This is a genomic window from Kribbella sp. NPDC051620, assembly GCF_044453825.1.
Classification (GTDB): domain Bacteria; phylum Actinomycetota; class Actinomycetes; order Propionibacteriales; family Kribbellaceae; genus Kribbella.
On the sequence record NZ_JBITDB010000004.1, the window covers coordinates 899478 to 956567 of the forward strand.

The 57090-nt window shown below is 68.1% G+C and carries 52 protein-coding genes and 1 pseudogene (1 of these 53 cut by a window edge); 21 read left to right on the plus strand and 32 right to left on the minus strand.

The genetic code is table 11. From position 1 onward, the window contains the following. Positions 1-84: 84 nt before the first annotated feature. A pseudogene (locus tag ACIA12_RS23365) lies at positions 85-171 on the plus strand (hypothetical protein); the annotation flags it as partial. A gap of 36 nt (positions 172-207) precedes the next feature. Here ACIA12_RS23365 and ACIA12_RS23370 read toward each other — a convergent pair. Beyond that, on the minus strand, positions 208-429 hold the full coding sequence (locus tag ACIA12_RS23370) for a hypothetical protein (protein ID WP_396369397.1): 222 nt from the start codon (positions 427-429) through the stop codon (positions 208-210). 30 nt (positions 430-459) lie between these two features. Here ACIA12_RS23370 and ACIA12_RS23375 point away from each other — a divergent pair, with 30 nt between their 5' ends. Beyond that, on the plus strand, positions 460-1050 hold the full coding sequence (locus ACIA12_RS23375; protein WP_396369399.1) for a hypothetical protein: 591 nt from the start codon (positions 460-462) through the stop codon (positions 1048-1050). Positions 1051-1133: 83 nt separating this feature from the next. Here the strand turns inward: ACIA12_RS23375 and ACIA12_RS23380 are convergent, their stop codons facing one another. After that, the gene (locus tag ACIA12_RS23380; protein ID WP_328332586.1) at positions 1134-1811 is read right to left on the minus strand and encodes a Crp/Fnr family transcriptional regulator; all 678 of its coding nucleotides are present in this window, start codon (positions 1809-1811) and stop codon (positions 1134-1136) included. Positions 1812-2032: 221 nt separating this feature from the next. Here ACIA12_RS23380 and nth point away from each other — a divergent pair, with 221 nt between their 5' ends. From nth to ACIA12_RS23410, 6 genes are read left to right on the plus strand one after another with little or no spacing between them, the layout of a single operon-like run. Then, on the plus strand, positions 2033-2800 hold the full coding sequence (gene nth / locus ACIA12_RS23385; protein WP_396369144.1) for an endonuclease III: 768 nt from the start codon (positions 2033-2035) through the stop codon (positions 2798-2800). Beyond that, a complete protein-coding gene (locus ACIA12_RS23390; RefSeq protein ID WP_396369145.1) occupies positions 2797-3417 on the plus strand; it encodes a TlpA family protein disulfide reductase in 621 nt (206 codons plus the stop codon). Before nth ends, ACIA12_RS23390 begins: the two co-directional genes overlap by 4 nt. Beyond that, positions 3414-4187, plus strand: a complete 774-nt coding sequence (locus tag ACIA12_RS23395) for an NUDIX hydrolase (protein WP_396369146.1) — start codon at positions 3414-3416, stop codon at positions 4185-4187. Before ACIA12_RS23390 ends, ACIA12_RS23395 begins: the two co-directional genes overlap by 4 nt. Continuing rightward, positions 4184-5356 carry a MarP family serine protease gene (locus tag ACIA12_RS23400; protein ID WP_396369147.1) on the plus strand — a complete coding sequence of 391 codons (1173 nt, stop codon included), beginning with the start codon at positions 4184-4186 and terminating at the stop codon, positions 5354-5356. Before ACIA12_RS23395 ends, ACIA12_RS23400 begins: the two co-directional genes overlap by 4 nt. 47 nt (positions 5357-5403) lie before the next feature. Next, positions 5404-5919: a SigE family RNA polymerase sigma factor gene (locus ACIA12_RS23405; RefSeq protein ID WP_396369148.1), complete on the plus strand. Its 516-nt coding sequence runs from the start codon at positions 5404-5406 to the stop codon at positions 5917-5919. A 1-nt stretch (position 5920) separates the two neighbouring features. After that, a complete protein-coding gene (locus tag ACIA12_RS23410) occupies positions 5921-6682 on the plus strand; it encodes a hypothetical protein (protein WP_396369149.1) in 762 nt (253 codons plus the stop codon). Here the strand turns inward: ACIA12_RS23410 and ACIA12_RS23415 are convergent. From ACIA12_RS23415 to nhaA, 3 genes are all read right to left on the minus strand, one after another. Beyond that, positions 6677-7498, minus strand: coding sequence for an alpha/beta fold hydrolase (locus ACIA12_RS23415; protein WP_396369151.1), 822 nt, complete (start codon positions 7496-7498; stop codon positions 6677-6679). The two genes, ACIA12_RS23410 and ACIA12_RS23415, sit on opposite strands and share 6 nt — an antisense overlap. Positions 7499-7622: 124 nt before the next feature. Then, entirely contained in the window at positions 7623-8021 is a 399-nt protein-coding gene (locus tag ACIA12_RS23420; RefSeq protein ID WP_396369152.1) for a phage holin family protein, read from the minus strand. Between the two features lie 72 nt (positions 8022-8093). Beyond that, on the minus strand, positions 8094-9299 hold the full coding sequence (nhaA, locus tag ACIA12_RS23425) for a Na+/H+ antiporter NhaA (protein WP_396369153.1): 1206 nt from the start codon (positions 9297-9299) through the stop codon (positions 8094-8096). Positions 9300-9584: 285 nt separating this feature from the next. On the opposite strand from nhaA, the gene ACIA12_RS23430 reads away from it, so the two are divergent. Further along, on the plus strand, positions 9585-10343 hold the full coding sequence (locus ACIA12_RS23430) for a GntR family transcriptional regulator (RefSeq protein ID WP_396369154.1): 759 nt from the start codon (positions 9585-9587) through the stop codon (positions 10341-10343). 25 nt (positions 10344-10368) lie between these two features. Here ACIA12_RS23430 and ACIA12_RS23435 read toward each other — a convergent pair whose 3' ends face one another. The 4 genes from ACIA12_RS23435 to acs all read right to left on the minus strand — a co-directional run bounded on the left by ACIA12_RS23435 (position 10369) and on the right by acs (position 15559). Next, positions 10369-12780 (minus strand): hypothetical protein, encoded by a 2412-nt coding sequence (locus ACIA12_RS23435; RefSeq protein WP_396369155.1) that lies wholly within the window; start codon positions 12778-12780, stop codon positions 10369-10371. 67 nt (positions 12781-12847) lie between these two features. Beyond that, on the minus strand, positions 12848-13288 hold the full coding sequence (locus tag ACIA12_RS23440; protein WP_396369156.1) for a hypothetical protein: 441 nt from the start codon (positions 13286-13288) through the stop codon (positions 12848-12850). 19 nt (positions 13289-13307) lie between these two features. Then, entirely contained in the window at positions 13308-13526 is a 219-nt protein-coding gene (locus ACIA12_RS23445) for a hypothetical protein (protein ID WP_396369157.1), read from the minus strand. A 98-nt stretch (positions 13527-13624) separates the two neighbouring features. Beyond that, on the minus strand, positions 13625-15559 hold the full coding sequence (acs, locus tag ACIA12_RS23450; protein ID WP_396369390.1) for an acetate--CoA ligase: 1935 nt from the start codon (positions 15557-15559) through the stop codon (positions 13625-13627). A 255-nt stretch (positions 15560-15814) separates the two neighbouring features. Here acs and ACIA12_RS23455 point away from each other — a divergent pair, with 255 nt between their 5' ends. Next, positions 15815-15952, plus strand: a complete 138-nt coding sequence (locus ACIA12_RS23455; protein WP_396369158.1) for a hypothetical protein — start codon at positions 15815-15817, stop codon at positions 15950-15952. Here the strand turns inward: ACIA12_RS23455 and ACIA12_RS23460 are convergent. Next, a complete protein-coding gene (locus ACIA12_RS23460; protein WP_396369159.1) occupies positions 15938-16399 on the minus strand; it encodes a MarR family winged helix-turn-helix transcriptional regulator in 462 nt (153 codons plus the stop codon). The genes ACIA12_RS23455 and ACIA12_RS23460 overlap by 15 nt on opposite strands. Before the next feature lie 103 nt (positions 16400-16502). Here ACIA12_RS23460 and ACIA12_RS23465 point away from each other — a divergent pair, with 103 nt between their 5' ends. Next, on the plus strand, positions 16503-16952 hold the full coding sequence (locus tag ACIA12_RS23465) for a MarR family winged helix-turn-helix transcriptional regulator (RefSeq protein WP_396369160.1): 450 nt from the start codon (positions 16503-16505) through the stop codon (positions 16950-16952). 3 nt (positions 16953-16955) lie between these two features. Here ACIA12_RS23465 and ACIA12_RS23470 read toward each other — a convergent pair whose 3' ends face one another. Next, positions 16956-17897 (minus strand): superoxide dismutase, encoded by a 942-nt coding sequence (locus ACIA12_RS23470; RefSeq protein ID WP_396369161.1) that lies wholly within the window; start codon positions 17895-17897, stop codon positions 16956-16958. A gap of 167 nt (positions 17898-18064) precedes the next feature. Here ACIA12_RS23470 and ACIA12_RS23475 point away from each other — a divergent pair, with 167 nt between their 5' ends. Continuing rightward, positions 18065-19063 (plus strand): winged helix-turn-helix domain-containing protein, encoded by a 999-nt coding sequence (locus tag ACIA12_RS23475; RefSeq protein WP_396369162.1) that lies wholly within the window; start codon positions 18065-18067, stop codon positions 19061-19063. A 103-nt stretch (positions 19064-19166) separates the two neighbouring features. On the opposite strand, the gene ACIA12_RS23480 is transcribed toward ACIA12_RS23475, so the two are convergent. From ACIA12_RS23480 to ACIA12_RS23495, 4 genes are all read right to left on the minus strand, one after another. Beyond that, positions 19167-19676 (minus strand): hypothetical protein, encoded by a 510-nt coding sequence (locus tag ACIA12_RS23480; protein WP_396369163.1) that lies wholly within the window; start codon positions 19674-19676, stop codon positions 19167-19169. Between the two features lie 270 nt (positions 19677-19946). After that, complete coding sequence (locus tag ACIA12_RS23485; protein WP_396369164.1) at positions 19947-23555, minus strand: discoidin domain-containing protein; 3609 nt, start codon at positions 23553-23555, stop codon at positions 19947-19949. 192 nt (positions 23556-23747) lie between these two features. Then, positions 23748-25070 carry a hypothetical protein gene (locus tag ACIA12_RS23490; RefSeq protein ID WP_396369165.1) on the minus strand — a complete coding sequence of 441 codons (1323 nt, stop codon included), beginning with the start codon at positions 25068-25070 and terminating at the stop codon, positions 23748-23750. 28 nt (positions 25071-25098) lie between these two features. Further along, positions 25099-25527 carry a pyridoxamine 5'-phosphate oxidase gene (locus ACIA12_RS23495; RefSeq protein ID WP_396369166.1) on the minus strand — a complete coding sequence of 143 codons (429 nt, stop codon included), beginning with the start codon at positions 25525-25527 and terminating at the stop codon, positions 25099-25101. A 64-nt stretch (positions 25528-25591) separates the two neighbouring features. On the opposite strand from ACIA12_RS23495, the gene ACIA12_RS23500 reads away from it, so the two are divergent. Beyond that, a complete protein-coding gene (locus tag ACIA12_RS23500) occupies positions 25592-26233 on the plus strand; it encodes a winged helix-turn-helix transcriptional regulator (protein WP_396369167.1) in 642 nt (213 codons plus the stop codon). A gap of 533 nt (positions 26234-26766) precedes the next feature. Here the strand turns inward: ACIA12_RS23500 and ACIA12_RS23505 are convergent. The 10 genes from ACIA12_RS23505 to ACIA12_RS23550 all read right to left on the minus strand — a co-directional run bounded on the left by ACIA12_RS23505 (position 26767) and on the right by ACIA12_RS23550 (position 35438). Further along, positions 26767-28407 carry a cation acetate symporter gene (locus ACIA12_RS23505; RefSeq protein ID WP_396369168.1) on the minus strand — a complete coding sequence of 547 codons (1641 nt, stop codon included), beginning with the start codon at positions 28405-28407 and terminating at the stop codon, positions 26767-26769. Then, positions 28404-28748 (minus strand): DUF485 domain-containing protein, encoded by a 345-nt coding sequence (locus ACIA12_RS23510; protein ID WP_396369169.1) that lies wholly within the window; start codon positions 28746-28748, stop codon positions 28404-28406. Before ACIA12_RS23510 ends, ACIA12_RS23505 begins: the two co-directional genes overlap by 4 nt. Before the next feature lie 107 nt (positions 28749-28855). After that, positions 28856-29629 carry a class I SAM-dependent methyltransferase gene (locus tag ACIA12_RS23515; protein ID WP_396369170.1) on the minus strand — a complete coding sequence of 258 codons (774 nt, stop codon included), beginning with the start codon at positions 29627-29629 and terminating at the stop codon, positions 28856-28858. Positions 29630-29667: 38 nt separating this feature from the next. Next, entirely contained in the window at positions 29668-30396 is a 729-nt protein-coding gene (locus ACIA12_RS23520) for a cytidylyltransferase domain-containing protein (RefSeq protein ID WP_396369171.1), read from the minus strand. Next, the gene (locus ACIA12_RS23525; RefSeq protein WP_396369173.1) at positions 30393-31223 is read right to left on the minus strand and encodes a hypothetical protein; all 831 of its coding nucleotides are present in this window, start codon (positions 31221-31223) and stop codon (positions 30393-30395) included. Before ACIA12_RS23525 ends, ACIA12_RS23520 begins: the two co-directional genes overlap by 4 nt. Continuing rightward, positions 31223-32575: a hypothetical protein gene (locus ACIA12_RS23530; protein WP_396369174.1), complete on the minus strand. Its 1353-nt coding sequence runs from the start codon at positions 32573-32575 to the stop codon at positions 31223-31225. Before ACIA12_RS23530 ends, ACIA12_RS23525 begins: the two co-directional genes overlap by 1 nt. A gap of 22 nt (positions 32576-32597) precedes the next feature. Further along, positions 32598-33722, minus strand: coding sequence for a DegT/DnrJ/EryC1/StrS family aminotransferase (locus ACIA12_RS23535; protein ID WP_396369175.1), 1125 nt, complete (start codon positions 33720-33722; stop codon positions 32598-32600). A gap of 5 nt (positions 33723-33727) precedes the next feature. Further along, positions 33728-34708 carry a UDP-N-acetylglucosamine 4,6-dehydratase (inverting) gene (pseB, locus tag ACIA12_RS23540; protein WP_396369176.1) on the minus strand — a complete coding sequence of 327 codons (981 nt, stop codon included), beginning with the start codon at positions 34706-34708 and terminating at the stop codon, positions 33728-33730. Between the two features lie 72 nt (positions 34709-34780). After that, positions 34781-35221, minus strand: a complete 441-nt coding sequence (locus ACIA12_RS23545; protein WP_396369177.1) for a type II toxin-antitoxin system VapC family toxin — start codon at positions 35219-35221, stop codon at positions 34781-34783. Continuing rightward, the gene (locus tag ACIA12_RS23550; RefSeq protein ID WP_396369178.1) at positions 35211-35438 is read right to left on the minus strand and encodes an AbrB/MazE/SpoVT family DNA-binding domain-containing protein; all 228 of its coding nucleotides are present in this window, start codon (positions 35436-35438) and stop codon (positions 35211-35213) included. The genes ACIA12_RS23545 and ACIA12_RS23550 overlap by 11 nt, the downstream gene beginning before the upstream one ends. Positions 35439-35653: 215 nt before the next feature. Here ACIA12_RS23550 and ACIA12_RS23555 point away from each other — a divergent pair, with 215 nt between their 5' ends. Then, complete coding sequence (locus ACIA12_RS23555; RefSeq protein ID WP_396369179.1) at positions 35654-36544, plus strand: spore coat protein; 891 nt, start codon at positions 35654-35656, stop codon at positions 36542-36544. A 13-nt stretch (positions 36545-36557) separates the two neighbouring features. Here ACIA12_RS23555 and ACIA12_RS23560 read toward each other — a convergent pair whose 3' ends face one another. Together ACIA12_RS23560 and ACIA12_RS23565 are read right to left on the minus strand one after the other, a co-directional pair. Beyond that, positions 36558-38771, minus strand: a complete 2214-nt coding sequence (locus ACIA12_RS23560) for a hypothetical protein (RefSeq protein WP_396369180.1) — start codon at positions 38769-38771, stop codon at positions 36558-36560. Between the two features lie 49 nt (positions 38772-38820). Continuing rightward, a complete protein-coding gene (locus ACIA12_RS23565; RefSeq protein ID WP_396369181.1) occupies positions 38821-41301 on the minus strand; it encodes a hypothetical protein in 2481 nt (826 codons plus the stop codon). A 36-nt stretch (positions 41302-41337) separates the two neighbouring features. Between ACIA12_RS23565 and ACIA12_RS23570 the strand changes: the two genes are divergently transcribed. Genes ACIA12_RS23570 through ACIA12_RS23595 form a run of 6 tightly spaced genes read left to right on the plus strand, consistent with a single transcriptional unit; the run spans position 41338 to position 49098 of the window. Continuing rightward, positions 41338-42327: a glycosyltransferase family 2 protein gene (locus tag ACIA12_RS23570; RefSeq protein ID WP_396369182.1), complete on the plus strand. Its 990-nt coding sequence runs from the start codon at positions 41338-41340 to the stop codon at positions 42325-42327. 11 nt (positions 42328-42338) lie between these two features. Then, complete coding sequence (rffA, locus tag ACIA12_RS23575) at positions 42339-43493, plus strand: dTDP-4-amino-4,6-dideoxygalactose transaminase (protein WP_396369183.1); 1155 nt, start codon at positions 42339-42341, stop codon at positions 43491-43493. Next, entirely contained in the window at positions 43490-44254 is a 765-nt protein-coding gene (locus tag ACIA12_RS23580; protein WP_396369184.1) for an N-acetyltransferase, read from the plus strand. The genes rffA and ACIA12_RS23580 overlap by 4 nt, the downstream gene beginning before the upstream one ends. Before the next feature lie 38 nt (positions 44255-44292). Beyond that, positions 44293-46617 carry a glycosyltransferase gene (locus ACIA12_RS23585; protein WP_396369185.1) on the plus strand — a complete coding sequence of 775 codons (2325 nt, stop codon included), beginning with the start codon at positions 44293-44295 and terminating at the stop codon, positions 46615-46617. Beyond that, positions 46617-47447 carry a hypothetical protein gene (locus ACIA12_RS23590; protein ID WP_396369186.1) on the plus strand — a complete coding sequence of 277 codons (831 nt, stop codon included), beginning with the start codon at positions 46617-46619 and terminating at the stop codon, positions 47445-47447. Before ACIA12_RS23585 ends, ACIA12_RS23590 begins: the two co-directional genes overlap by 1 nt. Next, entirely contained in the window at positions 47440-49098 is a 1659-nt protein-coding gene (locus ACIA12_RS23595; RefSeq protein WP_396369187.1) for a hypothetical protein, read from the plus strand. The genes ACIA12_RS23590 and ACIA12_RS23595 overlap by 8 nt, the downstream gene beginning before the upstream one ends. On the opposite strand, the gene ACIA12_RS23600 is transcribed toward ACIA12_RS23595, so the two are convergent. Genes ACIA12_RS23600 through ACIA12_RS23615 form a run of 4 tightly spaced genes read right to left on the minus strand, consistent with a single transcriptional unit; the run spans position 49095 to position 53123 of the window. Further along, positions 49095-50579 carry a class I SAM-dependent methyltransferase gene (locus ACIA12_RS23600; protein WP_396369188.1) on the minus strand — a complete coding sequence of 495 codons (1485 nt, stop codon included), beginning with the start codon at positions 50577-50579 and terminating at the stop codon, positions 49095-49097. The two genes, ACIA12_RS23595 and ACIA12_RS23600, sit on opposite strands and share 4 nt — an antisense overlap. A gap of 2 nt (positions 50580-50581) precedes the next feature. Beyond that, complete coding sequence (locus ACIA12_RS23605) at positions 50582-51535, minus strand: glycosyltransferase family 2 protein (protein WP_396369189.1); 954 nt, start codon at positions 51533-51535, stop codon at positions 50582-50584. Positions 51536-51555: 20 nt separating this feature from the next. Then, positions 51556-52614 carry a pseudaminic acid synthase gene (pseI, locus tag ACIA12_RS23610; RefSeq protein ID WP_396369190.1) on the minus strand — a complete coding sequence of 353 codons (1059 nt, stop codon included), beginning with the start codon at positions 52612-52614 and terminating at the stop codon, positions 51556-51558. After that, the gene (locus ACIA12_RS23615; RefSeq protein ID WP_396369191.1) at positions 52611-53123 is read right to left on the minus strand and encodes a GNAT family N-acetyltransferase; all 513 of its coding nucleotides are present in this window, start codon (positions 53121-53123) and stop codon (positions 52611-52613) included. Before ACIA12_RS23615 ends, pseI begins: the two co-directional genes overlap by 4 nt. A gap of 86 nt (positions 53124-53209) precedes the next feature. On the opposite strand from ACIA12_RS23615, the gene ACIA12_RS23620 reads away from it, so the two are divergent. Beyond that, positions 53210-54766, plus strand: coding sequence for a glycoside hydrolase family 10 protein (locus ACIA12_RS23620; RefSeq protein ID WP_396369192.1), 1557 nt, complete (start codon positions 53210-53212; stop codon positions 54764-54766). Here ACIA12_RS23620 and ACIA12_RS23625 read toward each other — a convergent pair. Beyond that, positions 54763-57090 carry the 3' portion of a hypothetical protein gene (locus ACIA12_RS23625; RefSeq protein ID WP_396369193.1) on the minus strand. 354 nt of this gene lie beyond the right edge of the window, so only the last 2328 of its 2682 coding nucleotides appear in the window; the start codon falls outside the window, past its right edge; the stop codon is at positions 54763-54765. The two genes, ACIA12_RS23620 and ACIA12_RS23625, sit on opposite strands and share 4 nt — an antisense overlap.

Genomic DNA, 57090 nt, shown 5'->3' on the forward strand with positions numbered 1-57090 from the left:
GGCGAATCCCGCGGACGGGGCTGCTTGTCCACAGTTGGGAAGTCGGGGTGGGGTGGCGCCCTGGATCGCGGCAGGTTGTGCAGTATGAACCCCAAACTTCGGCGCCGTGCCGCGGAGTACGGCGGCACCTTCTCTCGTCAGGATGCAGTGGAGTGCGGCTACACGCCGAGTCAGATTCGGGAGCGGCTTCGGACCGGGCAATGGATCTCACTCAGAAGAGGTCTGTACGCCGAATTGGTACACCCGGTCGACAGCCCGCCCTGGGAGCGCGAGGCGGCTGAGCATCGACTCGCGGTGCACGCCGCCGCGCGTGCTCTTGCCGGGAGTGCCGTAGTTGTCAGTCACCAATCCGCCGTGGTTCTGCATGGGCTGCCGGCGTGGGGACTCGATCTCGACCTCGTTCACGTGACTCGCAGAGACCGTGGTCACGGCCGGATCCTCGCAAGAACGAGCCATCACGTGGGTGAGTTGCCGGCCGGTGTCGTGACGACGACCGAAGGCCTGCCGACCACCACGGTCGCGCGGTCGGTCGTCGAGGCGGCCTGCTCGGCTGGATACGAAGCGGCAGTTGCGCTCTGTGACAGCGCTTTGCACAGTGGGCGGGTCACGAAGGCTGACCTCCGGGCGATCTTGGACCAGATGAAGGCCTGGCCCAGAACCGGTACCGCGCTGGCGGCGGTCGCGTTCGCCGACGGTCTGTCGGAGTCGGTCGGCGAATCGCGGCTCAGGGTGCTGATGGAGACCCACGGCCTACCCGAACCCGAGTTGCAAGTCCAGTTCGGTGCAGCCGATCTCGTAGCCCGGGTCGACTTCTATTTCCGGCGGTACGGAGTGGTCGTCGAGTTCGACGGAATGATCAAGTATCGAGCTGAGGGTCTCGACGCCGTCGTACGGGAGAAATACCGGGAGGACCGACTGCGCTCAGCCGGCCTCCTGGTTGTCCGCGTCACTTGGGACGATCTCAGCCGTCCGAATCGCCTCGTCGACCGCATCCGCCAGGCCTTCGCCTGGTCCGAAACCGCGGACGAGCGGAGGGTTAGCCCCCGGTGACGGGGTTAACCCATTGCCCTAACGATGGGCGAACCCTCCAAGCAGGAGTTCACCCCTTGGAGGGTTCGGTTGGCGCGGCGGGGTCAGCGGGCTCGGCGTTGGAGGCGTTCTATGTCTAGGAGGACTACTGAGCGGGGTTCCAGGCGGACCCAGCCTCGGGAGGCGAAGTCGGCTAGGGCCTTGTTGACGGTTTCGCGGGAGGCGCCGACTAGTTGGGCCAGCTCCTCCTGGGTGAGGTCGTGGTGGACGTGGACGCCGTCGTCCGCGGTACGGCCGAAGCGGCTGGCCAGGTCGAGCAGGGCCTTGGCCACCCGGCCGGGGACGTCGGAGAACACCAGGTCTGCCACGACGTCGGACACCTTGCGGAGGCGGGAGGCCAGCTGGAGCAGCAGGCCGCGGGCCACCTCGGGGCGGCCGGCCAGCCAGCGGAGCAGCTCGTCGTGGGTCAGCGCCATCAGCGACGCGTCGGTGACCGCGGTGACGGTCGACTGGCGCGGTCCGGGGTCGAACAGGGACAGCTCGCCGAACATCTGACCCGGGCCGAGCACGGCCAGCAGGTTCTCCCGGCCGTCGGCGGAGGTACGGCCGAGCTTGACCTTGCCCTCGACGACGACGAACAGCCGGTCGCCGGAGTCGCCTTCGTGGAACAGCACCTGGCCACGGCGCAGCCGGCTCTCGGTCATCGACGCGGTGAGCGCGTCGGCTGCCTCGTCGTCCAGCTGGCTGAACAGCGGTGCCTGTCGGAGCACTGCGGCGTCCACGAATGGGCCTCCTCGGACCTGAACTGCGACTTACGAGCAGGCCTGGAGCCCGCTCGGCGCCGGGCGGATCGCACCCGGTCGCCCCAAAACCGTAGCTCCTACTGTCCACCCACCGCCACGTAGGCCCGCCAGGACTCGCCGGAGTGCCCTCCGGCGGGGTGCGCTCAGGTCCGGAGCACGGGAGGGAAATCCTGTAGGTGGGCGGACGTAGGCTGGCCTGCATGCCGATCCAGCGTGCCGAGGCCCTGGCCTCCGTGGAACCCCCGATCAAGCTTCCGCGGAAGGCGCCCGTTTTCACCGGTGAGACCTCCACTCAGCTGGTCCGGCGGGCACGCAAGATGCACAAGGTGCTGACCGAGACCTATCCGGACGCGCACTGCGAACTCGACTTCAGCACTCCGCTTGAGTTGCTGGTCGCCACCATCCTGTCGGCCCAGACCACCGACGTCACCGTCAACAAGGTGACCCCGACGCTGTTCGCGAAGTACCCGGACGCGATCGCGTACGCCGAGGCCGACCGGGAGGAGATGGAGGCCATCCTCAAGCCGACCGGCTTCTTCCGGGCCAAGACGAACAGCCTGCTCAAGCTCGGCCAGGCCCTGGTCGACGACTACGACGGCGTCGTGCCGAACAAGCTGGAGGAGCTGGTCAAGCTCCCTGGTACCGGCCGCAAGACGGCGAACGTCGTGCTCGGCAACGCCTTCGGCATCCCCGGCATCACCGTCGACACGCACTTCGGCCGGCTGGTCCGCCGGTTCGGCTGGACCACCGAGGAGGATCCGGTCAAGGTCGAGCACATCATCGGCGATCTGTTCCCGAAGAAGGACTGGACGATGCTGTCGCACCGGCTGATCTTCCACGGCCGCCGCCGCTGCCACGCCAAGAAGCCGGCCTGCGGCGCCTGCCCGATCGCGCAGTGGTGCCCCTCCTACGGCACCGGCCCGACCGACCCCGACCTGGCCGCGAAGCTGGTGAAGATCCCAGCGTGAGCAAGCTGTCCAGCCCCCGTACTACGCTCCGCCACGCCGCCCTGATCGGCGTCCTGGCGGCGGCCGGGTTGCTGTTGGCTGGGTGCGGCGATCAAAAGGCGGACGGCCAACCACAGACCGGCCCAACCAGCGCAACCGTCGCCGGAGCCGATCAGCTGACCCCCTGCCCGACCGTCGAATCGCGACCACCGGTGGCCAACGCGCTGCCGGACGTCAGCCTGCCCTGCCTCGGTGACGGCCCCGACATCCGTCTGTCCGATCTACGCGGCCCGCTGCTGGTCAACGTGTGGGCGCAGTGGTGCGGACCGTGCCGCCACGAAGCGCCGTACCTGGCCGCGCTGCATGCCAAAGCGGGGGACAAGGTCAAGCTGATCGGCATCGACTACATCGACACCCGCCCGGACCTGGCGGTGAAGTTCGCGGTCGAGCAAAAGTGGGACTACCCGCACGTCGCCGACCGCGACAAGCAGATCCAGCAAGGACTCAAGATCGGCGGACCGCCGTTGACCGCCTTCGTCGACGCGAAGGGCGCGGTCGTCTATGTGCACCGCGCGCCGTTCACGTCCCAGCAGGAGCTGGATCAGCTGGTACGCGAGAAGCTGGGAGTGACCTGGTGAGGACCAGTACGACGTACGACGTGGAGCTGCCCGAGTTCCTGCAGCCGTTGCGGTCAGCTTCCAAAGCGGTCGACCCCAAGGAGCTGTCCCGCTTCCTGCCGCCCGAGGACGACCCGGGCGTGCGCGGTTCGGCGGTACTGATTCTGCTTGCCGACGGCAACGATGCCGACGGCCCCGATGTCCTGCTGACCGAGCGTGCCTGGACGTTGCGCAGTCACGCCGGCCAGATGTCCTTCCCGGGCGGCCGGGTCGACCCCGAGGACGGCGCCGGCGTCGAAGGGCTGATCCGTACCGCGCTCCGCGAAGCAGAGGAGGAGACCGGCCTGGACCCGGCCGGTGTCGAGGTGTTCGCCGTCTGGCCGTCGCTCTGGGTGCCGGTGAGCAACTTCGCCGTCTCGCCCGTGCTCGGCTGGTGGCGTGAGCCCTCGCCGGTGGCAGTGGTCGATCCGGCCGAGGTCGCCTCGGTGCACCGGGTGGCGCTCGGGGCGCTGGCCGACCCCGCCAACCGGATCAGCTGCCTGCATCCGTCCGGTTTCACCGGCCCGGCCTTCACGGTGGGTGACCTCTTCATCTGGGGTTTCACGGCCGGTCTGCTCGACAAGTTGCTCAAGCTCGGCGGCTGGGCGCGCGACTGGGACCCCGGCAACGTCGTACCGTTGCCCGACCGACTGGTCGAGGCGGCCTGGCGGAGTGAGGGCCGGCGGCCGGAGGACGTTCGACGGCTGACCGCCATCGAGCACGACCTGGGGCGTCCGGAGGGTGTGGAGTGAGCGGTCTCGATATCGCGCTGCTGGTGGTGACGGTGCTGGTGGCGATCTCGGGTTACGTCGAGGGTTTCGTCCTCGGCGCCTGCGCCACGCTCGGGCTGCTGGCGGGCGCGGCGGTCGGCGTGTACGGCGTACCGCGGGTGCTGGACAACTTCCAGCCCAGCGTCGAGGTGTCGTTCGCGGCGCTCGTGCTGGTCGTGTTGCTGGCCTCGATCGGCCGGACCGTCGGAGCGCTGCTCGGCTCCAGGCTGCGCAACAAGATCTCCTGGAAGCCGGTCAAGGCCGTCGACGCGCTGGGCGGCGCGGTACTGGCCGCGGCGTCCGTACTGGTCGTCTCCTGGGTGCTCGGTGTCGCCGTCAGCGGCGCCCGGATCCCGAGCGTGACGTCCGCGGTGCGTGGCTCGCAGGTGCTGGCCAAGGTCGACGAGGCGTTGCCGGGCGGCGCCGACCGTGCGCTGCAGGCGTTCAACGACGTGGTGAACACCGACCTGTTCCCGCGCTTCCTCGACCCGTTCGTCCCGGAGCGGATCCGCGAGACGCAGCCGCCGGACGGCGCGATCGCGCGCAACCCGACCGTGCGGCTGGCGTACAGCCGGATCGCCAAGGTGACCGGCGTCGCGAACTGCTCACGCGGCCTCGAGGGCAGCGGTTTCGTCTACGCCCCGCAGCGGGTGATGACGAACGCGCACGTGGTCGCCGGTGTCAGCTCACCGAAGGTGGAGGTCAACGGGCACTCGTACGACGCCAGGGTGGTGCTGTTCGACTCGAGCGTGGACATCGCCGTCCTGTACGTCCCTGAGCTCAACGTCAAGCCCCTCCTGTTCGACAACGACGGCAAGGCCGACGCGACCGCCGTCGTGCTCGGCTATCCGGAGAACGGGCCGTTCGACTCCGAGCCGGCCAGGATCCGTTCCGAGGAGCGGCTGCGCGGACCGGACATCTACGGCGACAAGACGGTCACCCGCAAGGCCTTCTCCATCTGGGCCCAGGTCCGCCCGGGCAACTCCGGCGGTCCACTGCTCTCCTCGAAGGGCACCGTGTACGGCGTGGTCTTCGCGGCCTCGGTCGAGGACAACCGCACCGGTTACGTGCTGACTGCCGAGCAGGTCGCGGACGACGCTGCCGCCGGCGCCAAGGCAACCCAGGAAGTCTCGACTCACAGCTGCACCTGATCTGATCCTGCTGCAACGGATCGCGTGGTCCGCGGCGTTGGAAGGGTGTGACGATCACGGGCGGGGACACCGAGCGGCTCTCGTTCGACGAGTTGGTGACGTCGAGCGAGCGGCGGTTGCTGCGCCTTGCCCTGATGCTGTCCGGTGGGGTGCACAGCGCGGAGGATCTCGTCCAGACGGTGCTGGCGCGAGCCCATCACCGCTGGGACCGGATCAGCGTCCTCGACAAGCCTGACGCGTACCTGAGCAAGATGGTCGTCAACGAGTTCCTCAGCTGGCGTCGTCGGCTCAAGAACCAGGAGCTGCCACTGGCCGACCTCCCCGAGCCCCCGGCCAGCGACGACATCAGCGCTCGCCACGCTCAACGAGACGCTGCCTGGCGCCTCCTCGCGGACCTCCCGCGGGCGCAACGCGCGGTCCTGGTCCTGCGGTTCTACGAAGACCTCCCGGACGACGAGATCGCCGCCATCCTCGGCTGCTCCCCGGTCACCGTCCGCTCCAACGCCTCCCGCGGCCTGGCCACCCTGCGCGCCAACCTCCCGACCTCCGACAAGGACGATTGAAATGCCCAAGCTGACGGACGAAGAGGTCGGCCAACTCCTCCGCGAAACCTTTACGGAGAAGGAAGAACTGCTAGATCATTTGCCAGAAGCAACAATCCGGCCGGTACGCCGCAAGGCCCCGGTCCTGCTCGCCGCGGCCGCAGTCCTCGTCGTCCTCGCCGGCGTGCTGTCGGTCGCGGGACTTGATGGCGGGCCGCCCCCCGGCCCCACCGCCGGCAAGACGCCGTCGTCGGCTGGTGCTCCGGCAGCCGCTGTGGTTCCGTCCAACCTGGCGACGGTCCAGACCGGCGAGGTGGGCAATCCGGACCTCACCCCGAATCTCACGGCCATCGCCCTCGCGGAGCTGACGAAGTGGGAGCGGCCGGCCGGCGGCTGGCCGGTCGTCAAGGTGCTGGATGCCTCGTACCCGGAGGCGAGCTCTCCGACCGGCGGGCAGGGTGGAAGCACTCCGTTCACTGCGGAGAAGCAGGCGGTGATCACGACCTATGCGAAGGCTTTCAAGGTGCCGATCAGCTGGGTGAAGAGCCGGCCCACCGGAGACCAGGTCTGCGAGCAGGCTGACGGAACGCCGTACGTCACCCTCGGACCGGTCGTGATGGACAAGAGCGGGTCCTCCGCCACGATCGGAATGAGCATGTGGCGAGGTTGCCTGGACGCGCAGTGGCTGACCTACAAGCTGGTGCGGATACCCCCGAAGGGTGGCCAGGAGAACAGCGGTCCTTGGCGGGTGGCGGGGACCGTCGGACCCGTCGCCGAGTCATAAGGACTGCAGCCACTCCAGCAGGAGTTCGTTGAAGAGGTCCGGGGTCTCCTCATGCGGGAAGTGGCCCGCAGTGGTCAGTACTTCGTATTGCAACGGCCCAGCTAGTAGCTCCGGGGGCGTGGTCGAGCTGACCGGGTTAACCGCGCCATCCAGAGCCCCATGCACCTGCAGGACCGGGACAGTGACTGGTGTGCGCATCTGGGCGGAGTACCGGCGGCCGTCCGAGCGCAGCCGCGAGCGGACGAACCAGCGGTGGTACTCGAGAGCGCAGTGCGGTGCAGGCCAGACCTGGAGCGCGGCACGGTACCGGCGGGACGCCTCGGCGTCGGGGAAGGCGCCACCCGGGGCAGACCAGGCACGGAGGAGTTCCTCGATGTGGATGCCGTCATGGGCGAGCAACCTTCGCTCCGGCAGGATCGGCAGCTGGAACCAGCCCACCTGAGCCACCGACCGCAGTTGTCCCGACCGCATCAGCTGCAGCGGGTGTGGAGCCGACACCGCCGCCAGCGCCCGCACCTGCTTCGACGCCAACACCGCGGCCGACCAAGCGACGAACCCGCCCCACCCGTGCCCGATCACTACCGCGTCGGTCGCCCCCAGCGACCTGATGACGCCTGACACGTCCGCCGAGACAGTAAAGGGGTCGTACCCTCGCGGCGTCTTGTCGCTGGCCCCGTAGCCGCGCAGGTCCATCGCAACCGCCCTGTACCCCGCTGCTGCGACTACCGGCAGCTGATGCCGCCAGGCCCACCAGAACTCGGGGAAGCCGTGCAGGAAGAGCACCAAGGGATCGTCCGCCGCGCCACACTCCGCCACGTGGAACCTCGCCCCGTTGGCCGCGACCAGCGAATGCGACCACGGCCCGTCGACGAGCAGATCGGATACCCCAGCGGGGCTCAGCGCCCGGTCCCCGCGACGGTGGCCGATCGGGCCGGCCGCATCAGTCGCCCTTGCCGATCGCCTTGAGGGCCTCGACGGACTCCTTCGAGGTCTCGATCGCGCGCTGCGGGCCCTTGGCTTTGCCGAGCAGCCGCTTGCCGACCAGGACCAGCGCGAGCGCGATCAACAGGTAGAGCACGGCAACGATCAGGAAGGCCAGCGCCGGGTGCAGGCCGAGCGCGTTCACCCCGTACGCCGCGGCGATGGACAGCAGGATGATCGCCAGCAGCGCCAGGAAGCCGGCCGCGCCGAACAGGCCCGCACCGGTGCCGGCCTTGACCGCGGTCGCCTTCAGCTCGGTCTTGGCGAGCTCGAGCTCGCTGCGCACCAGGCTGGACAGATCCTTGCTGGCATTGGCGACGAGCTGCCCGACAGTGGGCTCATCCTCGGTCTGCCCCATCGACATGGCGCTCCTTCCACACTGGCCTGATTCGTTCCACCACTGGCCACGACACTAGCTGGTACCCCGGCGCTATTCCTCGGCGTACGCGCGGTTGCGGCGGAACAGCAGCGCTGCGGCGATCAGGGCGGACAGCAGCGAGGCGACCAGGACCGCGGCCTTGGCGCGTTCGATCTGGGCGAGGTCGTCGCCGAAGGCGAGCTGGGCGATCAGCAACGCGACGGTGAAGCCGATCCCGGCCAGTACCGAGACCGCGCCGACGTCTCGCCAGGCGAGGTCGGAGTTCAGCTCGGCCCGGGTGAAGCGCGCGGTCAGCCAGGACCCGCCGAAGACGCCGATCACCTTGCCGGCCATCAGCCCGGCGACCACGCCGATCGCGACCGGGTCGGTCAGCATCTCGCGCAACGCGTCACCGCCGAGCGTGACACCCGCGGCGAACAAGGCGAACACGGGCACCGCGACCCCCGCCGACCACGGCCGCAGCCGGTGCTCCAGCCGCTCGGCCGGGGACCGCTCCTCGTCGGCGTCAGGGAGGACGCGGGTCACCAGACCGAGCGCGACGCCCGCGATCGTGGCGTGGATACCCGACTCGTGCATGAACCACCAGGCCGCCAGGACGACCGGCACGTACAGCAACGGCGTACGGACCCGCCGGCGTTGGAGGACGTAGAACGCCGCGATGAGGACCAGCGCCGCGAGCAGGTAGAGAAGGTTGATCCCGTGTGAGAAGAAGACGGCGATCACCAGGATCGCGCCGAAGTCGTCGACCACCGCGAGCGTGAGCAGGAAGGCCCGCAGTGCGCTCGGCAACGACCGGCCGACGATCGCCAGCACCGCCAGCGCGAACGCGATGTCGGTTGCCGTCGGCACCGCCCAGCCATGTGGCTTGCCGTCGGCAACGGTCAAGTTGATCGCCGCGTAGATGATGGCCGGCGCCGCCATCCCGCAGAACGCCGCGACCACCGGTACGACGGCCTCGCTGATCCGCGACAGCGTGCCCACCACGAGTTCACGCTTGAGCTCGACACCGGCCAGGTAGAAGAACAACGTCAGCGCGCCGTCGGTGGCCCACTGCTCGACCGTCAACGGACCGAGTTGCGCGTCCCGCAGGTGGTGGTAGCTGTCCTGCCAGGGCGAGTTCGCCCAGATGAGCGCGATCACCGCCGCCGCGACGAGCACCAGGCCGCCGGTCGTCTCGGCGCGCAGCGTGTCCGCGAGGAAGGCGCGCTCGGACCCCAGGATCCGCGGGAAGGCTCGTCGTTTCTGCAGCAGCCGCACGGGCGGCCCCCCTCTGTTCGGGCGTCGTCGGACCGTTCGCCGACCAGACTTCCCGGCACACCAGGCGGCGGAGCGCCATGCCCCACTCTAACCGCCGCCACACTTCGTCGGCCGATGTTGTCGCCAAAGGTATCCATTGCCTGCCAATATGATTACTGGCGACCTGGGGTGCCGGACAGTAATGTCGGGCGTAGTTGGTGGTCTAGTTGGAAACTTTCAGGAGCGCACAGGCTCGCGACCCCCGGCAACCGGTTTGCCGGGCACATTCCCAGGGATACTGACGTCATGGCCCGCCCAAGGAACAACCCCGGTGACCTCGCCGAACTCCCGACGGAGCTCCGCACCGACCGGCCGAAGGGTGACCAGATCCGCGAGATCCTCCAGACCCTCACCCGCAGCCTCAGCGCGGGCACGGTGCTGCCCTCGGAGCGGGTGCTGGCCGAGCGTTTCGGCGTCGCCCGGATGACAGTGCGCCAGGAGGTGGACCGGGTCGTCGCCGAAGGCCTGGCGTCGCGCCGGCCCGGTGGTGGCACGTTCGTCACCGAGCCGCGCCCGGCACAGATGCTCACGTCGTCCTTCAGTCAGGACATGCGCGCCCGCGGCATCACCCCCGGCGCCAAGGTCCTCGAGCACAGGGTCGGTACCGCGGACGAGGCGCTGGCCGCCGAGCTGGAGGAGCCAGTCGGTACTCCGGTACTGCACCTGATCCGGCTGCGTACCGCCGACGGCGAGCCGATGGCCATCGAGCGGACGGCCTTGTCCCTCCGGCGGTACCCGGGCCTGGAGGAACTGGACCTGGCCGAGGTCTCGCTCTACGACTCCTTGTCGACCCGCTGGGGTGTCACCCTCGGCATGGTCTCCGCCTCGATCGTCGCGGCCCCACCGGACCCGGCCGACGCCGAGATGCTGGGCATCGATGCCACCGTTCCCTGCCTGATCATCACCTCGGCGCCGCGCACCGCCTCCGGTGAGGTGATCGAGTTCGGCCGCTCCGTCTACCGCTCCGACCGCTACGACATCACCGTCGCCTACCGCGCCACCTGACGGCTCGCACTAGACCAATTCCGGGCTACCCGGGGAGGTCTGCCGTCAGGGTGTAGTAGCCACCACCGCTCGGCGGGATATCGAAAGCTGTCATCAACAGCATTCCGTCGCGCACGATCGCCGAGGTGAACCCCTGGCGTCCTGGCCCCTTGAGCCGAGCACCGTCCACCACCACCGGCTTCCACGAAACGCCGTCCCGGGTGAACCAGGCCGCAGCGTCGAGCTGATCACCGCTGCCCTCGTATCCCAGCGCCACCAGCCCGTTCGGCACGTTGACCAGGGTGTGCGCGTAACCGGGGCCCGACAGGACAATCGGGCCGGCCGTCCAGCTCGCGCCACCATTCCTGGAGGTCCAACTGGTCCAGCCGCCCTCGGTGTCGGCGGCAGTCCGGTAGTAGTCGCCGATCGCGACCAGAGTGTTGCCGGTCCTTCCCAGCGCACTCACGTTGGCGCTGTACACCTTCTTCGGCAGCGGCAGGCGGATCGGTGCGCCCCAGCTGCTGCCGTTCGGAGAAAGCCAGGCGGCAGGGCTCTGATCGCCAGGATCGCCCCCGGCGACAAATCGGGAACCCACCGCGAGGACGGTGCTCATCTCAGCCTCACCTTGCACAGTGCGCAGACTCCCGGACGTGGTGCGCCGCGAATCGGACTCGGGACCGGCCGGCAGTACCCGCCCACCGCCGCCTTCCGTCCAGGCCTTTCCGTCGGCAGAATGCATCGTCCAGGCGTCAACATGACTGTCGCCGTCGGATCGCTGACCGACAACCACCCAGCCCCCGGCGCCGATCGCGATCGCCTTGGGCGAGGGTCCGCCGTAGGGGGAGTTCGCGTTGACGCCGAAGACCGGTGAGTCGGTCTCGGCCCAGCGGCCGTTCCGGTCCCGGATCCAGACGGCCGCCCGCGAGCCGATCGGCAGACTCTTCTCGCCCATCGCCACCACTCGCCCGTCCGCGGTGGAGGTGGCGTCAGTAAGGCTCACGTTCACGCCGTCGCTGCGTCCGGACAGAGTCGTAGCTCGCCACTTGCCGCCGAGTTGCTGCCACGCGGTCGGCGCATCAGCAACGGAGCCGACGGCGATCACGTCCTTGCCGGCTGCCAGGACGGTGGTCACGCTGCTTGATGCCCGGCCCGCCGATGCCTCGGCCGGCAGAGCAATCCGCGTCACCGCGCGATCGTGGTACCGCCAGGCGGCCGGCTCCGTCGTCCCGCTGCGGTTGTTCGAACCCACCACGACGACGTCGTTGCCAACGGCTACGGAGTCGGTAGCGATCTGATCGCCGCGGCCACGCTGGCTGGCGCCGTCGCTGCGATCGGCGAGTCGCGACCAGCCCGGACCGGCCGCGACCATGAGCTCGACGGTGCCCGCCGTCGTCTGGCTCGACAGCACCCAGTCCTTGCCTGCCTTGGCCAGACTCTTCGGCTCGTCGTCGTACGTCGACCCGGTGACCCTCGGCTCGGCGGCGACCTGCCAGGAGCTACCGGCCGCGCCACCTTCCAGCACGACCCCGTCCCACGAACCGTCTTCGTCGTAGCCGCCGCCCTGCGCGAGGGCGACGAACTTCCCGTCGCCGAACGCCAGAGCGGCGTTGAAGACCCGGTAGTCGGCCGCGATCTCGCCGCGGACGACCGAAGGGCGAAAGCTCTTGCCGGCGTCGGTCGAGTACCAGTACTGCAGCCGTTCGTCCTGCTTGGCGTTGCCGGGAGTGGAGAGCCCGCCGCTGATGACGATGTTGTCGCCAGAAGCAACGATGGCGGTCAGTGACAGTTCACCGTTCGCGGTCGGCTTGAGTCCGAGCTCCGCACCCACGGCGCGCTGCCAGGAGACGCCGTCGGAGGACTGCCAGTACACGATCGGGAACCGGTTGCCGCCCGCGGCGATATTGCTCTGCCCGACGATCGCGAAGCCGGTCGGGATGGCGGTGATGGCGCTCACTGAGTCATTCGCCGTGAAGACCTTCTCGTCGAGGTGACTCCGCTCCCAGGAGTGGCCGTCCGAACTGCGCCACAGGACCGGCCGGCTGTTCGAAGTGCCGATGGCGACGAATCCGGCCGGGCCGGCGGCGATGTCGGTCGGATATTCGATGGTGCCCGACCGCTGCACTGACTCCTCGTCCAACTCACGGCGGACCCAGGTCGAGCCGCCGTCGTCACTGGAGAGGAACAGCGGCCGGCTGACGTTGGAGGACTGGTCGAACCCCGCCGCAACCACCAACTCACCACGGGCTCCGACGGCCTGCAAAGCCTGCGGGGTCCGATCGCCAGGTGGATGGACTCTGTCGGCCTCCTGCCGAGTGGACGGCGCCGCGAAGTCGACCGGCCGCGCCACGGTGATCTCACGCCCGGTGTCCTCGCGGTCAGCTGATTTGCAGGCGCCGGTGGCAAGACCGAGTGCGAGCAACAGACCGATGGTGATGACGCGGAGCCCCAGACGCTTCATGCTGGAAGTCTAGGGAAAACGCGCCCTGGGTCGTCGGTCCTCCCGGCATGGCTGTGGATAACCGCGGTCAGAGGTGTGTGGACAAGACGCCGAGGGCGAAGGCGGAACCGGCCAGCGCCAGCATGATGGTGGCGAGGGTGATCAGCTGGCGTTGCAGGGCCGGGCGTTCGGTGGCGGTGGCGAAGATTCGGCGGGGCCAGTGGTGCCAGGAGACGTAGTAGAAGATGCCTGTCGCCAGCAGGAGCAGGACGGCTTTGAGGGCGTGGATCCACCAGTGGTGGTGGTCCAGCAGGAGCAGCACGATGCCAGTGAGGGCGATCACCGCGATCAGCGCGAGCACCTTGTAACGGTTGCCTGAGGCAATGACTGCGGTGAGGTGCTCGCGGTCTTCCTCGCGGGGCCCGAAGTACTTCTTCAGCTTCGGCTGGACGACGAACAGCGAATAGGCCATGCCGCCGACCCAGGCGGCTGCCAGGCCGGCGTGGATGATGGCGATCAGGGCGGTCATCCGGCGATCATGCCACGGGTCAGTGGCGGTTGCGGGGATGGTTCTTGCCCATCCGCTCGTTGCCGCGTTTGTAGTTGCCGGTCCAGCGGGCCATGACTTCCTGGGGGTCGTCGTCGACCTCGGCGAGGAACTCGGCGGCGCGGGCGGCGCGCAGTACGGTGGCCGGCTTGCCGTGGTGGGTGATGCGGACGGTGCCGTCGGAGCGCGTCTCGTAGTCGAATCCGTTGGGTGCAGGCACGGGGTCATTCCAGCAGCGCTGGAGTCGAGGGAGCAACCGGATAAAACAGCAGCCTGTACGCCGAACACCGGCGTACAGGCTGCTGGGTGGAGTGGGTGTCAGTCCTCGTCGGACTTGCCGGACTCCAGGTTGGTCTTGATCAGGTCCATCACCGTGCTGTCGGCCAGCGTGGTGACGTCGCCGACCTCGCGGTTCTCGGCGACGTCGCGCAGCAGCCGGCGCATGATCTTGCCGGAGCGGGTCTTGGGGAGCTCGGCGACGACCATGATCTGCCGCGGCTTGGCGATCGGGCCGATCTCCTTCGCGACGTGGTTGCGGAGCTCCTGGACGACGTCCGGACCGCCGTCGCCCGCCTCGGAGCGGAGGATGACGAAGGCCGCGATCGCCTGGCCGGTGGTCGGATCGGAGGCGCCGACGACGGCCGCCTCGGCGACCTTCGGGTGGGAGACCAGGGCCGACTCGATCTCGGTGGTGGACAGCCGGTGGCCGGACACGTTCATCACGTCGTCGACCCGGCCGAGCAGCCAGATGTCGCCGTCCTCGTCCTTCTTCGCGCCGTCACCGGCGAAGTACACGCCCGGCCAGCGCGACCAGTACGTGTCCTTGAACCGCTCGTCGTCGCCCCACAGCGTCCGCAGCATGGCCGGCCACGGCTTGTCGATGATCAGGTAGCCGCCGGAACCGTTCGGCACCGACTTGCCCGCGTCGTCGACGACATCGACGCTCACGCCCGGGATCGCCTTCATCGCGGCACCCGGCTTGCCCGCCGTCACGCCCGGCAGCGGGGAGATCATGTGCATGCCGGTCTCGGTCTGCCACCAGGTGTCGACGACCGGCGTCTTGTTGCCGCCGATGTTCTCCCGGTACCAGATGTAGGCCTCCGGGTTGATCGGCTCACCCACGGAGCCGAGCACCCGCAGGCTGGACAGGTCGAACTTCTCCGGGACCTGCTTGCCCCACTTCATGAACGTGCGGATCGCCGTCGGCGCGCAGTACAGGATGGAGACCTTGTACTTCTGGATGATCTCCCACCAGCGGCCTTGGTGCGGGGTGTCCGGGGTGCCTTCGTACAGCACCGACGTGGTGGCGTTGGCCAGCGCGCCGTACACGATGTAGCTGTGGCCGGTGACCCAGCCGATGTCGGCAGCGGTCCAGTAGACGTCGGTCTCCGGCTTGAGGTCGAACACCGCCCACTGCGTGTACGACGTGCCCACCAGGTAGCCGCCGGTCGTGTGCAGGATGCCCTTCGGCTTGCCGGTGCTGCCCGACGTGTACATCACGTACAGCGGGTGCTCGGCGTCGAACGCCTCCGGCGTGTGCTCGGTCGACTGCTTGCCGACGAAGTCCTCCCACCACAGGTCGCGGTTCGCGACCATCGCGGTCTCCTGGCCGGTCCGGTTGACGACCAGGACGTTGCGGACGTCCGGGCAGTCGACCAGCGCGGCGTCGACGGCCGGCTTCAGCGCCGCCGGGGCACCGCGGCGGTACCCGCCGTCGGAGGTGATCACGACGCGGGCGTCGCAGTCCAGGATCCGGTCCTTGAGCGCCTCGGACGAGAAGCCGCCGAAGATGACCGTGTGCGGTGCGCCGATCCGGGCGCAGGCCAGCATCGCGACCACGGTCTCGGGGATCATCGGCATGTAGATCGCGACGATGTCCCCGGCCTTGACGTTCAGCTCGAGCAGCGCGTTGGCCGCCTTGCTGACCTCGTCCTTGAGCTGGGCATAGGTGATCTCCCGGGTGTCGCCGGGCTCACCCTCGAAGTAGTAGGCGACCTTGTCGCCGAGACCGTTCTCGACGTGCCGGTCGACGCAGTTGTACGCCGCGTTGAGCTTGCCGTCGGCGTACCACTTGGCGAACGGCGCGTTGCTCCAGTCGAGTGTCTCGGTGGGCTCGACGGCCCAGCTGATCCGCTTGGCCTGCTCCGCCCAGAAGCCCTCGAAGTCGGCCTCGGCCGCCGCGTAGGCGTCGGCCTTGACGTTCGCGTTCGCGGCGAGCTCGGCGGGCGGTTCGAACCGGCGCTCCTCGTGCATCAGGTTCGACAGCGCATCGGACGGGTTGGACTCGGAACTGGTCACGTCGCGGACTCCTCGTTGAGAGCTGCAAGTCTTCAGCGCGAAACTGCGCGCTACTGCACCTTTCTACCAACGCCGGACCAGCCGCGGTACTGGTGCCTCGCCCAGCTGCCCCCGATCTGCGCCGAACGGGCCGGAATCACGCCGACCGGCGGGAACCGGATCGCGGCTGCGCGCATCGGACCTGATGTGCCGATCGATGAAGGAGTCGCGATGTCGCAGCAGGGTGAAGTGACGACCGAGGCCCCCAAGCGCCGCTTGTCCCGGGCGGCGCGTCGCCGGGTGCACGCCCGGGAGCGCCGCGTACGGCGTACCCAGGCGTCGGCTCGTGCTCTGCTACCGGTCCGCTAGCCCTTGGTGGTGATCGAGGACTTTGGTCAGCAGGGCAGCGAGCTGGCCCCGCTCTGAGGGGGAGAGCGGGGCGAACAGCTCGTCCTGGGCCGCCCGGACCAGGGTTTCCAGTCGCTCACGCTGTACTTCGCCAGCGGCGGTCAGGGTGATGATGTTGCGCCGGCCGTCGGCGGGGTCGGGGGACCGTACGACGTAGCCGAGGTCGGCCAGCTCGTTGATGGCGGCCACCACGTCACTGCGGTCGATCCCGGTACGCCGCCCGAGCGACGCCTGACTGGCCGGCCCGTACTCCGCCAGCGTCGCGAGCAGCCGGTAGTGGTACCCGCGGGCGTTCCCCGCAGCGAAGGTCTCCCCGATGATCCGCTGCGCATGCATCGCACTCTGCGTGAGCAACCAGCTGGGCATCCCTGCCAGCTCACTCGGCCCTGCTTCGTCACCCGTCGCCACAACCGGAGTCTATTCCGTTGGGCCGACCAACGAGCAGCGGCCTTTTGCAGGTTGATGCAATTCGCGATCGAGAGCCTCGGATTGAGCCTGAGCCCGTGCCACGATGCCAATTCGGGACATGGGGGAGGTGGTCGCATTGGCGGAAGAGACTCTGCGGTTGCTGGTCGGCATGCACCGGGTGGTGCGCCATCTGCGCCGGACCGGCGAGACCAGGGCACTGCATCCGACGCAGTTCATCGCGCTGCGGCTGATCGGGGACGAGCAACCGATCCGGATCGGTGAGATCGCGGCCCGGGTGCCGTGTTCGCAGCCGACCGCGACGACGACTGTCGCCGGGCTCGAAGCGGCGGGGTTGGCGCGGCGTCAGCCCGACGTACTGGATGGACGCGCGACTGCCGTCGTACTGACCCCGCGCGGCGACGACATGGTGAAGGCGGCCGGGCAGCACGCGGTCGACGACCTCACCAAGCTGCTCGACCGCCTGTCGGACGACGAGCGGGCACTGCTGCTGTCGGCCGGCGCCGTGCTGTCCCGGATGGCCGACGAGCTCTAGTTTCTAGTTGAGCCCTGGGACGACAGTCACCGTGTACGGCGGGGTGCCGGGCTTGGCGTCGAGCTGGCTGTTCACCCAGAGCAGGCGGTGACCGTCCCGGGCGATCGTGGTCGGGGTGGCATTGGTTGCCCCAGGCATCGAATCCGCGAGCACCTGCGCCTTGGTCCAGTCGCGGTTGAGCAGGGCGAGCCTGGTGACGTACTTGCCGCCGCCGGCGTTGTAGACGGCGTACAGGCGATGGCCTTCGAGGAGATACCCGTCGCCGGACAGGATGCCGTTCGCGCCGCTGATCTCCAGCGTGGTGACCGCTTTGGTGCGCAGGTTGATGCTGTAGGTGACGTCCTGGCCCTGCTCGCCCACCAGCAGCCGGTGGCCGTCGGTGACGATGCCGTTGAGGAAGTACGGCGTCGGCTGGATCTTGTCGCGGGTCAGCCAGGGCCTGAGGCGGCCGAGGCCGTCCTTGGTGAGGGCGGCCCGCCAGATCTGGTTGTGGGCCGAGTCGGTGACGTAGACGGCGTCCTCGGTGAAGGTGAAGTCGTTGAGGAACGAGCCCTCGGCGGCCGGTCGGATCGCCAGCAGGTGGCCGCGGGCGTCGTACATGTAGAGCTTGGAGGTGCTGGCGCCGGCGACGAGGACTCGACCCCAGCGGTCGACGTGGATCCCGGTGGCCGTCGTACGGCCGTCGCTGCCGGCGGGGAGGAACGGTTTTAGCCTCGGCGCACGGACCGTACCGCGGTAGACGGCACCGGTGCCGACGCTGGTGACGTAGATCGTCCCGTCCCGGGTCACCTCGATACCTTCCGGGGTATCGCCGGGGGTGGTCGAGACGACGTACGTCTCCGGACGCTGGTGGTACTGGTGGTGAGCCTGGGCAGTGGGCTGGACACCAGCAGCGATCAGCGGAGCAGCCAGCAGGACAGTGGTAGCAGTACGTCGACGAATCATGCCCGCCACCCTGACCGCGGCCCGGCCCCCGACTCGACCGGTTTCGGCCACGCCCGAAGTCGTATGTCACGCCGGGTGCTTCGGGAGGACGGCGGTCCGGGGACGGCTGCTTCGGGCAGGGCCGAAGTGGGGGTCCGGACGGACCGGTTGACGGGCACAATCGGGGGATGATGCGGCTTCACTTCAGTCCGGCGGACCTGGCTCGGGTGACGTTCCCGGCCGAGCCCGAGCCGCTCTGGGAGGCCGCTCTGGCCGCTCGCGCGCTGGGGGAGCGACCGATGCCGCCGGCCGGCCGACGCTGGCGGCGCGAGGCGGCGCCGCTGCTCCGGCCCTCCATGCGACCCCTCTTCAAACTGATCAGCCCGACCGGTCGCGTCCCGGACTTCCTCACCCCCGAGGTGCCTTCGCCCGGACTCGAGCCGGCCCTGGCAATGCTGATGGACACGCCCGCCGACGTCGTCCGCGACCAACTCGGCCCGTACCTGCCGCCCGAGGTCGACGTCTTCATGAAAGGCCTGCTGTCGGGCAACGCCGAGTCCCGCCGAGCACTCGGCAACGCGGTCCGCGCGTTCCACGAGCACGTACTCGTCCCCTCCGGCGTCGAACTGGAACGCCGCTACGGCGCCGACCTCGCCCTCCGCTCCCGCGCGTTGCTCCAGGGCGGAGTAGAGGGCCTGCTCACCACCCTCCACCCCGACATCGAGTGGAACGCCCCCATCCTCACCACCCACGGGCTAGCCCCCGGTCCCACCTACGACATCCACCTGGAAGGCCGCGGCCTGACGCTCTACCCGTCCTCCCTAACCCCAGAAGCCCTAGCCCTGGACGTCCCCGGCCGCCGCCCGGTACTCATCTACCCCACCCTCGACCTGCCCCTACCCGACGACCAAGCCGTAGACGCCCTGGCCGACCTAGTAGGCCGCACCCGAGCCCTAGTCCTCCGCGCCTTGACCACCAGCGCCACCACCACCCAACTGGCCCGCCGCACAGGCATCTCCCTAGCCTCGGCAAGCGAACACGCCCGAGTACTACGCAACGCCGGCCTCCTAACCACCCACCGCACAGCCGGCACAGCCCACCACTCCCTAACCCCCACAGCCCACCGCCTACTAACCACAGGGCAACCCCGGGGCACCTTGGGGCAGATGAAGAAAATCAAAGCCTGACCGTCAACCGGCTTGTATAGTTGGTGATGCCTGGGGACAGAATAGTCCCCTCGAAGTGGACCCGGCAGCCTTCCGGACGGTAGGTGAGCCGGGTTTCGCGCGTTCAGAGCGGACGCAGCTGGCTGAAGTCAGACACTGCCTGTCGCCAATGCCCGCCGTGCATCCATGCCCAGGCAACGGCATCGGGGATCCATAGCAGCGGATCTGCCTTGGGGACGAGTAGGTTCCAGCGCAGGTCGAAACATCCCAAACGCTGGATCGCCGCGTGGATTACCTGCCGATCACTGTCCATGGTGGACTCGTCGCGTTCGATGAGCAGCAGCTCGGCGGTCGCTGAGTCGCGCACGATGGCTCGGAGGCAGCGCCGTCGGGCAGCCACCATGTCTCCATCCGCGTGATAGAGGTCAACCAGGGCGTGGAAACCGCCGATCACTCCGAGGATCTTCTTCCGGCGGGCGTTGCTCTCGTGGCGGAAGTGCAGGCGTTCCTGTCCTGGTAGCAACAGTCCGCGGAGTGCCTTGCGCTGAACGGCGACCTCGCCCGCCTGGCAGCGCGCGGCGGCCATGAGCAGGCCGCGGGTCTTGGTTTCGTCGACGAAGACGTGGATCGGCATTGCTTGGATTCCCCCAGGGCCTGGAACGCAAAGTCCAAGCCTGGCAGGGGATTGGTGGTTGACCGAGGGGATTCGTGGGGCAGTTCGAACTGCCCCATGATATGGCCGGTGCAAGGCGTGGAAATCCTTGTAGTCTTCAAATGCCTCGCCTCAGGAGAGACGCTTGGAAGTTGGCCCGGCAGCCTACCGGACGGTGGGCGAGCCGGGTCCGCGCAACATGAGGAGCGACCGCCGGATTGGGTTTCGGCGGCCGCTCCTTGTTGTATGCGGCTAATTGCGGGTGATGGTGAAGGTTGTTGTGGTGTTGCGGATGTCTACCGCGTTGTTGGACAACGTGAGGTTGTTGAAGGTGGCGCTGCCCATGGCGGGACCTTCGCCGGGTTCTGGGAGTTCGTTGGCCCAGATGCCGAAGCCGGACTTGGCGTCGAACGCGTCGCCGGACTTGCGGGCGCCGGAGATGGTGATGTTGGTGAGGATGGTGTCGGTGACCGGGAACAGCGGGTTGTTGCTGCCGACGTAGTCGGTCTGGAACATGATCCCGCTGTAGGTCGGGTCCACGATGTCCACATCGCTGATCCGGATTCCCTGGAACACCTTGGTGGCGGAGTAGATCCAGATCCCCGGGAAGGTCTGCGCTCCCCAGAAATGGCCGCCGGATCTGACCACCGAGATGTTCTCCCAGCGCGTCGGCGGGGTGGCGCCGAAGCCGTTCATCGGGATGCCGAAGTCGAGCGAGCTGATCGTGATCCCGGAGTACACCAGCATGTCCGCGACGTACAGGTTGCGGAAGATGTTGTTGGTGCCGCCGTAGACCGCGAAGCCGGCCGCCCGCCAGGTCAGCGTCGCCGAGAGGTTCTCGAAGACGTTGTCCCGGACCTCGCCCCCGCCGCCGTCGACGGCGTTGAAGAGCGCGAAGCTGTCGTCACCGGTGCTGCGGGCGTCGTTGTTGCTGACCAGGTTGCCGGCCGAGCCGTTGGTCATGTTGATGCCGTCGGCAAAGGTGTCCCGGATCCGCGAGTTCTTGATCGTGGAGTTGTCGGTGTTCGCGCCCCAGTACAGGCACATCTGGTGCTCGATCCAGATGTTGTCGATGGTCATGTTCGAGGTGCCGTTGAAGTTGAACACCTTGCCCGGACCGTCGTTGCGGCTGTCGTAGTTGCCGAAGTACGAGAAGCCGCTGAACGTCGACCCGTTCGCCGACGAGGCGGCGTCGAACCCGACGTCGGTGTTGGTCTGGCCGGTCGGCGCGATGAACCGGGTGTACCAGGGACCGGCGCCGACGACCTTGATCGCGCGGCTGTTCACGTTGAACTTGCCAGAGGTCTGGTAGTCACCGGCCGGCAGGTAAACCCCTTGCAGGGTTGAGCTCTGCTGCGCCGTGTTCAGCGCGTTCTGCACATCCTGCTGCGTGAAGCCGGCCGGTACGACGTAACCCGCACCCGGGTTGGCGACCGGCGCGACCTGCTCGGTGTCGATGAAGTCGATCGCGTAGGTGGTGGTGTTGGCCGGGTCCTTCTGCAGCTTGATCTTCGTACCGGCCGGGAAGGTCCCGTCCAGCATGATGTTCGCCTCGTCGTAGATGTGCCTGGCCGGTCCGGCGCCCGGCGAGTTGCCCGGGCCGGCCTCCGCGCCGTACAGCCACGCGTACTTCGAGGTAAGCGGGAGCGCCTTGTGGAAGGTGCCGTTGACGTAGACGTTGATGCTCGAGTTGATCCCGCCACCGCCGGCCGAGTCCGGGATGGAGAACCGGGTGACGAGGGTGTTCGTGCTCGCCTTGGTGGTGAACTCGACGAACGCGCCGTTCGAGTTCAGGGTGACCGCCTTGCGGCCGGACGCCTCACCGGCGAGGTCGCCGATGGTGCGGTTCGGGCCGACCACGACCGCGCCGCCACCGGTCGAGGCGTCCTCGGCCTCCAGGTGGTCGTACGGCATGTTGGCACCGCGTCCGACGAAGAACGGCCGCTCGCTGGTGTTGTTGGTGCGCTTGACGGGCAGCTCGTTCGCGTCGTCGGCGAGGACTACGCGGACGGAGTACCGGCCGTTGGCTGCTGTCCAGGTGCCGAGGCTGACCGGCGTGGTGGTGGCTCCCGCGGCAATCGCACCGGAGTACGAGGCCGTGAGGGTTTTGACGACAGTACTGCCGCTCAGCAGGGTCAAGGTGATGCCGTGGGCGCCGGACGCCGAGGCGATGGTGCCCTGGTTCTTGATCGCGACCGAGAACGTCACCGTGTTGCCGGCGGCCGGGTTGCCCGGGGTCCAGCTCACCGCGGAGGCGATCAGATCGGAGCTCGCGACCGGGGTGACGACGAGCGGGCTCGCGCTGTTACCGGTGTTGTTCGCGTCGTTCTGCTCGATGATCGTGTTCGACTCGTCCACCTTGGCGCTCAGCGGATAACTCCCCGCGTCACGAGCGCCGATCGACGCGGTGACGGTGGCGGATGCGCCGGCGGCGATGGCGCCGACGGCTACGGTACCGACCTTCGTCGTACCGAGGTAGAAGTTGAGGTCGGTCGCACCGGAGGCCGCGGTGCCGGTGTTGTTGACCCGGGCGGACAGCGTGATCGAGTCGGTCTCGACCGGTGCGGCCGGCGTCCAGGTCACGTTGGAGACGGTGAGGTCCGGGTTCGGGGCAGGTGCGCCCATCACCTGGAACTCGGCGACCTGACCGGCGGGGGCGCCGGTGTTGGCGGTGAAGTTCAGCCGGACGTCGGCGATCCGCGCGCTCACCGGGATCGTGACGGTGTTGCCGGACGACGGGCTGAAGTTGTACGAGGCAGAGCCGACGATCGTGCTGAAGCCGGACGCGCTCTGCTCGCGACCGAGGATCGAGAACGTCTGGGTGCGGTTGCCCCACGCGCTGTCCGGGTTGAGCCGGATGACGATCGAGCTGATGTCGGCGTTCGAGCCGAGCTGGGTGGTCAGCGTGGCCGGGTTGGCGTTGCCTTCCCAGTAGGTCTGCACGTTGTCGTCGTTCGCGTTGGTCGCGACGAAGGTGAAGACCGAGCCGGACGCGGTGATCGGCTTGCCGAGCGCGAGGTTGGTACCGGGTCCGCTGCTGCCGCCGCGGGTGACGGTGTTGCTGTTCGGCGACTGGTTGCCGACGGCATCCTTCGCGCGGACGAAGTAGCTGACCGAGGTGCTGGCCGGCTGGGTGTCGGTGTAGGTCAGGACGTTGCCGGCGACGCTGGTACGCAGCGCGCCGTTGGCGTACAGGTCGTAGCCGGTGACGCCGACGTTGTCGGTCGAGGCGGTCCAGGTGAGCTTGATCTGGCCCGCGGCGGGTTCGGTGAAGGCCAGGCTGCCCGGGGCGGTGGGAGCCTGGGTGTCGCCGGTCGCCGGGCCGTAGACCTCGAGTTCGGAGACCTGTCCCGCGGGCCAGCCGGTGTTCGCGGTGATCAGGATCCGGATGTACCGCGCGGTCGAGTTGCCGTAGTCGATCGTCAGCGTGTTGCCCGGCGCGTTGAACGCGCGCGACGCCGACGCGGACAGATCGTTGAAGTTCTGGCCGTCGGTACTTCCCTGTACTGCGAGGGTCTCGTTGCGCGAACCCCAGCCGGACGGCAGCTTGAGCACGACCTGGTTGGTGCTGACCGATGAGCCGAGGTCGACCTGGACCCACTGCGGGAACGCGTTGTTCGCGCTCTCCCAGTAGCTGCCCTGGTTTCCGTCGGTGACGTTGCCGGCGACGTAGTTCTGGGTGTTGCTGCTGGCGCTCGCGGACTTGCCGGCCGCGAGGTTGGGACCGGCCAGTACCGCGGCCGAAGCGGTCGAGCCGCTGCTGTGCGGGCCGGCCGCGGCGAACATCGGTCCGGCCGTCAGCAACAGACTGCCGGCGACTGTGGCGGCCAGCAGCCGCCAGCGTGCACGTGGGGTTCTCATGGCATCCGGGCCTCTCCGGTGGGCGGGGTGGTGAGGGCGGTACGGCTGCCAAGAAAATTGCACGATGCCTACGGAAGTTTCGTAAGTTTGCTGATTTCTTGCGCAGCGCTGGCTCATTGTTACGGCAGCGCTACACAAGCGTCAACGGTTCATGACCGGACGGTTTGCGTCGATGCGGGGTGCTCGAACGGCTCAGGCGGGGATCTTGACCCGGCCGAGCACCAGTTCGTTGGCGAGGAAGTCGCGGCACACGACGTACAGATAGCCACCGTGCAGCGCGAAATCGGCGCCCAGTGCCGCAGTCGAGAAGGAGCCGTCCGGCCGGATCAGCCGGATCGCCTTGCCGCGGGCCTTGTCGAGAATCGCCCTCTGCCCGGGGGTGTACTTGCCGTTGTAGTACTGACTGGTGTCCTGCGGCGGCTCCTGCGTGGTGCCCACCGCAAGCAGTCCGTCAGCGGCCGACATGCCGTAGCTGATGACGCCGATGGCCTGGATGTGGCCTTCCCGCGTGAACGGCGTCTCCGCCACCGGGGCGCCGAAGCTCGCGGAGCCGGTGAGCTGGGACGCCGCGAGTCCGTTGACTGTTCCCGACGCGGTGATGGCCAGGACCGAGAAGTCCACGCCGCTGCTGCCGACGCCTTCGATCCCCAGCGTGAAGGTGCCGTCCGGCTGGGTCTCCAGTTCGTCGATGTGCATCGCGGCGGTCGTGGTCCAGTCCAGGGCGCGGGTGTCGGCAGGCGGCCGGATCGCGGCCGGCGTTGCCGCCTTGGCGGCGGCAGCAGTGGTGAAGTCGGCGGGCCTGCCCGCGATCGTCCGTACCGTCCCGTCGGCCTCGATACGGCGAACCACCGCGCCGGCCTTGCCTGCCCCGCTGACATCCGCGGCGAAGACGAGTCGGCCGTCGGTGTCGACGGTGAACGCAGTGAACTTGCGCGTCGGCTCGCCGGTCGTCTCGCTGGTTGGCCGGTTGCCGAGGCCGTCGAAGCCGGAGAGGGCCGTGTCGTAGTCGATCACCGGTTCTCGGCTGCCGTCGGGCTTGATCCGATAGATGGTGTTCTTCTTCGTGCCGATCCAGAGATCGACGTAGGTCGAGCCGTCCGGCCCGACCGCGATCTCGGTGCCCATCCGCCAGGCCTGGTCCAGCGGCACCACTGTGCGGGTGCCGTCCGGCCGGATTCGCTCCAGCCGCTTGTGGTCGTCCGCGTTGATCAGCAGATTCGCCGTACCGTCCGGCGCGAACTCGACATCCCAGGCCGCTCCGAGGATCTTCGCGTCGAGCGCCTGTTTCGCGTCGGCTTCGGTACCGCCGCCGGCAACGATCTCGAACAGCGGTGCGACCGAAGGTGTTGTGCCCTTGGTCGGCTGCGCAATGCTCGAGTGCGCCGTGCTCGGCTGTGTACTACTCGGCAGGCCGGCCGGGGTCGGGTGGTCTGACGATGGCGAGTCGGTGCTGGTCACTGAGCATCCGGTGATGACGAGGGTCAGGGCGACGGTCGTCGTCAGCAGTCGAAGCACGAGGGTTGACAGTAGTTCGGGGCGGGGGTCAGCGGGAGGTGTCGGAGGTGAGCCAGCGGGTGGGGCGGAACGTCATCAGGGTGACGAGGTTGCCGGGGTCGCCGAGTTCGGTCTGGACGTAGCCCTGGGCGTGCTCTTCGGGCATGTAGCGGCGGGCGATCGTGAGCATCTGCTCGGGGGTCGGCTTGGTCATGGAGACCAGTTCGGCTTCGACGGTCACGTACGCCGGGGGCATCTCTTCGCGCTGGACGACCAAGGACACCACGCCGGCCTGCTTGATGTGCTCGATCCGCTTCGGGGCGCGGCGCTGGGTGCCGGTGAACATCGTGATGTCGCCGCCGGGCTCGTACGCATAGAACGTCGGGACGCTCGTCGGCGGCCGGCCGGGCTCGCCGGTCACGCTCAGGACGCCCACGTGGGTGCCGGCCAGGAACTCTTCGCGCTGTTGCTTGCTCATGGTTGCCATGCACTAAGCTTCATAAAAACAAGTAAGCTTTGTCAAGGGGAGTAGGGTGGTCGATATGACGACGAAGACCTACGGCCAGTACTGCGGGGTCGCCCGCGCGCTGGAACTGGTCGGCGAGCGCTGGGCGCTGCTGATCGTGCGCGACCTCCTGGTCGGCCCGAAGCGCTACACGGATCTGCGCGCCGGCCTGCCGAAGATCCCCACCAACGTGCTCGCCACCCGCCTGAAAGAACTCGAACAGGCCGGCCTGGTCGAACGCCGCATCCTCCCGCGCCCGTCCGGCGCGATCGTCTACGAGCTGACCTCGTACGGCGCCGACCTGGAAGACGTCGTACTGGCGCTTGGCCGCTGGGGCGCCCGCTCCCTGGGCGAGCTCCGCCCCGACGAGATCATCACCCCCGACATCCTGGTGATGGCGCTGCGCTCCACCTTCCGCCCGTCCCGCCTGAAGGCAAAGTACGAACTCCACTTCGGCGACATCACCATCCACGCCCTCATCGACGCCGACAACCTGACTGTCGACGTGGGCTCTCTCGAAGGCGCCGTCGTACTAGAGGCCTTCGCTCCCATCGCCCCCCTCCTCACCGGCGAGGTCGACGGCGCCACAGCCCTGAAGTCTGGACTACTGAAGACCTCAGGCACAGCAAAGGATGTAGATCGCTTCGCCGCAGCCTTCCCCATCGGCCCACCCACATAGCCCCACCCGTGCTCGTGTCGCGGCCCGGCGTCTTGAGCCCACCCGAACCACTGGCGGTCAAGCGCGGCTGCGTAGTCGACTCGTCTCGCGTCGCCCGAGCTGGGCAGCCGCGGGAGGGGCCGATCGGCAACTGGCGTGGTGCTCGACGTGGCCGGTCGGGGTCTAGCACCACGCGTCCGACAGCGTCGAGCACTTCACCCCCGGTGGTTCGGGTGGGCTCAGGACATCGCCACCCAACGCGAGCAGGCGGCGGCCTATGGGTCACCCCGACCGATGCAAGACGAGTCATGCACCCGATGCGTCCCATCGCTGGTAGTTCGGGTGGGCTCAAGACGCCGGTGCGCGTCGCGAGTACGGGTGGGTCCAGGCGCCGGTCGCACCAACGCTCGATGGGTCAGCTACTCGATGCGTCCCGCCGCCAGTGGTTTGGGCGGGCTCAAGACGCTGGCACGCGTCGCGAGTACGGGTGGGGCCATGCGCCAGTACGCCCACGACACCTGGGGTGTCGTGGGCGTACGTAGTACAGGAAATACCTAGTGCTTGCCCGGACCCTCTGCGCCAGCCCCGGTGAGGGAGCGGACGGAGAGTTCGTTGTAGCGGTTCGCGGCGGACTTGTCCTTGCCGACGTACGTGCCGATGACACCCAGCAGGAAGCCCAGCGGGATGGAGATGATGCCGGGGTTCGACAGCGGGAACCAGGCGAAGTCGGCGCCGGTGATCATCGACGTGGGCTTGCCGGAGACGACCGGCGAGAAGATCACCAGGACGACAGCGGAGATCAGGCCGCCGTAGATGCTCCAGACCGCGCCTGAGGTGTTGAAGCGGCGCCAGAAGAGGTTGAACAGCAACGCCGGGAGGTTGGCCGATGCGGCGACGGCGAAGGCCAGGGCCACCAGGAAGGCGATGTTCAGCTTCTGGGCGGGGATGGCCAGCCCGATGGCGACGGCGCCGATGCCGATGGCAGCAAACCGCGCGACCCGGATCTCGTTCTTCTCGGTGACCTTGCCCTTGGCGATCACGTTCACGTACAGGTCGTGCGCGAACGACGACGCCGAGGTCAGCGTCAACCCGGCGACCACCGCGAGGATGGTGGCGAAGGCGACGGCGGCGATCAGTGCGAGCAGGATGGCGCCACCGAGCGAGTCAGCTCCACCACCGACCACTTCGGCCAGCAGTACCGACGCAGTGTTGCCCTTGGATGCGGCAACCGCGGACGACTTGCCCGTATCGAGCAACGCCGCCGCGCCGAAACCGAGCGCCAGCGTCATCAGGTAGAAGGCACCGATCAAACCGATTGCCCACTGCACCGACTTCCGTGCCGACCGCGAGTCCGGGACGGTGTAGAAGCGGATCAGAATGTGCGGCAGACCCGCCGTACCGAGCACCAGCGCGAGTCCGAGCGACAGGAAGTCGATCTGGCCGGTCAGGTCCTTGCCGTACAGCAGACCGGGCTGCAGGAACGCCTCGCCCTTGCCGGAGTGTGCCGCGGCCGCGCCGAGCAGCTTCGACGGGTTGAAGTCGAACTTCAGCAGCACCAGGAACGTGATCAGCAGCGTGCCGGTCATCAGCAGCACTGCCTTGACGATCTGCACCCAGGTGGTGCCGCGCATGCCGCCGATCGTCACGTAGATGATCATCAGCGCGCCGACCAGCACGATCACGCCGGCCTTCAGGCCTTCGCTCTTCACCCCGAGCAGCAGCCCGACGAGCGAACCCGCGCCGACCATCTGGGCCAGCAGGTAGAAGATCGACACGACGATCGTGGAGGACGCTGCGGCGGTACGGACCGGGCGCTGCTTCATCCGGAAGGCGAGCTGGTCGGCCATCGTGAAGCGGCCGGAGTTGCGGAGCAGCTCGGCGACCAGCAGCAGCGCGACCAGCCAGGCCACCAGGAAGCCGATCGAGTACAGGAAGCCGTCGTAGCCGTAGAGCGCGATCTGGCCGGAGATGCCGAGGAAGGATGCCGCGGACATGTAGTCACCGGCGACGGCGAGGCCGTTCTGGGCACCGCTGAAGGAGCGGCCGCCGGCGTAGTAGTCGGCGGTGGTCTTGTTCTGCCGGGACGCCCACCAGGTGATGTACAGCGTCACGGCGACGACCGCGGTGAACAGCGAGATGGTCAGCGCCTGGTTGCCGGGCTCGGCGTCGGCGAGTGGGACGAGCAGGGTGTTCACCGGCGGCGCTCCCTCTTGTACTTGGCGTTCAGGCCGCTGGCCAGCGGGTCGAGTCTGCGGTTCGCGAACCGGCCGTAGACCGCGGCGATGACGAAGGTCGAGACGAACTGGAGCAGGCCGAAGACCAGCGCCACGTTGATGTGGGTGTCGCCGATCCGGTGACTCATGAAGCCGCGGGCCCAGTTGTTGCAGGCGACGTAGGCCAGGTACCAGATCATGAACGCCGCCGTCCACGGGACGACGAAGTTCTTGTACCGGCGTTTCAGCTCCTGGAAGTCCTTCGCCTCGTACACGACCTCATACGCACGAGCTTCTCGCTCGTGCCCAGTTTCCTCGGACATCTGCACCCCTTTTTCCGGAACGCGAACAAGGGCACGTTAGCGGCTGGGGAGCAGTTTGTGTCTGAAAGCAACAAAAACGTTTTCAGGCCAAAGGCTGGAGAGCGAGGTCAGGCCATCGTGCGGCGGTAGTTGGCCAGGTCGCTCGGGCGGGTGCGGTAGCAGTTGGTGAAGTACGGCATCCGCAGCGGCTCGGGCGGCCGGGCGGTGCCGTCGTAGATGGCGTCGATCTGCTCCAGCACCGACTCCCGCCGCGACTCGGTCAGGACCGCGATCCGCGAGTGCGACAGCGCCAGTTGCTTCAAGCCGTTCCGGTCGAGGTCGTGCCAGTGCCGGAACCGGGCTGTCTCGACCATGGAGAACAGGTCTGACTGGAGCAGCGTCGGCATCGGGTCGAACTCGTCCTGGCCGGCCGGGGAATCCTCGCCGATCATCGCGCGGTGCAGCCGGCGGACCCACGGCACCACGGTGTCGGACTGGTTCCAGAGCAGGCCGAGGACGCCGTGCGGGCGTAGTACGCGGGCGATCTCCGGCAGCGCGCGAGCGTGGTCGAACCAATGAAACGCTTGTCCGACGATCACCGCGTCGACCGAGGCGTGCGCCAGCGGGATCGACTCGGCGGCGCCGACCATCGTGTCCACGCCGGCCAGTTTGCGGCAGACGGCGAGCATCTCCTCGGACGGATCGACCGCGACGACGTCGTGCCCGAGCGCGGCGGCGACCTGGGCGAGCTTGCCGGTACCGGCGCCGAGATCGAGGATCTGCAGCCGCCCCGGACCGAGGATCCAGGTCAGCGCGTCGGCAGGGAACGTCGGCCGGCCCGCGTCGTACGCGGCCGCGACGGCGCCGAACGAGTGCGCGCGTGCTGAGTCATCGGTGGTCATCACCGCAAATCATGCCGTAGCCACCGCCTCGCGGGGCGTTACTCGCCGAGCTTCTTCTGCTCGATGTGCGCGTTGAGCGCGGCCAGCTCGGGATGTTGGTCCAGAATCGCGACCAGATCCGCGCAGTTCAGGTCGCCCGCGTCGTACTCCTCGTACAGCGCCGTGAGCAGCTGCCGGTCGTCCTCGGTGTCCAGAGTCAGCCGGTACTGGGCCCCGCCGCCCGCCCATGGCAGGTTCAGTAGGCGGACATCCCCGGCCCGATTCTGGTGCAGATATGACGTCACGTGCTCGCGATCGGCCTGGAGGGTCGCCTTCGCATCGGCCTCCAGCAGCCGGGCGGTCGAGAACACCTCGTAATCCATGCCGCGGGGGTACGTCCGCTCGAGACAGTTCGACAGGTACAGACCCTCGTCGTCCTCGGCGCGCCAGCGGTCGACGCCCGCGGCAACGACCTCGGGATCGATCAACGGGCAGTCGGACGTGACCCGTACGACCGCATCCAGCCCGTACTGCGAAGCCGCGCCCGCGAACCGCGACAGCACGTCCTCCTCGCTGCCCCGGAAGACCGGCAGGCCCAGCTTCTCGGTGAGGATCACGATCGGGTCGTCGTCCACGTTGGTGGTGGTCGCCACGATCACCGGCAGTCCGGTCCGGGTCAGCCGCTCCAGGTGGTACTCGAGATAGGTCCGCCCGGCCGCGGTGAGCAACACCTTGGCGGGCAGCCGGGTGCTGGTCGCGCGAGCCTGGGTGATGATGCCGATGTTCATTGAAACGCTTTCTTTACAGTCCATTGGAACATCTCGCGGATCTCCGCCGGGTGGGCGAGGTTCTCGACGCCGAGCTCGGTGTCGGTGAACTCGCGGGCCTGCGGCAACGGAACGTACGGCTGGTCCATCTCTGGCCACAGCCGCTTGATCCGGGCCTGTCCGCCGAACGACGGGTGCTCGTTCTCCAGCAGCATAGGGTCTCCGTAGACCCCTGGCTGCAATCCGAGCGACGCGCCGTACAGAACCGCCGAGCTGAGCCGGTTGGACGCGACCCGGCGGTGCTTGCGGAGCTCCTTGAGCTGTTTGAGCAGGAAGTCCTTGTCGGTCTTACGCCAGTGCAGGCCGCGGTACCCGTGCGTGATGACCCGGAAGCCGGCCTGCTCGTAGACCTGCCGGATCGCCTCGTTCTGGTACTCGTTCCAGTACAGGCAAACCGTCACCGGGCCCTGCTCGTGCTCGTTGATCGAGGCAACGATCCGGCCGTGGTCGCCGAGCACATGCTGACCTTCCCAGCCGTGGAACGGGTAGAAAATGGTGCCCTGGGCATCAGTGGCGGGAGTCGCCAGCTCAGGATGGTTACGCAGCAGGTAGAGCCAGGGCGCGCCGATCACCGACTGGTTGCGCAGCCCCATCGAAAAACCCCGGCGCCGGACGCTGTCCGACCAGACGAACTTGGGCATCCCGGCGACGAAGGCCGTGTTGTACGCGAACCCGTCGAGGATGTTCCAGCCGTGCTGGAGATAACCCCAGATCCGCGGCGAACCGTGCAGCCCGGCGTACTGCGCCATCACGTGCGCGTGGCCGTAGAAGTGGTTGGCGTGGTGCATCAGAGCCGCCGCAGCCGCTTCACGACCACCCGGGCCGGGTTGAGCACCGCGTGACCGATCCGGTACGGCCGGGAGCGCCGGATCCCGTCCAGCTGACTCTCGAACCAGGTTGCCTGCTCGTTCGCGTCGGCCAGCTCCTGCGACAGCCGCGCGATGGTGGCGAGCTGCTCGGCCTGCCCCTGCGGCCGAAGGTTGTCGAGGGCAACCGTCAGCTCGCCTTCGATCGACAGTCCGGCCATCGAGGCGAGTCGTGCAGTCAATGCCTGAGTGTCGCCCGACCATGGTTGCCGGGAGCCCGCTTCCTGCGCCCGCCGGACGAACCGCGCCAGATGCTCCACGGCGCCACCCGACACCACAACGCCACTGCCGAACAGCCGGTACTTCGTACCGTCCACGATCACGTTGTCGGGGGAAGCGATCGCCGCCGACTCCGGATCCAGCGAGCGCAGCCAAGTGACATAGGCAGGCACGGCACGTCTGAAAGCTGCCTGGTCGTCGACCTTCAGTGCTGCCAGCAACTGTTCTTCCAGCAGCACGCCTTCGCCGGCCGGAATCGACTGTGCAGGAAGGGTTTCTGGCGCCTTGTCGCCGATGACGAAGTACCAGACCGGCGCAAGCTCGCGACCGAGTCCGGCGGCGATCGCATCCTGGATCAGGCGATAGGGATCCATCAGCGTCGCGCCGCTGTGCCGCGCGGCGACGGACCGGCCGATGGCGGCGGCGGTGAGCGGGCCGGCCGGGGTGAGCATCGCGAGATCGGCCGCGACCAGATCGGGGTAGACGCTGTAGACGGTCGTCGCCGAGGCGAGGGCGCCGAGCGCGGTCCGGATCGCGGCCAGGCCGACCGGTGCTTCGACCGTGCCGCCGACGACGCCGGGCCAGTCCGCGTTGCGGGGCACGGTCGCGGTGACGTCGGGCTGGATCAAGCGCTCGATCCCGAACGCGTTCTCGGCGGCCAGCAGGAGGCGGCCGCGCGGGGCCATCCGGGCCTTCAGCAGGGCGAGGCCTTCGGTCCAGGTCATCGACGGGGTGTCGGGGCCGACGAGTCGGGGCAATCCGTCGAGGGCTACGACTACGTCGTACAGGTCGGTGCCGGTGAAGCGGTCGAGGGCGCCGCAGAAGACGCGGCCGCTGACGACGCGGGCGATCTGTTCGGCGTCGGGCGCGGACCGGACCAGCACGTCGACGGTGGCGACCTTGGTGGCGATCAGGTCGAGCAGCTCCAACGAATGCGGGCCGGCGACGAACACCTTGTCGGTGGGCCGCAGTACGGCGTCCAGCAGTGCGGCCGTCGCGGGGCCGCCAGTCGCCGGACGGCCGTCGGCTGGCCGCAGATCAGACCAGTTGAGCATCTCTGCCCCAACCATCAACAAGCTAGGCCACCAGTTTCGTGAGTGTCTCGATGACCCGGTCGACGTCGGCGTCGGTCAGGTCGGGGAACATCGGCAGCGAGAGCTCCTCGCGGTAGAACTGCTCCGCGTTGGGGCACAGGCCGCGCTGGTAGCCCAGTTCGGCGAAGACCGGGTGCCAGTAGACAGGAATGTAGTTCACCTGGACGCCGATCCCGGCAGCGCGCATGCCCTCGAACACCTCGCGGCGGCGATCGCCGAGCACCCGCACGGGGTAGAGGTGCCAGGCGGGATCGACGCCGGGGCGCTGCACCGGCGTACGGAGGCCGTCTACTGCGCTCAGAGCTGCGTTGTACTTCGCGGTGATCTCGGCCCGGCGTTGCTTGAAGGCCGCGAGCCGGCGCAACTGGGACAGGCCGAGGGCGCAGGCCAGGTCGGTCAGGCGGTAGTTCACGCCGAACTCGTGCACCTCCTGGTGCCAGGGGCCTTCGTCGGTGATGGCAAATCGTGAAGGATCGCGGACGAGCCCGATGAAGTGGAACTCGTGGACGCGCTGGGCAACGGCCGGGTCCTTGGCGACGACGGCGCCGCCCTCGCCGGTGGTGAGGTTCTTGGTCGGGAAGAAGGACAGCGTGGTCACGTCGGCCAAGTCGCCGACCGGTCGGCCCTGCGCGAACCCGCCGACCGAGTGGGCCGCGTCGTCGAGGGTCTTCGCGCCGACCCGGTCCGCGATCGGCTGGAGAGCGTCGTAGTCCGCCGGGTGGCCGGCGTAGTCGACAGCGGCGATCACCTTGGTGCGGTTCGTGGTGAGCGCGTCGACGGCGGCCGGGTCGAGCAGGGCGGTGTCCTCCTCGACGTCGGCGAAGAGGATCTTGGCGCCGAGGATCGCGGCGGTCGATGCGGTCGCGACGAAGGTCATCGGGGTCGTGACGACCTCGTCGCCGGGGCCGACGCCCAGCCCGGCGTACGCCATGTGGAGGGCGGCCGTGCCCGAAGTACAGCTGACCGCGCGGTGGCCGCCGGTCAGTTCGGAGATGGCGGTCTCGAAGGCGGTCACTGCGGGGCCGGTGGTGAGCCAGTCACCTCGGAGCACCGCAGTGACTGCTTCGATGTCTTCTTCGGAGATCGACTGACGACCGTAGGGAAGCATCGAGCTCAGTCCTCGAGGAGGATCTTGCGGATCTCGTCGATCGAGTACCACTGGTCGTTGGTGTCCGAGGCGTAGTGGAAGCCTTCGACGACCGGGGTGCCTTCAGCCGGTGCGGCATAACCCCAGCTGGCGAGGTCCGGCTGGAGGACGAAGCGGTTGCCGAGGGTGAGGGCGCGGCGGCCTTCCTCCGGGCTGATCATCTCCTCGTGCAGCTTCTCGCCCGGGCGCAGGCCGATGTCGTGCATGGTCGCGCCGGGGGCGATCGCCTCGGCCAGGTCGGTCACCTTCATCGACGGGATCCGCGGCACGTACAGCTCGCCGCCGGTCATCAGCTCGAACGAGTCGACCACGAACTGGACCGCCTCGGGCAGCGTGATCAGGAACCGGGTGCAGCGCAGGTCGGTGATCGGCAGCGACTGGCCGGCCTCGTGCAGCGCGCGGAACTTGGGGATGATCGAGCCCCGGCTGCCCATCACGTTCCCGTACCTGACCACGCTGAAGCGCGTCTCGTACGCGGCCGCGTAGTGGTTGCCGTTGATGAACAGCTTGTCGGCGGTCAGCTTGGTCGCGCCGTACAGGTTGATCGGGCTGGACGCCTTGTCGGTGGACAGCGCGACGACGCGCTTGACGCCGGAGTCGATCGCTGCCTCGATCACGTTCTGCGAGCCGATCACGTTGGTCTGGACGAACTCCCACGGGTTGTACTCACCGCTGTCCACCTGCTTCAGCGCCGCCGCGTGCACCACGTAGTCCACCCGGTGCATCGCCCGCATCAGCCGGGCCCGGTCCCGCACGTCCCCCAGGAAGAACCGCAACCGCGGATCGTCCCCGAACGCAGCCCGTACTTCCCACTGCTTCAACTCGTCCCGGCTGAACACGATGATCCGCCGCGGATCGAGGTCCTCCAGCGCATGCTTGATGAACGCCCGGCCGAAGGACCCGGTGCCTCCGGTGACGAGAATGTCAGACCCGGTGAGGATGGACACGTAAGCCCCTTCTAGCCACAATTCCGAACCACGCGATCACACCACGCAAGTCCGTACCTTAGCTGGCCCGCCCTACTCGGGCGCCACCAGTTCGATGCTCGGGAAGTAGGTCCGGAAGCGCGCTGTGTCGCGGGTGATCAGCCGGTACCGGTTCACGGCCGCGTGTGCGCCGATGTAGAAGTCGGGCAGTGGCGAGCTCTTCAGACTGCCTCGGCCTCGGTAGGTGACAAAGGCCCGGGATGCGAGGAACCCTGCTGGATAAGGAAGGGCCTCGCGCAGGAAGTCGGCTGCGGGCAACGCTGCGTCGACATCCTCGATCCGGTCGAAGCCGGCGCAGACCTCCGCGTAGATGATCGGGTTGATCACCAGGTCGCCGACATCCCTGGCATCCGCCACCGCGGTGGCGGACCAGTCGGCCCACTTCGCATCATCGGTGAGGATGTCCAGCAGCACACAGGTGTCGACCATGGTCGACACCTGTCGGACGGATTGCAGCCGGCGATCATTCGCCACGCAGCAACTCCATCAGCTCCTCGGTGCTGTGGCCGGTCGTCGCTCTGCCGCGCATCTCGCGGACGAGCCGCTGGCCGTGCGTCTCGCTGCCCTGGGCCCGGACGATCCGCAGCGCGGTGCCGTCCTCGATCACCTCGAGCTCGTCGCCTTCGTGGAGGTGATGCTTGGCGCGCAGCCTGGCGGGGATGGTGACCTGCCCCTTGCTGTTCATTCGCATGATTCCTCCTACGTAGTACGTCACCTACGTATTACATCCTACCTCGGACCGGATACCGTCTGGGCGTGGATCGGGTGATGCGGGTTGGGGTCAGGTGTGATGTGGGGGTTCGGCGGGGGGTTGGGCATGTGATGCGGTGCCTGGCGCTGGCTGAGGAGTTGCGGGGGCGGGGGGTTGAGGTGGTGTTTGTTTGCGACAGTCGGAGTGTGCCTTGGGTGGATGGGCAGATTCGGGCGCGGGGGATCGCGGTAGAGGGTGCCGTGTGGACGGCCGAGGAGCATGTGGCGTTGGCGGGGCGGCTGGGGCTGGATGGGGTGGTGTTCGACTCCTACGACCTGCCGCGGGAGGTGTTCAGCGCAGTGCGGGGGACGGTGCCGACGCTGGCGATCGTGGATGGGGAGTTGCGGGGGGCCGATGCTGATGTGCTGGTTGATCAGAACCTCGGGGCGGAGTCCGATCGGCCGGTGCTGCCTGCGGGGGCAGTGAGGTTGGCGGGGCTTGAGTATGTGTTGCTGCGGGATGAGGTGCTTGGGCTGAGGCCTGCGGAGCCGCCGGTACTACGGGCAGCGGGCGTGCCTCGGGTGTTCGCGTTCTTCGGGGGCACCGACGCCTACGGGGCCGGGCCGTACGTCGTACGGGCGCTGGCGGCGACTGGTGTGCCGTTCGAGGCGACAGTGGTTGCGCCGGGGGATGACCTGGCCGGGGCGATCGGCGCTGTGCAGCTTCAGCCGGGACAGCACGTGCAGGTGATCGGGCCGACGTCAGAGCTGGCCAAGGCGGTCGTGGAGTCGGACCTGGTCGTCAGCGCCTCCGGTACGTCGACCTGGGAGCTCCTGTGCCTCGGAGCCACCGCCGGTCTCGTCTGCGTCGTGGACAACCAGGAGATGGGCTACGAGCGAGCAGTAGCCACGGGTGCGGCCGCAGGGGTCGGCACACTGGCCGAGCTCAAGGCGGATCCGGCAAAAGCTGCCGCGGTACTACGCAAGCTGCTCACCGACCCACAGGAGCGGGCACAGCTCGCCCAGGCCGGCTGGAAGCTCGTGGACGGACAGGGCAGAGCACGCGTTGCGGATGCGCTCGTGGAGCTGATCAGCGCGACTACCTGATCTCGTAGCCCGACTACCTGATCTCGTAGATCGTCGCGTCCAGCGTCGCGTGCCGCAGTCGCACGTACTGCTTCAGCTGCGGCGAGATCTGCCCGGCCCGGTGGTCGGCGTACAGCCAGCGCACACCCAGCTTCCGCAGCCGCTCGATGATGGCCGGCGACGGCGACGTGAAGGTCGCGTCGTTGGCAGCCAACTGCTCCTTGTTCCAGTAGGGCACCTTGCTGGGGTCCACGCCGGAGGTGGCCGAGATCCGGCTCGACCTGTTGGTCCGTACCCAGCCCTCGATCAGCACCTGACGCTCGGACAGCGCAGCGATCCAGAAGTGCCGGCTGTCGCACGTCTCGCCGCGCAGAGCGATGCAGTGCGCGTTGGTGGCGATCAGGTCCTCGGCGGCCGAGTTCTCCTTCAACCAGCGAGCAGCATCTGCCTCAGCCTCGGTCGGCCCATTCCTCCCCGGCCGCCCATAGGCAACGTCGCTTGCCGAAGCGGACACCAGCCCCACCGCCGGCAGCGCCAAGGCCCCGACCATGCACGCAGCCACCAGAGCAGCGAAGAACGCCGTCGGCATCCCGCCACCCCGCCGGCCGGCCTTCCACCCGATCGCGACCACCAGCGCAGCAGCCAGCACCGCCGCCACCGTCCAGATCAAAGGCTCCTTGACCCCGCGCAGATCGGCCGCACCCCACCGACCAAACCCACAAGCCGCCAGCCCGAGCCCAGCAGCACCAGCAACCAGTACCACGCTCCGCCGATCGTCCAACCGCTCGACCAGCCTCGCCAGCCCGACGCAGGACAACACCGCGAGGAACGGAAACGCCATCCGGTAGAACGACAACGGCTGATTCGTCACCAGCGCCGCCACGAACCCGCCGATCGCAAAGCCGGCGACGTAGATCCCACCCGGATCCCGCCAGAACCGCCGCAGGAACAGCACCCCGACGACGGCCAGCCCCCACGCCACCAGGATCACCACCGCGCTGATGAACTCGGCCCGGTCGCCCGCGGTCGCCTTGATCGCCGCATAGGGCGGCAACGCCGAGAACAGAACCCCGAACTTCACCTGCAGCCCCGACGACTCGCCACCGAAGACGACGATCGCCGACCCGACGAACATCCCGAGCGCGATCAGCACCCCGAAGAAAGCGTTCCGCGTAGACCGCCGGAACAGAAAGACCAGCAGAAACCCACACACTGCCATCGGCAGCACACTCGCCTTGGCCCCGGCCGCGGCCAGCGCCACCAGCAGCAACAAGATCCACCGACTCGCCGGTGGCTCTTTGCGCAGCAGGTCGATCGCGATGACGGCAAGCACGAGCGCGAACATCAGCCCCAGGCTCTGCGTCGGACTCAGATACGCCCCCGCCACCATCGAGACTCCACCCACAGACAGGTCGTGCAGCGGCTCCAGCGCGCCGCCGAGACCCGCCACCAGAACGGCCAGCGGCCCAGCCCATACCGCGGCGGCGCTTTCTCCCGCTTGCACAAACCGCTGCATCACCACGAACACCAGCGCACACCCCGCCAACGCAAAGGGCAGCCAACTCAGCGCATAGATCAGCTGAGTGAGCTCCACCCCCGTCGCCCACGACGTCGCCGCGGTGACCTGGTGGAAGAAGGTGTGGAACTTCATCGGCTCGCCACCGATCCACAACGGCACCACCGGTACGTCGGCCTTCGCGCTGGCGGCGAGCGCCTGGTGGAACGCCATCCCGGGATCACTGACCAGCGGATCCGTGTATGCCGGTGCGTAGCGCCCCGGCCCGCTGCGGTAGATCGCGAACAGGACGAGCGAGGTCGACAGCGACAGCAACCAAGCTGTCCAAGGCGCCAGAGGCAGAGCGACCCGGCGCCAGACCCGGTTGCGCACGTCGCGATCCAGCACGCCGAGGACGAGAACGATCGGCGCCCAGCCCCACGACCAGCGCTGCAGCCCGACCGATGCACTGGCCAGGTACACGATCAACTGCACGGCCGTACCGATCGCGAATCCACCAGCGAAGTCCTCGACCAGGCTGCCGCGATAGGCGCCGATCAACCGCCAGATCACCAGCCCGGGCAAGGTCACGCCGACCACCAGGAACAGCCCGTACTTCGCGACGTCGAGAACCGTGGCTCGCGAGATCAGCAGGACCAGGGCCAGCAACAGGACCGGCAGGACCGCCATCCGTCCGGCGAGCGTGCCGGAGCCGGTGTCCTTCGGCCCGCGCCGCCGAGCCCTGGAGTGCATGCGGTCACCCTAATGCCGGAACGGCTCCTTTGCGTAGGCGCGCCATCACTCAGGGGAGTTCGTAGACGAGTGCGTCCGGGGCCTTGAAGCGCAAGGTGGCAAGGCTGTTCAGAGTGCTTGAGACGATCGTCTGAGTCGGGTCGGCGTACAGCCAGCGAACGCCGTACTTCTCCCGCAGCACCCGCAGGTTGTCCCGGGTCGGGGCGACGAAGACGATGTCGTTCTCCTGCAGCTTCGGCTGGTCCCAGAAGGGCAGCGAGTTCGGGCCCATCCCGGTCCCGGCGACGAGGTCGTTGAGCGTGTTCGTGTAGCCCCAGCCCTCGATCAGCACGTGCCGCTCGGACAGCGCCGAGATCCAGAAGTGCCGGGCGTCGCAGCCCAGCGTGTTCTTGCTCGCGCAGTGCGCGTTGGTCGCGATCAGCTCACCAGGCGCCGCGTGGTCGCGCAACCAGACAGCGGCGGCCGCTTGGCTCCTCGAAGGCCCGAGCAATTGCTTGTCGGTCTGCGGCGCCAGTACGACCGGCTTGTACTCCGCCATCGCCTGCATCGGGAGGAACAGGCCGGCGCCCATCCCGGCGAGCACGAAGGAGGCGAGCGCGACCCGGGTCGGCCGCCCGCGCCGATGCCCGCCGCGTTTCCACACCACCGTCACGACTCCCGCGACCAGGAGCAGCAAGCCGATCGTCCACAGCCACGGGCTGATCAGCCCGTGCAGTGATCCGTCGGCCTGCCGGAACGGCTTGGCATCCGCCTTCACGATCGCCCGCGCCGCGGCGGTCGCCCCGATGCCGCCGAGGACGGACGCGAGGACGACGAGATCGGACCACTTGTCGGCGAACCAGAACACCAGCATCCAGACGCCGGCTGCGGCCAGAGCAGCGATGACCGGTACCGCCGTGCGGTGGAAGTACAGCTGGCTGGTGCCCGGCTGGTCGGTCAGGATCATCGCGCAGAAACCGGCGATCGAGATGCCGACCAGGAAGATCATGCCCGGATCGCGGAACCAGCGCGCCGCCGTACCGGTGAGGATGATCAGGCCGGCGGTGCCGAGGACCAGGCCGAGGCAGGCGGTGATCCCGCTGATCCACATCGCACTGTGGTCGAACTGGCCCGACGGCAGCGGATCGGCGATGAGCGGGTAGATGCCGATCTTCGCGAACGTCACCCAGGGCTTCACCGCGAGCCCCGACGAGTGCATGCCGAAGACCACCACGATCGAGGCCGCGAAGATGCCGCCGAGGACCACCGCGATGAGCACCGCGGACCGAGCCAGCCGGCCGTAGCAAAGCCGGACGAAGACGACCAGGGCGAGCCCGCAGATGATCAGCGGCAGCACGGTCGCCTTGGAGCCCGACCCGGCAGCCGCGATCACGACGAACATCACCCAGGTACCGGGCGAACTCCGGCCGCGCAGCAGATCGACGCCGATGAGTGCCAGCAGGGTGATCAGCGCGCCGCCGAGGTTCTGCGTCGGGCTGCCCCAGACGTAGTTCATCAGGCCTTCGGACAGCAGTGAGCCCTGTGGATATGCGCTGACCGTGCCGCCGCTGGAGGCGACCGCGATGGCCAGCGGACCGGCCCAGCGCGAACTCGGAGCGAGCCGGTCGGTGAGAGCGAAGATCAGCGCGGTCCCGGCGATCAGCAGCGGGACCCAGCCGATCGTGTAGACGAGGTCGGTGAGATCGATGCCGGTAGCCCAGGAGGTGGCGGCAGTGAACTGGTGCCAGAAGTAGTGGTAGTCCATCTGCTCGCCGTTGACGTACGGCGCCTGCAGTGGGAAGTCGTACTTCGCACTGGCCGACAGTGCCTGGTGGAACGCCATGTCAGGCGAGTTGGAGCGGGCATCCGTGTACGGCGCCGGCAGGAGGTTCCGGTACCGCCCAGTGCCGTACAGCGGTAGCGCGCAGGCGGCGACGATGAGCCAGGCGGTCACCGGATGGATCGGACGCTCGACCTTGCTCAGCACGCGTCGCCGCCACCTCGGCACCGACACCCCTGCCATCAGTACGGGCGCAGCCCACAACCAGGCCCACTGCTGGAGTCCTAGCGGCGCAATGCCCATGTAGACGAGCAGGAGGATGGCCACGCCGACCAGCGACCCAGCCGCGACGTCCTCGATCAGGTTGTGCCGGAACGGGCTGGCCAGCCGCCACAGGATGAAGCCCGGCAGCGTGAGCCCGAAGACCCAGAACCGCAGCAGCGCCACGATGCTGTCCCCGGACGCATGCCCGGCCATCAGCCAGATCGCCAGCGCGGCCAGCGAGACCCCGGCGCCGGCCTTCACCAGGCGCGCTGTCAGCGTCTCCGGCGCCTGCCGTGCCGCCGGCTGAGGAGGCCGGATGACCGCCCGCAGCTTCCGCGACGACGCCCGCCGCATCCGCGAGGTTGCCCGCAGCCGGGCCGCTTCCCGGAGCCGGGCTTCCTCGATCTCACGGGCTCGTTCCAGCTGACGGGCGGTCTCGCGTCGCTGGGCTGCCTCGCGCCGACGATCGGCGAGGCTGCCGGGGGCATCGCCCGTCACGATTGACACCACCGCAGCCTAGTAGCCTCCCTGCAGGAGGTCAGCATGCCAACCAGTCAGCCCGTTCTGTCCGTCGTCGTACCGATGTACGACGAGGAAGAAGTGCTGCCGATCTTCTTCGAGCGGATGCACCCGCTGCTCGACGGTCTGGGGATCTCATACGAGGTGCTGGTCGTCGACGACGGCAGCCGGGACAAGACGGCCGCCCTGGTCACCGGTGCCACGGCTAGCTGGCCGCAGCTCCGGCTGGTCCGGCTGCTGCGCAACTCCGGTCACCAGGCAGCGCTGTCGGCAGGCTTCCGCAGGGCGCGCGGGGAGTACCTCGTCACCATCGATGCCGACCTGCAGGACCCGCCCGAGGTCATCGCCGAGTTGCTCGCCACTGCGCGGGACAAGGACGTGGATGTCGTGTATGGCGTGCGCTCCGACCGCTCGAGCGACTCCTGGCCGAAGCGGACGACTGCCCGGATGTACTACCGCCTCATGTGCCGTCTGGTCGGCAAGGAGATCCCGTTCGACGCCGGTGACTTCCGGCTCGTCTCGCGGCGAGTGGTGGACGCAGTGAACGGGTTGCCCGAGGACGGCCGGGTGTTCCGGCTGGTGATCCCGTGGCTGGGCTTCCCGAGTGCAGAGGTCCCGTACGTCCGCGCAGTACGGGCGGCGGGCGTCACGAAGTACAACTGGACGAAGATGTTCCGGCTGGCGTTCGACAGTGTGACCGCGTTCTCGGCCGCGCCGCTGCGGCTGGCCACCTGGCTGGGGCTGCTCGGTGGGTTGCTGTCGTTCGCGATGGTGATCGGTGCGCTCATCATCAAGCTGTCCGGCAACAGCATCCCGGGCTGGACGTCGACAGTGCTCGCGGTGGGAGTGATCGGCGCGATCCAGTTGCTGTGCCTCGGGTTGCTCGGTGAGTACGTCGCTCGCTTGTTTCAATCGAGCCAGCGCCGGCCGCAGTTCCTGGTCGGCTACGACAGCCTCGAGGACCCCGGTCACCACAGCTATGCGGAAGCGATCGAAGCCCAAGAGACCGACTAAGCTTCTGCTCTATGCCGGAGCTGTCGCCGATCCCGTTCGTCAAGGCGTACCTGGCGGGTGACGAGCTCGCGTACGTGAGCCGGTCGTTCACCTCGGCCGCGGTCACCGGAGACGGTCCTTTCACCGCCCGGGCGACCGAGCTGATCACCAAGCTCACCGGCGGCCTGGCATCGTTGCTGACCACTTCGTGCACGCATGCGCTGGAGATGACCGCCCTGCTGCTCGACCTCCAGCCGGGCGACGAGGTGATCATGCCGTCGTTCACCTTCGTCTCGACGGCCAACGCCTACGTACTGCGCGGCGCGGTGCCCGTGTTCGTGGACGTCCGGCCGGACACGCTCAACCTCGACGAGACCCAACTCGAGGCCGCAGTCACCGACCGCACCAAGGCGATCGTGGTCGTGCACTACGCCGGGGTCGCGGCGGCCATGGACGAGGTACTGGCGGTCGCGGCGAAGTACGGGCTGGCGGTGATCGAGGACAACGCGCACGGGCTCGGTGGGACGTACCGGGGCCGGCCGCTCGGCTCCTTCGGGGTGATGGCGACGCAGTCGTTCCACGGGACCAAGAACGTGCACTGTGGCGAGGGCGGTGCGCTGGTGCTCAACGACGCCGACCTGCTCGCGCGGGCCGAGGTGATCCGGGAGAAGGGCACCAACCGGAGCCAGTTCTTCCGTGGACAGGTGGACAAGTACCGCTGGGTCGACGTCGGCTCCAGCTACCTCCCGGCCGACCCGCTCGCCGCCTTCCTGACGGCGCAGCTGGAGCAGTTCGACCGGATCCAGGCGCCGCGGCACGCGATCTGGCAGCGGTACGACGAGGAGCTCGCCGTCTGGGCCGCGTCGCGCGGTGTCGGCGTACCGACCGTGCCGGCCGAGTGCGTGCACCCAGCGCATATGTACTACCTGCTCATGCCGTCCCACGAGGACCAGCAAGGCCTCATCGCGCACCTGCGGGAGCTCAACATCAGTGCACCCTTCCACTACCTCCCACTGCACTCGTCGCCGGCCGGTGAACGCTACGGCCGGGTCGGACCCGGCGGTTGTGAAGTCACCGAGCGGCTGAGCGACAGACTCGTCCGCCTGCCGCTCTACAGCCAGCTCACGTCAGACGAGCAGGCCCGTGTGATCGACGGCGTCATCTCCTACAACCTGGTTGCCGCATGAGTTGGTACGACGCCCTGGAGTCCGGCGAGCTGACCAGTCGGCCCGGTGACTACGAGGCCAAGCGGTTCGGCGTCACCGTCGACCGCATCTCGGTCTCAGCCTCCGCCGGTACGCCGCTGGACGAGGTGCTGGCTGCTGTCGACAAGTCCTCGGCTGATGTCGTCATACTCCGCTACCCGGCTCGTGAGGTGACCTGGTTCGCGGCGCTCGCCACTGGGTCGCGTACGGCGCTCCTGGCCGACAGCCTCGTCTACTGGTCGCTCCCGGTCGGCAAGGGCCGTCGTCCGGCGCCACTGGCCGGGTTCAACGCGAGCCTGGAGACAGAGGTCGACGACACGCTCGTGGACGACCTGGTGGGCGACATCTTCGGTGACTACGGGAACCACTACTGCGCCAATCCACTGTTCAAGCGCTCCGAGGCGCTCGCCGGGTATCAGGAGTGGGCCCGGCGCAGCGTGGCCGACGCGGGGGCGGTCGTGCTGCGTGGGCCCGATCGGCGGGTGCTCGCGCTGGCGACCATCGACCAGGAGAGATCGTGGACCGAGGTCCAGCTTGCTGGCGTAGTACCGGCTGAGCAGGGGCGGGGGCGGTACGGGCATCTGCTGGCCGCGGTGGAGGACGCGAGCACCACCCGACGGTTGGTGATCTCGACCCAGGGGCATAACACCGGTGTCCAGCGCGCTTGGGCGCGCTACGGTTTCGAGCCTGTCCACACCCTGCTGACAGTGCACTTAGTAGCCGACCGGTTACTGCTAGCATGACGAATCGATTGAACTGAGCCGAGGAGACCGAAGCAGTTGTGACGCCGCGGCTGAGCGTGGTTGTGCCGTTCTACGACGTCGGGGAGTACATCGGGGACTGCCTCGAGTCGATCGCCCGGCAGACGTTCGCCGACTTCGAGGCGATCCTGGTCGACGACGGGTCGCCGGACGACAGCGCGGCGATCGCGAAGGACTTCTGCGGCCGTGACCCCCGGTTCCGGATCGTCGAGCAGCACAACCAGGGGCTCGGACCGGCCCGCAACACCGGCGTACGGGAGGCTCAGGGCGAGTACCTGACCTTCGTCGACAGCGATGACCTGGTCAGCCGGCACGGGTTCGAGTGGCTGATCCGGACGCTAGACGAGACCGGCTCCTGCCTGGCCGGCGGCAACGCGCGACGATTCAACAACAGCGCCGGCGTCCGGCCGTCGTGGATCCACAGGCTGCCGTTCGCCAAGGACCGGATCGCGACCCATGTGATCGAGACGCCCGACCTGATCCTCGACCGGATGATCTGGAACAAGGTGTACCGGCGGTCCTTCTGGGACGAGCACGGGTACGAGTTCCCCGCGATCCGGTACGAGGACTACCCGGTCACTCTGCAGGCCCACCTGGACGCGGTCACCGTCGACACCATCTCCGCTCCCGTCTATTACTGGCGCGAGCGGGAGTCCGGGGAATCGATCACGCAACAGAAGTTCCAGTTCGGCAACCTGGCCGACCGGGTGACGTCTGCCGAGCTCGTCCTGGACCTGATCGACTCCGGTGGCCCCGGTCTGGGCGAGATCCGGCGGCGGGTGCACTCGCACTTCACCCAGATCGACATGCTGACGCTGATGATGGCCTTCGGCGCGGTGCCGGAGTCGGAGGAGCAGGAGTTGGTCCTGCTCGCGTCCAGGTTCTTGGAGCGGCTCGATCGTTCCGTGCTCGCGCGTGCCCACGGGTACGACCGGCTGCAGCATGCTGCGCTGCGGGCCGGGGACGTCGAGCTGCTCCGGCGGTTGGCGCACTTCCGCAATGAAGGCGGTCTGCGGGGCGGCGCCCGGGCGCTGCCCAAGCCGGGTCGGCGGCGGCAGTTCGAGCACAACTATCCGGGTGTCCACGAGGCGAACACGGCGATCCCTCGGTCGCTCTACCAGCTGCCGGCGCGGGAGCTGACGCTCGCGACCACGGTCCAGGAGGTCGCCTGGCGAGATGGCGGGCTGGCGATCAAGGGCACGGCCGAGATCCGGCACCTGGCGACGGATGCCGCGTCGTCGGCGTTGCGGATCGCACTCGTGGTCGATGGGGCCGAGACGCCGCTGGCGGTACGGCGGTACGAGGCGACCGACTCGCATGGGGACACCGCTCTCGTTGGGTTTGAGGTTCACCTCGACAAGCCGTTGCTGGCCAAGCTGTCCGCGACCGGGGCGCCGGGGCATTTCGCAGTACGGATGCGGGCGGGGAAGGCGCGGCGGGAAGGCAAGCTGCGTGGGCAGAAGGCGGGCAGCCCGGGGTGGCCGCCCGGCAACTGGATCTGCGCGAACAGCTGGGTCCAGCCCGGTCCTGGGGCGGATGGAGCCTTCGTACTGCGCCGGATGGTCGACCCTTGCCGGTTGACGTCCGTCGAGCAGTTCGAAGACGCCCTGGTACTACGGGGTCGCGTGCCCGCCGCTCTCGACAACCCGCAACTGCAGCTGACCCGGCCGCTGTCGGGGCAGGACCAGGTGATGTCGGTCGAACTGTCCAGCGACCGGCGGTTCAGCGTCCGGATCCCTTATGCGCCGATCATCGCGGAGACGAACCCGGACGACCCGTTCACGCAGCGGACCACCTGGGCGTTCCGGATGGTCGGCAGCGACGGTACCGAGAAGCTGCTGCTGTGGACGGCGGAGGACCAAGCCGTCAACCACCTCGAGCAAGGCCGGCTGGTCTCGCTGACCCGGTCGACCGGCGGCTACGTCAACCTGCATGAAGGCCCGGCCCGGCTGGTCGCCGAGCGGGCGCTGGTCGTTGCTGAGAGCAATGAACTGCGGATCAGCGGGCCATGGACGGATGTCTCCCACAGCTTCAGCTGGCGGCGGTACATCGATGACTCCGATGACCACCTGGACGTGGCCTGCCGGAGCGCATTGTCGGACGGGCAGTGGACGGCTTCGGTGAAACTGCCCGCGCTGGTCCCGGAGAATCCGGTCGCGCATGCCGTCGATCCGTTGGCCAGCTTGGCGGACTGGGTGCTCTTCGCGGTCGCCGCCGACGGTTCGGCGCAGGCTGTGCAGTGTGAGCCGTTCCTGGCCAGCCGATTGCCGTTGGTGATCGAGCAGAATGATCACTTGCTGGGTGTGCGGCCGCACGCAGGCACTCTTCACGTCGAGGTTCGCTGATGCATCACCACAATCACTACTACGGGCAAGCGCACATCCTGGCGCGGTACGCCGGGCTGGACGACGCGTACCCACCTCGCCTGCGCGGCTACCTGCAGCACGGCTGGAACATCGGCGACGGCTGGAACCCGGTGCACGAGTTCTTCGACGGCGCCTGGCGTTTCACCTGGAGTGACGCTGTCCGGCGCCGTGGGCATGCGCTGGGGCGGCGGAACTACCACAGCATCGGCGCGCCTTTCCTTTACCTGCTGGATCTCGAGCCGTCGCTGGGGGTCGTACCGGAGGAGGAACGGGAGGGGACCTTGTGGTTCCTCTTCCACGGCTGGGAGGGCGGCAAGATCGAGGGCGATCACAAGCGGCTGATCGACGAGATCCGGGAGACCGAGCCGGGGCCGGTCACCTTCAGCCTGTACTACACGGAGTACGACCGGCCGGAGATCCGTCGGTCGTACGAGGATGCCGGCTTCCGGGTGGTGTCCTTCGGGCGGCGGGGGTTCTCCTACGAGGGTACGGATCCGCGGTTCCTCTACAAGCAGCTCGCGGAGTTGCGCAAGCACAAGCGGGTGGCGGCGAACCGGTTGTCGACCGCGGTGTTCTACGGGATCGCGGCGGGCTGCGAGCCGGCCGTCTACGGCGACCCGATGCAGATGGCGGGCGAGAACCCGCTGTTCGGCGGCGAGGCGCGGATCGCGCGGCTCTGGCCGGAGATGCTGGGCAAGGAGATCGACCTGGCGGCCGCGCGGGCGACCACCGAGCTGGAACTGGGCGTGCCGTGGATGATGCCGCCCGCCGAACTGCGGATGTTGTTCGATTGGAGAGAGCGTGTCTGACAACCAGCTGGCCGTCGAGGTGGTTCGCGGTGAGATGCAGCCGTGGAGCGACTACAACGGCAAGCGTGAGGCTGTCGGGGGCCCGGTACTCCGGACCCTGCTCAACGACGTACTGCCTGCTGGGGCACGCACCCTGATCCTCGGCCCCCACACGGCCGACCTCGTCTCCGTCGTCCTGTCCCGGGCCTCGTCGACCACCATGCTCGTCCGCTCCGTCTCGGACGCTTCCTCCCTGTCCGAACAGTTCCCAGACCTACAGGTCATCGCAGGCGCCCTTGACGGCCTCACCGGTACTACGTACGAAGCGGTAGTCGCCGTAGACGGCCTGGACCGAGTCCTCGGCTACGACAGCCCGGACCTCAGCTGGTCCGAACGCCTGGACGCCTTGGCCGCCCACTGCACCTCGTCCACTGTCTTGGTCCTGGGCTTGGAGAACGAGTTCTCCCTCACCAACCTCCTCGACAGCCGCCTCCCCGCCAACCGCCACGGCGACGACGACTGGCGGCCCCTCCACGACGACCCGGCCCGCCCGGTCTCCGCAGTCCAACTAGCCTCCGAACTAGCCCGAGCCGGCCTGCCGGTGCAGTCCGTCTACGCGTCCTTCAACGGCACCCTGGTGGCAGTAGACGTCGCCGCAGCCGCCCGCCCAGGCACCCTCCCGACCCGCCTGGCCATCGAGTCCCTGGAGTCCACCGAAGTACCGCTCCTTGCTCCGATCGCCGAGGGTGCCGAAACAGCAGCTCGAGCGGGTCTGCTCGCGTCGACTTCGGCGGGCTGGTTGGCGGTCACCGCTGCTGTGAAGCACGCCATCTACACCGACAGGCTGACGGCCGATCGAGCTGAGAACGGCTGGTCGATCACCGCCATCGCCGAAGCAGGCGACGAGACCGCGTCGGAGGTGCGGTACGAATCATCCGCCGTTCCGCCCACCGTGTCGGCGGGGAGCAGCGTTGAGACCGTGCTGTTCCGGCTGGCGGCGGCTGAGGATGTGCCGGCCTTCCGGGAGCTGGCCGGGCGGCTTGGGGAGTGGGCGCTGGCTCAGTCCGGCCGGGTGATTCTGCGATGGGATGACGTTGTCGTCGATGGAGACTCCTTTGGTTTCGGGGTGTCCGGATGGGTTGCCGAGGCAGGCCGGGCTGAGTTGCTTGCGGCTGCTTGGGCGCGCTTCCACGAGCGGTTGATCGGGGGGCACAGACGCCACCCGTGGCCGCCGTGGATGGTCGGGGACGATCTGATCTCCACCTGGCTGGCGATGTCCGGCGGCTCGGCGGATGACGTTGCTCGGGGCAAGGAGTTGGCCGCGGCGTTGTCGGCTGCGCTCGGCAGGGTGGAGACGGCGGCTCCCGACGTACGGACCGCGCTGGCCGATGCTGAGCGGGCCAAGCATGAGCTGTTCGAGCTGCAAGGGCACGTCTTCGGACTGGAGCGGACCCTCGGCTTCCGCGACAAGGCGCTCAAGACCCGTGAGACCCGGCTCCGCGAGCTGCGGCTTCAGGTACAGAAAGCGAACGCCGAGCGCACCCGCTTCCGCAACTCGCGTGCCTTCGCCGCCGCCACCCTGATCCGCAAGATCGCGCTCATCCGCAACCCCCGCAAGTTCGCCTACAAGGTCAAGCGTCGCCTCAAGAAGAAGTTGGGGAACCGCTTCTAACGCCGGGCGATCAGTAGTTGGTGGGTGTCCGGCCAGTCGACGGCCTCGCCGGTGACCGTGCTGAGTGAGGCGACCGGCGCGATCCGGTTGTCGATCACCCAGTCGTTGCGCCAGGCCTTCGACGCCGGGTCGACGGTGAACCCCGCCTGCTCGGCGACCGCGGACCAGCCGGCGAAGTTCAGCCCGCAGAACTGCTCATGCGTCTCGCTCAACCAGTTGTCCACATAGTCCTTGCGGGTCAGGAAGTCCATCGCGTCCGCCAGCCGCAGTACCAGCTTCCCGTCGCGCTCGACGTACTCGAACGGCACCGAAGCATTCCGCCGGAAGTCCCGTGCGAACTGGAAGAACCGCGCCCGCGTCGACAATCCGGAGACATACGCCGCCGGATCCTGCAGCGCCTCCAGCTCAGCAGGCTCAGCTGGGTTCGACCCATCGCTGTCGTCCAGAGCCAGTACTACGCTCCGCTCCGGCTCACCAGGTCCGCACACATCGGAGTTGACCCACACCCCACCCGGCGCGGTGTGCGCGTAGAGCGCATCGGCGAAGCGCTGGACGGTCGCCGGCCGCGACCCATCGGCGTACGACCAGATCTCGTGCGTCAGCGCCAAGGTCAGCGTGGTGTCGATCGAGCGCGCCGGGAACACCGCCGAGCCGAGCATGTTGCGCTGGTAGAAGTAGACGTTCGGGTTGTGGAACAACCCTTGCTCCTTCTTGTGCACGCACTCGGCGTACAGATGCCGCGCGACCTCGACCCCGATCAGATCCGACTCGTGGAACCGTGGATCCGCATCGATGAGCTGCAGCGTCGCGCCGGTCGCACAGCCGATGTCGAGGATGCGCCCAGGCCGGACGAAGTCCTTGATCTGCTGCCATTTCCGGTCGGCCGCCGTCTCGAAGGCGTCCGCGTAGGTCTTGTAGTCGCGCGTAGTGGTCAGCCCGCCGTCATCCCCGATGACAGGGTCGTTGACGCAGCGCTGGATCTGCGCATCGAGGCGGTAGCGATCGAAGACATCGACAGTCGCCGGATGCGCCAGCTTCCGCCACTCATCATTGCCGGCAGCAACCATCAGCAGGACGTCCCAGGGCCGCGGCTCGTCCTCCGGCTCCACCCCGATCACCTGGTACCCGAGCTGCTCGTACAGTTTCGCGACCTCCACCGTCGAGCACGCGACCACCGTGTTCGACGGATCCAGCTGGACCTCGTCGTCGGTACCGGCTTCGACTGCCTTGATCGTCACGTCGGCGAAGTCGTCCGTCGGTGGGGTGTCGACTACGCCGATCACCAGCGACCGGATCCCGACGGCCACGCTGAGCCGCTCGATCGCGGCCTCGCGCCGGTCGAACGGGACCGGGTTGCGCTTGGTGGTGTGGTGGTTGGCCGAGGTCACCGCCCAGACGATCGTCGCGTCGTACCGGCGCAGGAACTCCGCCTGGTAGCGCGTCAGGACGTGATGGCGGCCGGGGAACAGCAGGTACTCCATGGTCAGTCAGCCTCACGCTTGATGTCCGGATGGGCGTCCACGTCGGTGCGCTCGCGGATCACGTACGTCGGCCGGCCCATCGACCCCGAGTGCAGGCGGCCGACGTACTCACCCAGTACGCCGAGCGCGAGCATCTGCGCGCCGGAGAACAGCGCGACCATCGACGCGATCGTGGTGAACCCGGCGACCGTCGTCGCGCCGGTCACGTACTTGACGATGATCACGCCGAACAGCCCGACGCCGAACACCGCGCAGATGAACCCGAGGTACCCGACCAGCCGCAGCGGCTCCACGGAGTACCCGGTGATCAGCGTCAGCGCATGCTTCATCAGCATCCAGGTCGTGTAGTTGGACTGCCCGTCCGCGCGAGCCTCCATCCGTACCGTCGTCTGCGCGATCCGCGTCGTCGACCACGACAAGGCGACATCCACCGACGCGTGCGGCCCGTCCAGCCCGTCGAACCCATCCCTCAGAAAAGTCCGGAACGCCCGGAACGCACTGATCGACCGCGCGTCCCGCACCGCCATCGCGGACGCCAGCGCCCCTTTCACCAGCCGCGACGAGAAGCTCCGCGCAAACCCGTGCTCTTCCTCGGCCGGTACGCCGTACACCAGGTCGACGTCATCCGTCAGCGCCCGCAACAACACCGGCACCTGATCAGCAGGATGCTGCAGATCATCGTCCATCGTCACGACGACTTCGTACCGGGCGTTCCGAACTCCCGCGATCAACGCATTGTGCTGCCCATAATTCCGAGCCAGCCGCATAGCCCGCACTTCGCCGTACTTGTTGGCCAACTCACTGGCCACCTGCCAGGTGTCATCCGGACTCCCGTCCACCACCAGCACGATCTCGAACCCGGTGGTCGCCCCCGGCAACACCTGCGTCAGATCCTCGACCAGCCGCGGCAAAGTCGCCCCCGACCGATAACACGGCACCACAACAGAGACGAGCACAACCAAGCCCTTCTAGGCAGTTACAGGAGATCCCAGGTCAGCGGGGTGCCTGCGACGGCGTCGATCCGGAACGGGCGGCCCTCGACGGTGGCGAAGGCGTCGGGTTGGAGGCCGCCGGCGGGGCGGACTGAGCGGACGTTGTCGGGGGAGACGCGCTCGCCGGCCTTGACGTCGCGGGTGACGTAGAGGGAGCGACGGAAGCGGAGTACGTTCTGCTCGGCCTGCTTCGGTCCGATGATCGGTTCGCCGAGTGCCTCGTGGGCGATGGTGGTGCCTTCGACCAGGGCCCTGACCTCCTGCGGTTCCAGCGAGAACGCTGAGTCGACGCCGCCGTCGTCGCGGGACAGGGTGACGTGCTTCTCGATGACGGTGGCGCCGAGGGCGACCGCGGCGATCGAGGCGCCGATGCCCATCGTGTGGTCCGACAGGCCGACCTGGACGCCGAGCGCGTCGCGGAGTACCGGAATCCCGCGCAGGTTCGACTGGTCGGCGGGGGCCGGGTAGCTCGCGGTACAGGACAGTACGACGATCTGCTCGTTGCCGGTCGAGCGGGCGGCGCGGACGGCCGCGTCGATGTCGGTCAGCGTCGCCGAGCCGGTGGAGATGATGATCGGCTTCCCGGTCGCCGCCATCGCCCGGACCAGCGGCAGGTCGCCGATCTCGTTCGACGCGACCTTGTAGCCGGGGACGTCCAGCTTCTCCAGCAGGTCGATCGCGGTCTGGTCGAACGGCGAGGCGAACGCGACCATGCCGAGCGAGTTCGCCAGCTCGAACAGCGGCTCGAACCAGGACCAGGGCGTGTGTGCCTCTTCGTACAGTTCGTGCAGGTGCCGGTCGGCCCACAGCTTGTGGTCGCCTGGCAGCCGGAACGCGGGCAGGTCGACGTCGAGCGTCATCGTGTCCGCCGTGTACGCCTGCAGCTTCAGCGCCTGGACGCCGGTGTCGCCCATCGCGCGGACGATCTCCTTGGCCCGCTCGAAGTCGCCGTTGTGGTTGCCGGACATCTCGGCGATCACGAACGGCCGGTGCTCCGGACCGATCGGGACGCCGCCGAAGTCGATCGTCCGGGTGGCGCTCATCTGGGCTCCTTCGGCTTGCGGCGGTCTTTTCCGGCCAGCTTGATCGGGATCACGGTGAGCTCGCGGCCGTCGGCGTACCGGAGCTCCGGCTCGCCTTCGGTGAAGCGGAACCGGCGGTTCATCTGCCGGACGACGGTGTTGTGCTCGAGTACCTCGCCGGTCAGCTCGTCGAGGCCGAGGGTGTCGAAGGCGTAGCCGGTGGCCTCCTTCATCACCTCGATCCAGGCGGGCAGCGTCTCGCCGGTCTCGGCCAGGCCGTCGGCGTCGAGGAAGAATCCCCAAGCACCGGTGCTCTGCTGAAGGTCGAAGAAGTTGACCACCCCGGCGGTCCGGCCGTCGCGCTCGTAGATCAGCACCCGGCGGCTGGGATCGACGCTCGCCTTGGCCCACCAGCCGGCGTGCTCCTCGGCGGAGATCTCGTGCGTGGTGATGCTGACGTCCCGGTTGGCCTGCTGGTTGCGCAGTGCCCGGATGGTGTCGACGTCATCGTCCGTGGCCTCGCGCAGCATGGCCCAACCGTACCGACCTCTTCTACGCCCGGCCCAACTGTGTAACTATTTTTCCACTTCTTTTGGGCAATCGGTCGGAGAGTGACATGAGAGTCTGGCGGATCATGAGTCTTCTCGGCGCGTCAGCCTGCTTGGTGGCCGGCGCCCTTACCGGTACTGCGACGGCCGCGGCCCCGGACGCCGCTGCAGCCTGTACTCCGAACCCGAGCACTCCGCTGCGCCAGTTCCGCGCGAGTTGGGTGGCGTCCGTGGTGAACATCGACTGGCCGTCGCGGACCGGGCTGACCCCTGAGCAGCAGAAGGCCGAACTGCTCGGCTGGTACGACGATGCGGTCCGGCAGCACCACAACGCGGTCATCCTGCAGATCCGCCCGACCGCTGACGCCTTCTGGCCGTCGAAGGTCGAGCCGTGGTCGCAGTACCTGACCGGTACGCAGGGTGGAGACCCCGGCTATGACCCGCTGGCGTTTGCTGTCGCTGAGGCGCACAAGCGGAACCTGGAGCTGCACGGGTGGTTCAACCCGTACCGGCTCTCGATGGGCACCAACCTCAACGCACTGGTCCCGACGCATCCCGCTCGGCTGCACCCGGACTGGGTGGTGACGTACGGCGGGAAGCTCTACTACAACCCGGGTATCCCGGCCGCGCGCAAGCTGGTCGAGGACGCGATCATGGACGCCGTCTCGAACTACGACCTCGATGGCGTGCACTTCGACGACTACTTCTACCCGTATCCGGTTGCTGGTCAGGTGTTCGACGATGCGGCGACCTATGCGCAGTACGGGGCAGGTTTCCCGACTGTGGCCGAGTGGCGGCGGAACAACATCAACCTGTTGATCCAGGAGCTCCAGCAGCGGATCAAAGCGGCTAAGCCGTGGGTGAAGTTCGGTGTCTCGCCGTTCGCGGTGTGGCGGAACAAGGGGACGGATCCGCTGGGATCGGACAGCACTGCCGGCGTACAGACCTATGACGACCTTGCTGCGGACACGCGGCGGTGGGTGCGGGAGGAGTGGATCGACTACATCGTGCCGCAGGTCTACTGGGCGGGTGGGTTCGCGCCGGCCGACTACAACAAGATCGTGCCGTGGTGGGCGGAGCAGGTACGCGGTACCGACGTGCATCTGTACATCGGGCAGGCGACGTACAAGGTCGGTACCTCGACGCAGTCGCCCGACTGGTCCGATCCGGCCGAGTTGAGCGATCACCTGGCGTTCAACAGCACGGTGCCGGAGGTGAAGGGCGACATCTACTTCTCTGCCAAGGACGTCCGGGCGGATCGACTCGGTGCGACGACGCTGCTCAACAACAACTGGTACTCGCGCCCGGCGCTCGTCCCCGCGATGCCCTCACTCGACTCGCGAGCCCCACTGCCGGTGCACGCACTGCGCTCGTCCCGTACTTCGGCCGGCGTACACCTCCAGTGGAAGCCAACCTCAGCTGACAGCACCTCCTACGCGATCTACCGCCGCGACCTGACAGCCGGCGACTGGTGCGCCGACACAGACGCCCGCAACCTGCTCACCACCCTGCGCGGCACCACCTACGTCGACGCCACCGCCCAGAAGGGCCACCACTACCTGTACTCCGTAACAGCCCTCGACCGAGCCGCAAACCAGAGCCTGCCGCTTCCAACCCTCGGCTAGCGACCGCTGGTTGGCGGAGTGGACGGCGTGAAGCTGGATGACGGTACCCCGCTGGGTTGCGGGGACGACGGGAACCCACCGGGCGTCTGACTTCCGGTGGGTAGCCCGGTCGGCTGCGAGGTGGGGAAGCTGCCGGTCGGCTGCGAGGACGGGAAACCGCCCGGTGTCTGCGAGGACGGGAAGCCGCCGGGAGTCTGGCTCGTAGAGCCCCGGGTCGGCTGAGACACACACGGGTTCGGCGACGGCGTTCCACCCGGCGTCGGCGTCCCGGTCGGAAAGCCGGGCGTCTGAGACGAAGGGAACCCGCCAGGAGTTGGGGAGGTGGGGAAGCTGCCGGTCGGCTGTGATGTCGGGAAGCTGCCTGGGGGCTGCGATGAGGGCGGGCCGCTCGGGGGCTGGGATGTCGGGAAGCCGCCGGGCGTGGATGGCTGGCTGCCGGGGGTTTGGGTGCCGGTGGGGAAGGTGGAGGGGGTTTGGGTGGGGCAGGGGAGGGTGTTGGTGGGGCTGGGGTAGAGCTGGTAGACGCGGACTGAGCCGTAGTGGAAGCGGAGTTCTGCGAGGCGTTCGAGGGCTACGGGGGGTATTGCGAGGCGCTCGTCCAGCAGCAACCACTGGACGTTGTACTGCGTGCGCAGCGTCTCCAGGACCTCGCGGGTCGGCGCGGTGAACGCCTCGTCGTTGAGTCGTAGGCGCTCCGGATTCCAGAACCCACCCTGCACCTTGGAGTCCGCCACATAGCTGTCGTCGACCCGCTGGGTGTACGCCCAGCCCTCGACCAGCACCCGCCTCTCGGCGTACCCGGCGATCCAGTACGACCCGGTCAGGCAGCGATCGACCCCCGCCTCGCGACAGTGCACGTTGGTAGCGATCAGATCGCCCGGTCCGGAGTTGCGCCGGATGAAGCGAGCCGCCTCGATCCCACCCGGCGCGATCGACTCGTACGCCGTCAGCGCGGGCGACGCGAACTCCTTCAGCGACCCCAGCGTCGGCGACACCGTCAACCCCAGCACGACCGACACCGCGACCACTGCCCAGAGTTGCCGCTTCAACCGGAACAGCAAGCAAAGAACGCCGACCCCGATGACAGCGATGACCAGAGCGACCACGATCGGCTGCCCGAAGCAGTTCGCGCTACTGCACGAGTCCTCCGACCGGTAGCGACCCCAGTAGATCGCCGCTGCTCCGATCAGCAACGCCGGCGCGGCAACGTAGTACTGCTTCCGCTCGAGCGACCCCAGCCCCCACGTCGCGAGCAGGACACCGTAGATGACGCCGGTACGCACGAAGAACACCTGCGTCTGCCCACTGTCGTACAGCAGCCCCACCGCGACGACCGAGCTGACCAGACTGACCAGCAGCAACAGCACCATCGGATCGCGAGGCACCCGCCGCCGGATCAACACGGCACCCACAGCAGGCAACAGCCAGCCGAGCACCACAACCACTGCGATCACCACCAGCGCAGCAGTCGTGTGCCGCGCGGTCATCACATCCATCATGTGCCGGAAGGTCCGTGCCGGATGGAACTCGATACCGGACGGCTTCCCGCGCAGTACGACGAGGAAGGTGAAGCCGTAGCAAGCCGCGACCGCCACCCCGAGCCCCAGAGCGCGCAGGTTGAGGCGGCGGGCTCGCACGGTGAGGTAGATCCACGCAGCAGCCAGCCCAGCGGCGTACACGGGTAGTGCGGACGCCTTGGTCGCAGAGAGCGCCGCGATCAGTACTGCGGCCGCCACCAGCATCCCGATGACCTGTGCCCGCGTTTGCGTGGGCTTGCGCCGCAGCAGCAACGCAGTAACTGCTATCAGCGGCAGGAGAAGCACAGTGGAGAACGACTGCGAAGGGTTGGTCAGCCAGCCCATCGAGAACGGGCTGTCGTTGAACAGGCGCGCGTCGACCGCCCACGGCCAGGCAGCGAGATCCCCAGCGGCCACTGTCAGCCCAGCACCGATCGGAGCGGCCACCGAGCGGCCAGTCAGTACTACGCCGACCGCGGCCGCGCCGAGCACGGTCAAGAGGAGGAAGGCGAAGGGCGCCATCCGCTGCGTCAGCACGTCGAGCTCGATGCTGGTGATCCAGTGCGCCGACGCCAGGTGGTCGTAGACGCCGAAGTGGCTCGTCAGCGGCCGGCCGGACGCGTAGGGGATCTGCGGCGGGAAGTGATGGGCCAGCTCGCCGGCCAGCGACAGGTTGCGGGCTGCATCCGAGTCGGACCGCAGTGCCGCCGGTCCGTCCAGGGGGATCAGTTGCGAGCCGACCCGGACGAACCAGGCCGCGACCACGCCGACGGCGACCATCACACCGGCCATTGCCCACCAGGGCGT

Coding starts and splice junctions, on each gene's coding strand:
- nth (WP_396369144.1), top strand. CDS start 2,033: ATGCCGATCCAGCGTGCCGAGGCCCTGGCCTCCGTGGAACCCCCGATC.
- ACIA12_RS23410 (WP_396369149.1), top strand. CDS start 5,921: ATGCCCAAGCTGACGGACGAAGAGGTCGGCCAACTCCTCCGCGAAACC.
- ACIA12_RS23420 (WP_396369152.1), bottom strand. CDS start 8,021: ATGGGGCAGACCGAGGATGAGCCCACTGTCGGGCAGCTCGTCGCCAAT.
- ACIA12_RS23430 (WP_396369154.1), top strand. CDS start 9,585: ATGGCCCGCCCAAGGAACAACCCCGGTGACCTCGCCGAACTCCCGACG.
- ACIA12_RS23435 (WP_396369155.1), bottom strand. CDS start 12,780: ATGAAGCGTCTGGGGCTCCGCGTCATCACCATCGGTCTGTTGCTCGCA.
- ACIA12_RS23440 (WP_396369156.1), bottom strand. CDS start 13,288: ATGACCGCCCTGATCGCCATCATCCACGCCGGCCTGGCAGCCGCCTGG.
- acs (WP_396369390.1), bottom strand. CDS start 15,559: ATGCACGAGGAGCGCCGGTTCGAACCGCCCGCCGAGCTCGCCGCGAAC.
- ACIA12_RS23455 (WP_396369158.1), top strand. CDS start 15,815: ATGTCGCAGCAGGGTGAAGTGACGACCGAGGCCCCCAAGCGCCGCTTG.
- ACIA12_RS23465 (WP_396369160.1), top strand. CDS start 16,503: ATGCCAATTCGGGACATGGGGGAGGTGGTCGCATTGGCGGAAGAGACT.
- ACIA12_RS23470 (WP_396369161.1), bottom strand. CDS start 17,897: ATGATTCGTCGACGTACTGCTACCACTGTCCTGCTGGCTGCTCCGCTG.
- ACIA12_RS23475 (WP_396369162.1), top strand. CDS start 18,065: ATGATGCGGCTTCACTTCAGTCCGGCGGACCTGGCTCGGGTGACGTTC.
- ACIA12_RS23480 (WP_396369163.1), bottom strand. CDS start 19,676: ATGCCGATCCACGTCTTCGTCGACGAAACCAAGACCCGCGGCCTGCTC.
- ACIA12_RS23485 (WP_396369164.1), bottom strand. CDS start 23,555: ATGAGAACCCCACGTGCACGCTGGCGGCTGCTGGCCGCCACAGTCGCC.
- ACIA12_RS23495 (WP_396369166.1), bottom strand. CDS start 25,527: ATGAGCAAGCAACAGCGCGAAGAGTTCCTGGCCGGCACCCACGTGGGC.
- ACIA12_RS23500 (WP_396369167.1), top strand. CDS start 25,592: ATGACGACGAAGACCTACGGCCAGTACTGCGGGGTCGCCCGCGCGCTG.
- ACIA12_RS23510 (WP_396369169.1), bottom strand. CDS start 28,748: ATGTCCGAGGAAACTGGGCACGAGCGAGAAGCTCGTGCGTATGAGGTC.
- ACIA12_RS23515 (WP_396369170.1), bottom strand. CDS start 29,629: ATGACCACCGATGACTCAGCACGCGCGCACTCGTTCGGCGCCGTCGCG.
- ACIA12_RS23520 (WP_396369171.1), bottom strand. CDS start 30,396: ATGAACATCGGCATCATCACCCAGGCTCGCGCGACCAGCACCCGGCTG.
- ACIA12_RS23525 (WP_396369173.1), bottom strand. CDS start 31,223: ATGCACCACGCCAACCACTTCTACGGCCACGCGCACGTGATGGCGCAG.
- ACIA12_RS23530 (WP_396369174.1), bottom strand. CDS start 32,575: ATGCTCAACTGGTCTGATCTGCGGCCAGCCGACGGCCGTCCGGCGACT.
- ACIA12_RS23535 (WP_396369175.1), bottom strand. CDS start 33,722: ATGCTTCCCTACGGTCGTCAGTCGATCTCCGAAGAAGACATCGAAGCA.
- ACIA12_RS23550 (WP_396369178.1), bottom strand. CDS start 35,438: ATGCGAATGAACAGCAAGGGGCAGGTCACCATCCCCGCCAGGCTGCGC.
- ACIA12_RS23560 (WP_396369180.1), bottom strand. CDS start 38,771: ATGCACTCCAGGGCTCGGCGGCGCGGGCCGAAGGACACCGGCTCCGGC.
- ACIA12_RS23570 (WP_396369182.1), top strand. CDS start 41,338: ATGCCAACCAGTCAGCCCGTTCTGTCCGTCGTCGTACCGATGTACGAC.
- rffA (WP_396369183.1), top strand. CDS start 42,339: ATGCCGGAGCTGTCGCCGATCCCGTTCGTCAAGGCGTACCTGGCGGGT.
- ACIA12_RS23580 (WP_396369184.1), top strand. CDS start 43,490: ATGAGTTGGTACGACGCCCTGGAGTCCGGCGAGCTGACCAGTCGGCCC.
- ACIA12_RS23590 (WP_396369186.1), top strand. CDS start 46,617: ATGCATCACCACAATCACTACTACGGGCAAGCGCACATCCTGGCGCGG.
- ACIA12_RS23600 (WP_396369188.1), bottom strand. CDS start 50,579: ATGGAGTACCTGCTGTTCCCCGGCCGCCATCACGTCCTGACGCGCTAC.
- pseI (WP_396369190.1), bottom strand. CDS start 52,614: ATGAGCGCCACCCGGACGATCGACTTCGGCGGCGTCCCGATCGGTCCG.
- ACIA12_RS23615 (WP_396369191.1), bottom strand. CDS start 53,123: ATGCTGCGCGAGGCCACGGACGATGACGTCGACACCATCCGGGCACTG.
- ACIA12_RS23620 (WP_396369192.1), top strand. CDS start 53,210: ATGAGAGTCTGGCGGATCATGAGTCTTCTCGGCGCGTCAGCCTGCTTG.